Here is a 57,671-nt window from a genome sequence, read left to right as displayed (position 1 = left end):
TCATAAACATTAGTGATGCTATAACTAAGCCAATACCTACTGCATAAATTAAATCCCAAAATGTAGATAACACTAAAACAACCAACATTATTAATACTTCAGAACTTAATTTTAAAGGTCCAAATTTGATATCCTTAGGCAAACTTGGTATTGCTCTTAATCCTTTATAATCCATAACACCAATACCTACTGTAATTAATATACCTGCTAAAACGGCTGCTGGAATTTTTGAAGCTACATCACTCAAAGCTAGCATAATCAACAGAAGCATAACACCTGCAATCATACCAGATAATTTGGTTTTTCCTCCTGCATTAATATTAACAACCGTTCTAATGGTTGCTCCTGCACCTGGAATTCCACCAAAAACAGCTGCAATACTATTACCAATACCTTGACCAATTAATTCCTTATTGGGTTTGTGTTTCGTTTTTGTCATGTTATCCGCAACCACACTTGTTAACAACGAATCTATAGCACCTAAAAGCGATAAAGTTAATGCTGTAAAAATGTATGGTGTAACACTCGTTAAACTAAATGTCGTAAACATTTCTAATCTAGGAACTGGAATGCCTCCTGGAATTTGAGAAATAGGTCTATAACCTAATTTGAAACCATAGGCAATTCCGGACATCACAACAAGCGCTACCAATGTACTTGGTATCACAGTAGTGACGCGTTTAAAGCCATAAATAATGAATATAGTTCCTAATGTTAAAGCAAGTTCTAACCAATTAATATTCTTTAATGCTCTTGGCAAGACCTTAATGGCACCAACTGTACCAGAAGCTTCTTTGGCTGCTAAGGTTTGTGATTCAGTTAAAATTTGAGCTGGAGTAATCTGGTCGGACCGTTTTATGGTTTCTTTAAAATTTTCGAGCACCAAAATACCTTCGCCGGCTTCTTCTTTCAATATGTTCTCGAGTATAACTTCTTCTGCTTGAGGCTTAAATTTTTCCACGTACTCGGCATCTTCCTTAGGATAGTACCCAATAGATGGTAAAATTTGCGTTAAAAGAATAATAACACCAATTGCTGTCATAAAGCCAGAAACTACTGGATATGGAATATATCGTATATATTTTCCCAAGCCTAAAAAGCCCAATCCTATTTGTATCAGTCCAGCCATTAAAAACACAATTAATATAGCTGGTAAGGCTTTTTCAACACTACCGTCGTTGGCAGCTACGATACCTGCAATGACAACCATACTTACAGCAGTCATAGGTGCTGTTGGGCCAGAGATTTGTGTGGCTGTACCTCCAAATAGTGCTGCAAAGAAACTTATAAAAATTGCACCATAAAGACCTGCTTCTGGTCCTAAACCAGACGAAACTCCAAAAGCTAACGCTAAGGGTAAGGCAACTATTCCGGCAGTTATTCCTCCAAATGCATCACCTTTTATATTCGAAAACAAATTCTTCATAACTGATTGTTAGTTTTTATTAAAGTAATCTAAATCTTATAGAACATAAAATTAAAGCGAATTATTTTTTTAGAAATTAACAAAGGCTATTACATTAACTTGATCTCTGCTAGAATTTTCAAAGAATTGGTTCATATAACCTAATTCTAACCTAAGTGCGTCAGAAAATTTATAACCTATACCACCAAATACTCTATTTCTATCAAATACTGAAGATTTTGTATTTAAAAAAATCTCATTGTACATAGAGGCATATAACGGGTTCTCACCTTCTTCTTTATATTGCAACGGAATTTTTACGCCTAAAAAATACCTAAAACGCATTTTATAATCACTCTCCACAAAACGTTGTTCAAATCGGTAACGATGACTAAGAGCTACCTTACCAACTTTTTGCTTAGTAGTATATTGTTGAAATATACGATGTTCATTCACCGACACTTTATCATCTGATTCACCTATATAATTCTCAGATAAAATATAGCCATATCCTAATAAAATATTATCATTTTCCGTAATATTATAGCCAACACCTGTTCTCAAGAGTAATTGCTCTAAGTCGCCAATTGCATTATAATTTCTATACTGAACTTCATTATGGATATTCCATTTAGAGTTCAATTTTTTATTACCAATATAAATTAACCAGTTTCCTAAGTTACTATCTTGGGCTAGCGCAAAAAAAGGCAGCACTAACGCGATGGCTAGTGCTGCAATTTTAATTTTCTTTCTCAATCTTTTAATTTTCATTAATTTGTATTTAATAGAAATCTACTTTACCTGTATTAATATCATACATGGCACCAACGATTTTTATTTCGCCAGCTTTCTCCATTTCAGATAAAATTGGACTTTCTGCATGAATTCTATCTATAGTTAATTCTACATTTTTCTTAGAAACTTCATTCACAAATTCTAAATTTTTAGAATTTCTAGAGCCTTCATCCTCTGGTGTAGTTACAGCATTAACTGCAGGTGTAATTTTTTCTATCAACTTAGTTAAGTTACCCATTTCTGCGTGATCACAAGCGCCTTTTATTGCACCACAACTTGTGTGTCCTAATACAACAATTAATTTAGTACCAGCTAATTTACAAGCAAACTCCATACTTCCTAAAATGTCTTCGTTTACAAAGTTACCTGCTATTCTAACACTAAAGATATCGCCTAAACCTTGATCAAATACTAATTCTGCAGACACTCTAGAATCTATACAACTCAAAATTGTTGCGAACGGAAATTGTCCATCGCTAGTATCATTAACTTGTTCTAATAAATTACGATTAGCTTTTAAATTATTTTGAAACCTCTCATTTCCTTCTTGTAAAAACTGAACTGCTTTTTCAGGAGTCATTGTTGTTTGTGTTTCTTTTGTATGTGCTTTCATGTGTTTTGTTTTTTTATGTTTTAATATACCTCTTTTTTATTACGCTCTAGATACTAATAACGAAACATTTAGCTTACTCAGCACGTCTTTTAATGGTGCTTGTTTAGTATTGCTTTTATTTTCTGGTGTTCTATCTACGCATAATAAATTCACATTATTCTTTAAAATAAAGGATGAGAGTGTTGTTAATGTATTAGAATTTTGTTCAAAAATGTACTCTACCATGTCCTGTTTTTTAATAACATTACTATTGGTGTCTACATTTTGACTATTTGTAATTTTAAAAGATTTTAATGGCGATTCTGTATGTGTTATAACATCTTTTGAAAATTCAGTTTCAAAAAATTTATTAGAATCATTAAAAACTCCTAAGGTTAATTTTTTATTAGGTTGTAATACGTTCTTATCTGAAGATATCATTATTGGGCCCTTAAATTTTTTTAAAATAAACTTAGTTAAGCTATCTCCAATAAATTGAATAGGATTAGCTACTCTATGGCCTACAACAATAACATCTGGCTGATAACTCTCTATTTGCTTAAGAATCTCTTCTTTTATTTTGCCAAAGGCATAACTACCACTAATTTTTAAATCGTAATCTTGTCTGTACGTATTTACAACTGTATCAATCGTTTTTTTGGTTGAATTATGCTCTTCGTTTAAGGCTCTAATAGCAGATAATTGATTGTCTCCACCTACGATATCAATATGTTTTTTAACATGAAATAATGCTACTTCTGCATTAATCATTTTTGCTAAACTAACACTGTTATCTAATAGCGTATTTACCGTCTTTTTAAAATCTGAAAGCACTAATATTTTATATTTTGCCGCTTTCATATTCTTAACTTAAACTAATATTAGATTTTGGCCTCAATTGAAAAAACTCAATAAAACTAGGTGGATTTTCTACAATCCCTCGTTTAGAAATTAACTTAATATCAATATTTCTTTCTTTTGCTTTAAATGCAAAATCATCAAGAATTTCAATAATATCATGATCTAAATATCTTGTTTTAGTAACATCGAGTTCTAAATAAGTATCTCTTGGTAAACTATCTAATTCTTTTAAAATAGCACCTTTGTTAAAGAACGTTACTTCTTCTGCAAGATCCATTTTAATTCTATGTTTACCGTTACTCTTATCTTGTATATGAAGGAAGTGAGAGTTTTGGTAGCTTTTTAATAAAATTACAATGATACCTACTAATAAACCTAAACCGATTCCGTATAATAAATCGATAAATACAATTCCTAATACAGTTACTGTAAAAGGGATGAATTGTTTCCAACCTAAATCGTACATCTTTTTAAACAAGGCAGGTTTTGCTAGCTTATAACCAACAATGAATAGAATTGCTGCTAAAACTGATAAAGGAATTTTATTTAAAAGGGTAGGAATTAAAATAACAGAAATTAATAATAAGAATCCATGAATTATTGCTGATAATTTTGATCTACCACCAGATTGAATATTAGCAGAACTTCTTACAATTACTTGTGTGATAGGTAAACCTCCAATAAGTCCAGAGATGATATTACCTGTTCCTTGTGCAAACAACTCTTTATTCGTTGGTGTAACATTTTTATGAGGATCTAATTTATCTGTAGCTTCCACACATAATAAAGTTTCTAAACTTGCCACTAATGCAATTGTAAATGCCGTAACCCAAATTGCAGGGTTTGTAATAGCTCCAAACTCCGGAAAATTAAATTGTCCTAAAAAGCTATCAAAATCATCTGGTACTGGTACTGCTACCAAGTGATCCATAGAAATATTTAAACTTGTATCTAATGTTAAAACATAAAAAATTATACCAACAGCCACTGCAACTAAAGGTCCTTGAACAATTTGAAAAAACTTTCCTTTTTTAGAAAGTACATTAGACCATAACAATAAAATAACCATAGCGATTAATGCAACAACGGTTGCACCAACACTTACGTTACCACTAATTAATGCATTTATAGCTTTTAAAAGCTCTGTAAATGTATTTTCGCCATCTATTTGTAGAAAGGCAAAATCTCCTTGAGGATCTTTGTCCATCCCAAAAAAGTGAGGAATTTGCTTTAAGATAATTATAATTCCGATACCTGTTAGCATGCCTTTAATTACAGAAGATGGAAAATAATACCCAATAACTCCAGCTTTTAAAAGTCCAAAAATTAATTGAATAACACCACCTAAAACTACAGCGACTAAGAAACTTTCATAACCTAAATCTTGAATGGCAGTAAATACAATAGCAGCTAAACCTGCAGCAGGTCCACTAACACCAATTTTAGAACCACTTAAGGCTCCTACTACTATTCCTCCAATAATACCTGCAATTAAACCAGAGAATAGAGGCGCTCCACTAGCTAAAGCAATACCTAAACATAAAGGTAATGCTACGAAAAATACAACGACACTTGCTGGTAGGTCGTTTTTTAATGTTTTAAACATTTGTTATAATGATTTATACTATTGAATTCTTTTCAATAGTTGATTTAATAATTAATTAGGGACAGACACTATAGGTCTAACAATACAATTATTAAATAAAATCGGGTGGTGGAGAAATTAAATTGAGATGTGGTATTGAGTAGTTTTTAAAGGTGTACCCAATGAAATTAGTAGGTAAAGGATCTTCAAATAACGATTCTGAAATTTGATGATCTTTATCAAAAAGAAGTTTTGCATTATTATTTTCTTCTTCTTCACTTATACTAAAAAAACACGTAATATCTATAGAATCATCGATAGATGAAATTATAGTTGGTGCCGATATAAGAGCCATAAAAATTATGGTGAAAAAAACGGCAATTCTATATTTCGTACTTTTTTGCATAAGCCGCAAATATAATATGCAATTACTGTTTTTGTGTTAAAAAATCTTTAATAATTTAATATCTTTTGCAGGAATCCATCCTGTTGAGTTATCTGAAAGTTGAATTTTACTCCAATCTTCATAAGATTCTATAACGTAAACTTTGGTACCTTCATGCAACCTAAACACTTCTTCACTTGCTTGGTTGGGGTCTGTTTTTACTCTACTCTCTTGAGTAAATACAATAGCTGGATTATCCTTTTTATCTATTGCTGATTTCTGAAATGCCATAGCAACCGAAAAACAAGCTATTAGTAAACTAACAATGCTCGTTACAAAGGCTATTCGTTTTTTGGAAGTATTATAAGAAAAATGATAAGCCAAAAATATAACTACAAATAATAAAACGCCAGCCACAGCTATTTTCGCCCATGTATCTGTATTAAATGTGTTTACTAAATTATTGATAAGTCTAGAAAAGCCAACTTTAGGAACGCTGTCTATAGCATCTATGGTCATGTTTTGAGCAAACGCTAAATTGTTTTGTATTTCCTTATCATTAGGATTTAGTAGTAAAGCTTTTTCAAAATAATAAATACTAGGAGCAATGTTATTCAGTTTATAATTTGCATTACCAAGGTTATAGTACAACTCCGCAGAATGTTGTTCTGAACCTAAGATAGATTCATATTTATCTATAGCTTCGGCGTATTTACCGTTATTATACAGTGCATTTGCCTCAGCAAAAATAGCGTCATTTTGCGAAAAGCCCATAAAACTTAAACAACATAGAAGTAAGAAGGTAATAGCTCTCATATTATCTCAATTGTTTATCAATTAACGAAATTGTTTTAGCCGCTTTATCATAATCATTCTGCATTGTCACTTGTTCAATTGGCGTGTATCGTGCCAATTCACAATTTTCTAAAATGGAAATAAAATCTGAAACCACAGAGCTTTCAACCTTACGTTCGGTTAACAATCCTTCAATTTTTTCCTTATTAAAATCGCTTGTTTCTATATTCAATTTTGATTTCAAATAATTATGAAGTGCTTTTTCTAAAGCTAAATAAAACGACTCTTTTTGTCCCATCGTTTTTTTAGCTTCACTCAAATACTTTTTAGCTAAACGATCTGCTTTTCTTATTCTATTACCTTGTACATCTGCATTACGTTCATCACGTTTGCGTCTTATAACAATAGCTAAAGGAATTGCTAAGAATGGTAATAAGGTTAATGTCCAAAAGGCTGATGATTGAAAAAATGGCTCTGATTTTTGATCTACCCAATTAGATGACGTTTTAATAAAAGAAAATGTATTTGCGTTGGCATTGACTGTTTGCTTCGTATTTGCTGTCACATTTTCTGCTGTTCCGCTTGTGGCTGTTGGACCGCTTATAACATCTATAATTATCTCATCTGATGTAATACGATTATAACTCTCCTTTTCTGGATCAAAATATGAAAACGAAATACTTGGCACAGGGTATTTACCTTTATATTGAGGCACAATAGTATATGTATCTGAAATACCACCTTGCATACCACCTAAATTAGTACGTACACTTTCTTTATGTTCTGGCTCATAAACTTCTAATGAACTCGGAACCGTTAGTTTTGGTAATTCAAATAACTTTAAATTCCCTTTTCCTTTTACTTCTATTTTTGCTTGCAATGATTCTGAAGCATTTAATTCTGTTTTAGAAGTTGTTACCTTAAAAGAAAAATCACCTACTGCTCCTTTAAAATCTGATGGTTTCCCTTCTTCTGGTAAAGGCTTTACATTTATTATTCTGCTTCCTGCTGTAACCTCTTTTGGAACTTTGGTCATTAGTGCTCTACCAAAAATATCTCTTTTATTTGAAGGTACTTCAGCTGTGATATCCATCACTAAAGGTTCAATTTTTAAACGTCCAGATTTTTGAGGATAAAGTACTGTTTTTCTTAAAACCACATAACGATATTCCTTACCCTTATACTCACCTGTTAATACGTTAAGACCTTTTATTTCAATATTTTGATTCCAAAAATCATTAAATCTAGGAATTTCCTTTTCACGCCAATTACTGCTTACACCAATATCTGGTGACACATATAATTTATACACAACGGTTATGGCTTCATTAAGATAAGGATTAGAATTAGAAACCTCAGCCACCAAATGAATATTTTCTGAGGCTGCATCTGAGGCTGCAGTATTTCCATTAGGCTTACTTACAGCTTTAGTAACCTCTATTGTTATAGGAAAGGTTTTATAAGTTTCGCCATCAATCTCAATCTTAGCTTGTTTAATTGTGAATTTTCCTCGTTTTTTTGGAGCTAAAAAGTAACTGTATGTTTTATTATAAGAGCGTTGACCATTTCTAGAATAATTACTTACTGAAGTATTAGGACCACCAACAACATCAAAATCTGCAAAACTTGGAGGATCAAAATTATCGCCATCTTGATTCATCTCAAAATCGATTCTAAGTCGCTCATTAACGCCTAATTTCTTCTTACTGACTTTAGCTTCAAATTTTACTTGTGCAGAAGCTACACTTGCTGCAAGTATTAAAAATAGTATTGATATGTGTTTTTTGATGTACATAATGTGGACGACTCTAAATTTTTGTTTTAAGATTCAGTTTATTTAAATCAAAAATTGTAATTCTATAATCGTAACTCGTTTTACCAGTCTTTCTCTGTTTTTACTTTAACGCCTTTTTGTTTCTCGGCATTCATTTTTTCTTGAACCTTTTGCTCTTGATTTTGCATAGCTTCGAGAATATTCTTTACCTGTTGAGGAGACATTTTTCCTGGCTGTGGTTTCGGTTTCTGATTTGGATCTTTATTGTCTTTATCTCCTTTACCATCATTCTTATCTTCGTCTTTAGGCTTACCGTCCTCATCTTTTTCCTTGTCACCATCCTTTTTATCTTGGTCGCCTTCGTCCTTTTTATCTTTATCGTCTTTATTTTCGTCTTCTTTCTTTTGCTCGTCTTCCTTATCTTGTTCTTCGTCTTTATTCTCGTCTTCCTTGTTATCTTCACCTCCTCCATCGTTTTGCTGATCTGCACACTCCTTTGCTAACGCAAAATTATAACGTGTTTCTTCATCATTTGGATTATTTCTTAATGCATTTTTAAAAGCTTCAACGGCTTCTTTACAAGCTTCGTTTTGCATTAAAATATTACCCATATTATGAAATGCTCTGTGTTTTTCATCTTTAGTAGTTGCATTCTTAGCTGCTTCTTGACTTCTAAATAAGGATTCTTCAAAATTACCTTTTCTAAAATACGAGTGCGATAAGTTATAGGCACCAACAGCTTTATTTGGTGCTTCTGAAATGGCTTTTCTATATTCCATTTCTGCTTCTATATAATTATCTGAACCTACAAGCTCATTAGCTTTATAAACAAGGTCTGTTGCGCTTTTTTCTGCTTTTAATTGTAACTCGTCTTGATTTTGTGAAAAACCAAGTCCACCAATTAAAATTGTAATAATGAATATATAAAATCTCATATTGTAATAATTTTAAAAAACGATCTCTAAATTACTAAAGCCTTTAACGACTTAGCGTTAAAGAAATTCTAAAAATTTTCATTGAATAAGTTAAGTTTTTTCAACCATGCTGTCTTTCGCTCCAAGAAAAATATATCAATAAACAATAAAAAGATGCCTAATCCAAGAAACCATTGAAATTGATCTTTAAAATCTGCTATTTGCTTAGACTCAAATTCTTGCTTATCCATTTTTGCTAATTCACCTGTAAGGGTTTTAACGACCTCAGACGTGTTGCTGCCATTAATATAAACGCCATTCGCTTCTGATGCAATCTCTTTTAAGGTTGTTTCATTAAGACGCGTAATTACGGTTTCGCCTTGGTTATCTTTTTTATAATTTAAGATAACTCCATTACGTTTAATAGGAATTGGACCTCCTTTTAGGTCACCTACGCCAACGGTATAAATTCTTATGCCTTGCTCTGCAGCTTCTTCTGCAACATCCATAGCATCACCATCATGATCTTCTCCATCTGAAATAATAATTAACACACGGTTGGCTTGATCTTCATTATCAAAATACGTTTTTGAAAGCTGAATAGCTTCGCTAATTGCCGTTCCTTGTGAAGATAGCATATCTGTATTCATGTTCTGCAAAAACATTTTTGCAGAGGCATAATCTGTTGTTATAGGCAATTGCGGAAATGCTTTACCTGCATAAGCGATAATACCAACTCTATCACTAACTAAACTGTTAATGATTTGCGTTACCAATTGCTTAGATTTATCTAATCTGCTTGGTGCAATATCTTCTGCTAACATACTTTTAGATACATCTATTGCAAATACTACATCTACACCTTCACTACGTACAGTTTCTAATTTTGTTCCTATTTTGGGGTTTACTAAAGCTAATGACAAACAAGCAAAAGCACCACAAAGTACTATTATCTTTAATATACTTTTAAATAATGATTGATTAGGACTAAGGCGTTTTAACAATGCAGAATCCGCGAATTTTCTTTGTGCAGAACGTCTCCATAATTGTAAAACTACAAATAGCAAAATTATTACCGGAATTACCAGTAACGTCCAAAACCATATTGTTTCATCGAGTCTAAACAAAGCTTCTAAATATTGTATTTCTTAATAATAATTCTATCAATAATAACAAACCAGCTAAAAGAATGAATGGCCTGTATTTTTCATCGTAATTGTAATATTTCTTTTCTTCAATTTCGGTTTTTTCGAGCTTATTAATTTCGTCGTAAATCTGAGCCAACTTGTCGTTATTAGTCGCTCTAAAATACTTTCCACCTGTTTCTTCGGCTATTTCTTTTAACAAATTTTCGTCTATTTCTACTTGTGCTCTACCGTATCTAAAAGTTCCGTTAGGATTAAAGCCAATTGGAGATAAAGCCATTCCATTTGTTCCTAAACCTATGGTGTACACTTTTATTCCATATTCTACAGCTAATATACTTGCTGTTTTTGGATCTATCTGTCCTGATGTATTTACACCATCAGTCAACAAAATGATAACTTTACTTTTTGCTCTGCTATCTTTTAACCTATTTACAGAGGTTCCTAAACCCATACCAATTGCGGTACCACTTTCTATAATCGTATTGTATTTTATATCTCTTAGCGAACGTTGTACTATTGATTTATCACTAGTAATTGGCGTTTTTGTAAAGGCTTCACCTGCATATTCTACCAAACCAATTCTATCATTTGGTCGCCCATCAATAAAATCTGCTGCTACTTCTTTTAAGGCATCTAATCTATTTGGTCGTAAATCTTTGGCTAACATACTTGCAGACACATCAATTGCCATAACAATATCAATACCACTAGTTGTTTTTGTCTTTGTTGATACATCTACAGTTCGTGGTCTTGCCAATGCTGTAATTAAAAGTGCCAAAGCAATTAAGCGTAAGGCAAATAATAAGTGCTTAAATTTTGTCCAAAAAGAAGAGGTGTTTTTAAATCCTTTCGTACTCGATATTTTTAACTCAGCAGTTTGTTTGCTGTGTTTTAAAACATACCAAATTATGGCTAGTGGTAAAAGCAACAACAGCCAAAAAAATTCTTTATTTAAAAATTGTATTTGCTCTAACATTAATTCTCTTTTTCTTCTTCCGCTGGTTTTAACTCAATAGAATCTGTAATACGCTCAATAATATCTTCAGCATAGGCATCATCTGTTCTCCAAATTAAAACGATCTGTTGAATAACGTTCTCTGTGGTAAAACTAAAGAGTGTATACTCTCCTTTTTCAAAACTATTAGGTGTTATCCCAGGGAACTGAGCTGTTCCATACGTTTTAACGCCTTCTGCACCATTTGGCGTTACAAATTTTTCATTTTTGGTAATAATATTTTCGACACCACTTGCTTCCCAAGATTTTAAGTTACCCTCTACAACAGTTTCAATATTTATTGCTTTTTGCTCATCTGGATTTTCGCTTTCTGGCTTATTCAATAATGTTGTACTTGTTAGAATATAGAAACGCTCTATTAAACTTCCGTAGCCAAAAACGCTCATTTTAGCTTTACCTGCTAATGCTTCTGGTAATTTAACTTCTTGTCGTTTTAAAACCCTTGGTGTTTCAATCCAAATAGGTGGAAATCCGTAAGCACTTTCTACCCATTTGCCTTCTAACAGCTCTTTACTCTCGTGACCTATTATTGTATCTTTTACATAACCAAAACCATATTTCATTCCAAAACCAACAAGAGTTGCTAAGATTAAGAACACGGAAATACCTACTATAATCCAGATTTTTTTACGTTTCTTTTTACGCTCTTGTTCTTCCTTATATTTTTGGTCTAATAGTTTTTCTTCCTCAGATGGTTCTGGCAGGCTAATTTTTACATTATCTATAGCTTTATCAATGGTTAATTTGTCCATTTCAGCAAGCTCAATATCTGGCGCAGATTTTGCAAACTTCACTAAATCTGCACGTTGTAAAATTGATTCTATATGTAGAATGGTCTCCTTAGATAAAGGTACCTGATTACCATCTTTTAATAGGTTTAATCTCTTAATAAGTTCTGCTGTTGTACTCTCGAGCGCTCGATCATAAACTTTCTCATCTAAGTATTTTCTGATAATAAAGGTTAATTCTGAGTAATATTCTTTTACCTCTGAGCGTATTAAGTAATCGCTTTCATCGAGTTTTTTAATCGCTAATTTTGCACGGTCATATGGTGGTAATAGGGCAATTTTAGCTTCTTCAGAAAGCGGTTTTTTTCGCCAAATAATCCAATACAACAAAAATGCAACTAACGCTATTATTGCTAACGCAATTAAAAGCCACTTCCACCAATTACTTGAGCTTTTGTTTACTTCGATAATAGGTTTTATATCGTAAAGTTTTTGTTTTGAAGTGTCAACCTCAATGGTATTTACAACGACTCTTAGTGAATCCGTTAAGAAGGGTTTTTCATCAATAATGATTTTTTGTCTTGGAATGGTATAAACACCAGAATCAAACTGTGTTAATTTATAAACTCTAGATAACAAGAATTTTGAGTCTTGTTTTATAGTATCTATCTTTAAAGCTTCTACAGATTCTAATGGTGTAAATGTTTGCCCTTCAGGAAAAACAACGAGTGATAACGAATCTGCTTCAACATTTATTTGATAATTGATTTGCTCACCAATTCTAATTTTTGTGGTATCAACAGCAGAAGTTACTTGAGCAGACATTACAAAAGAAGACAAGAAACAGAATATAGAAAATAGCCCAATTACTGAAGATTGTAAACGGCATACAGATGCACTATTACTTTCTACTAATATACTTGCTTTATACTTTATACTTTTCACTTCTTTCTTTGTTCTTTTCTCTTTAACCTTAACACTTCACACAAATAATTACCTTTGCTTAAAATATCCCAGCAATTTCTTCACATAACTTTCGTCTACTCTACAATCTATTGCTCCAGAACCAGACTTAGCAAAACTTTCTTTAAAATAATGTACCTTTTCGTTATAAAATTTACTGTAGTTCTGTCTTACTTTTTTAGAGGCTGTGTTAACTAACATTACTTCACCAGTTTCTTCATCTTCCATTTGTACCATGCCAATGTTAGGAATTTCGGCTTCGTGTTTATCGTAAATTCTTATGCCTGTAATATCGTGTCTGCCTGCTGCTATTTTTAAATTATGTTTATAATCATCTGCTACAAAATCTGAAAGCACAAAAACAATGGCTTTCTTCTTCATTACATTAGATAAAAACTTTAGGGCTTCAGAGACATTAGTCTCTTTACTTTTAGGTTGAAATTCTAATAACTCACGGATAATTCTTAGAACATGAGAACGTCCTTTTTTTGGTGGAATGAATAATTCAATTTCATCTGAAAACAAAATCAAACCTATTTTATCATTATTCTGAGTAGCAGAAAAGGCTAATGTTGCAGCTATTTCTGTTACAATTTCATCTTTAAATTGATTTTTTGTTCCAAATAATTTACTGCCAGAAACATCTGCCATAAGCATCATGGTAAGCTCTCGTTCTTCTTCAAAAACTTTTATGTGAGGTAGATTAGTTCTTGCGGTTACATTCCAATCTATATTTCTTACATCATCGCCAAACTGATACTGACGTACTTCAGAAAAAGTCATACCACGACCTTTGAAAGTCGAATGATATTCACCTCCAAATATATGATCAGACAAGCGACGTGTCTTAATCTCTATTTTTCGTACTTTTTTAAGTAATTCCTTAGTGTCCATTATTTAGTAAACAGTTTTCTGTCGCAGTTTTCAGTTTAGTGCGGTTGTACCTTTTATATTTAGTATCAGTCTTCAGTAAACAACTCCTCACTATGACTGACTAAATATTAAAAACTCATTTATGGTACTTCGATCTCGTTTACAATCTTATTAATAATATCTTCAGAAGTAACATTTTCAGCTTCAGCTTCATAAGTAATACCTATTCTATGACGTAAAACATCATGCACAACTGCACGTACATCTTCTGGTATTACATAACCTCTTCGTTTTATAAAAGCATAACATTTAGCAGCAGTTGCTAAGTTGATACTTCCACGAGGTGAAGCACCAAATGATATTAAAGGTTTTAAATCTCCTAGTCTATATTTTTCTGGGTAACGCGTAGCAAAGATGATATCGAGAATATACTTCTCAATTTTTTCATCCATATAAACTTCTCTAACTGAGTTTTGAGCGCTTAAAATCTGAGCAATAGACACTACTGGGTTAACTTTTTCGTAAGACCCTTTTAAATTGGCTCTTACAATCATTTGTTCTTCTTCAATTTTTGGATAATCGATAACTGTCTTTAACATAAAACGATCCACTTGTGCTTCTGGCAATGGGTATGTTCCTTCTTGCTCAACCGGATTCATTGTTGCCATTACCAAAAATGGTTTATCTAAGATAAAGGTTTCATCACCAATAGTTACTTGTTTCTCTTGCATCGCTTCTAACAAAGCAGATTGCACTTTTGCAGGTGCTCTGTTAATCTCATCTGCTAAAACAAAATTGGCAAAAATTGGTCCTTTTTTAATTGTGAAGTCATTCTCCTTCATATTAAAGATTAATGTACCTACAACATCTGCAGGTAACAAATCTGGAGTAAACTGTATTCTACTAAAACTAGCATCAATTGCTTTAGATAATGTATTAATGGCTAACGTTTTTGCTAAACCAGGAACACCTTCTAATAAAATATGCCCTTGACCTAATAAACCAATTAGTAAACGCTCTACCATGTGCTTTTGCCCTACAATAACCTTATTCATTTCTAAGGTTAATAAATCGACAAATGCACTTTCTTTTTCAATCTTTTCATTAATTGACTTTATGTCAACTGTACTCGTTTCTTCCATTATTTTAAAGGGTTTAAGAACAAAACTAATGTAATACCATTTTGAGATATTTACAACTAGTGACTTATTAATTTTTTAGAGGATGCAAAATGTTAAAATTTTTCGTGGCATGCTGTTAACAATTGGTTAAAAAAAATGAGTAACACCGAAGTATCACTCATTTTAAGAATTAATTATGGGTTAGGGCTAACTAATCCTAAAATTTTCTGATTTCAGTTTGTAGCTTAGGATCTAAAATCAAAGTGTTTTCTTCGCTATTGAATTGCACAGATTGATCTAAATCTAATTCTAAAATCACTTGGTAAATATGATTCCCTTCAAATTCTCTTTGTACTAAATTAGAAGCTATAGTATTTTCATCTACCTCTAAATTAATTATTACGTTATTAATATCCATAAAGTTAGTATTACCAAGTACTAATTTTATTTCATAAATGTAACTAGGATCAATTTCTATGTGATCTACTAATAACAGTTCAGTATCAGCTGCTAAGTCAGATATGTTATGAGTTCCTGTGTTAATGGCATTTAAACTTACCCAAGAGTTAGACGAATTATTATCAACTCTTATTTGCACATCTTCAATATCGAGAAAAACCTTACTAAGCTCATCTGTAGTACTTTTTAAGCTTACTGATATCGCTGCTTTGTTCTCACTTCTACCTAAATCATCTTTGGTGCAACTTGAAAAGCTTAATGAAATTATTAAGAATAGAACAAAATATTTTATTGGTTTCATAGATTTCATGATTTGGGCTAATGAATTATTCTCCCTCAATAATATTGAATTATTAATGTTTTCAGTATTTTTATGCTCCAATTGCAAAAAAAACCATATAAACTGACAATTAAGTGACATATTCTCGATTAATAGCAGGCACCATGACTTGGGGAAGTTGGGGAAAACAACTCTCAAAAAAAGAAATGGCAGCCTTAATGAACTTCTGCACTGAAAACCGAATAACTACCTTTGACCATGCTGATATTTATGGTGCGTACACCACAGAAGCAGACTTTGGAAAAGCATTTACTGAATCTGGTCTAAAACGCGAGGATGTACAACTCATCTCTAAATGTGGAATTCAATATGTTTGTGATAACCGAAATAACAAGGTTAAGCATTACAACTATGGCAAAGACTATATTATATGGTCTGTTGAAGAATCTCTTAAGCATTTAGCAACTGAATACTTAGATTTATTACTACTTCATAGACCTAGCCCTTTAATGGTTGCGGAAGAAATAGCTGAAGCGATAACAATTTTAAAGAAAGACGGTAAAATTAGAGATTTTGGTGTATCTAACTTTACGCCATCTCAAATGGATATGATTGGTTTACGGATGGATATCGATGTCAATCAGATTGAATTTTCTATTACAGAACACTCCTCAATGCACAACGGCACTCTAGATTTCATGAAAACAAATGGCATTAAACCAATGGCTTGGTCTCCTTTAGGTTCTGTGTTTAGAGAAGACACTGAACAAACCAGACGCATTCATAAACAATTAGGTGAGCTAATGGATAAATATAGCGCAACCGAAGATCAACTATTGTTGGCTTGGATTATGAAACATCCTGCAAATATTCACCCTGTAGTTGGCACAACCACAAAAGAGCGTTTAAAACAAGCCATTGAAGCCTCTAAAATCAATTTAGAATTAGAAGATTGGTTTTTAATCTTAACAGCTGCGCAAGGACATAAGGTTCCTTAATAAAAACATGCTTAACTCTTTATTAAATAAAGACTTAATAAGTTTGTTGCTCATATATTGGTGGATAGGTAAATAAAATTTACTCAGGTTTTCTATGGATAATCATTTAAATTAGTATTCCTAATACAACCTTCATCATATATGAGCAACAGTATTTTACCTCAAAAAGAAACTAAAAAGAGCTATTTAACCGCATTAATAACAGGAGCAACCAGTGGAATTGGCAGAGCTACAGCTCACGAATTTGCTAAGAACGGTATTAAACTTATACTTTGTGGACGTAGACAAGAGCGACTAGATAGTGTACAGAAAGCATTATCTAAAGAAACTATTGTACATACGCTTAATTTTGATGTGCGAGATAGACAACAAACTTTTGAAGCCATCGCGTCTTTACCAGAAGAATTTCAAGACATTGACATACTAATTAATAATGCCGGAAATGCACATGGATTAGACCCAATACAATCCGGAAATTTAGACGATTGGGATGCTATGATGGATATTAACGTAAAAGGATTGCTATATGTAAGTAAAGCTATTATTCCAAGAATGACAGAACGGAAATCCGGACATATAATTAATATTGGATCCTCAGCCGGAAAAGAAGTTTATCCAAACGGCAATGTATACTGTGGTAGTAAGCACGCTGTTTTAGCAATAACAGAAGGTATGCGAATTGATCTAAATCCTTTTGGAATTAAAGTAGGTGCTATTAATCCTGGCTTGGTAGAAACCGAATTTTCTAAGGTTAGATTTAAAGGCGATGCTGCTGCAGACAATGTCTACAAAGGTTATAAAGCATTACAACCAGAAGATGTTGCCGAAGTTATTTACTTTGCAATCACTAGACCAGCACATGTAAATATTGCAGATGTTCTTATGTTTTGTACAGCGCAAGCAAGTTCCACTATCGTTAATAAAGAATTATGATAAAGTGGCTAGAGGATTATTGGCGAGCTTTAGTTTCGGAATATACTGATGATGCTTTAATAAATTCACTTTGGCAAGACATTAAATTACATTACACTTCCAAAAATAGAAATTACCATAATTTATCGCACTTACATAATATGTTTCTTCAATTGGAAGCATTTGAAACTAAAATTGAAGATTTAGAGTGTTTAAAATTTGCCATTTGGTATCATGATATTATTTACAAATCTACCAATAAAGACAATGAAGAGCGAAGTGCTACTTTTGCCGAAAACGCCTTAATGTTATTAAATTTTGATGATTCTAGCGTAAAAAAGGTAAAAAAACTCATCCTTTCAACCAAAAAACACAAATTACTTCTAACTGAAAACATGGATAATGCATACCTTTTAGATTTAGATTTATCCATTCTAGGAGCGGATTGGGAAATTTATAAGTTATACATTCAAAACATTAGGAAAGAATATAAGATCTATCCAAATATAATCTATAAACCTGGACGAAAGAAAGTACTTCAACATTTTTTAGAAAGAGATTCGTTATATTTTACAGAACGATTTAAAACAAAATTTGAAAAACAAGCACGAAACAATTTAAATAGGGAAATTAAAATGCTTTAAAAAAGAGATTCCCACTTTCGTAAGAAGCAAACATGATTAATAAAAGACTACTCATAAAAAATCTATTGGCTCATAACGATGAGAACAGCTTTTATGACAAAAAACGAAAGATTGACATAAGCCAAAAAGAAGGAAAAGGTAAGTTTTTAAAACATATTTGCGCACTTTCTAACAGCAATCCCAAGAACAACTCTTATATTGTAATTGGCGTTAAAGATGATGACAACAACATAATTGGTGTCGACTTTTTTGATGATAGTAAAATTCAAAACCTCATAAACGCTTATCTCAACAATCCACCAATTGTAGAATATGAGAATATTCCGTTTCCGCATTTACCAGATGATAAAGTTGTAGGACTAGTAACCATAAGACCAATAGATGTCATTACTTCTCTTAAAAAAAACATCTGGAAATATTATGGTGGCTCTGTATTTTTTAGAGATGGCAGCATTAGCATGCCTAAAGTTTTTGATATTGAAATTAAAGATGTTAATTCTAAAATAGTTTCAGCCATTGAAAACCATGCACAAAATAATATAGAATTAACGTTGGATGGTGTTTTTGATTTTATGAACAAGCGCCAAGATTATAATCCGCAATACAAAGTTTTTAAAGAATACTTTGTGTTATGTTGGTCTGGCGACAAAAAAGTGGTTAAGAACGAAACCTTCTTCTCAAGGGTTGATATTGAATTAATAAATGAACAAGTACGACTCTTTTATTCTACTCTCGATGAAGTTTCAATTTCTTATAATGAAGATCAATTCAAAATTATAGAATACGTAAAACTAGGATTACAAAACTCATACAAATATTACAAACTCGAAGAAAAAACGATTCGGTTTGAAAATAACGCACAGTATTCTATTGAAGCAAATCTTATTTTTGAACCACCACAATTTGATAGAAAAGTTTTGCATCATATTTATAATTCTAATAATACAATTCTAGAAAAACTCGAAAAAAAACGAGAATTAAACCAAAACGAAAACGAAGATTTAAAGAATTTAGCGGCAAGTTATTTAATCTGTTACCTCAACGGATTTAATGATGCATTAATGAAATTAGAAATCTTAAAACCGTATGTAAAAAGCTACAATTCAGAGCTGTATACCTCATATAAAGAAACTATGCGAATTTTCAGAAAAGTGAAATATAATTAGTTCGTCGGAAATAATGGGTTTTTAACCTTGTTTTTATGCACCTTATCGGAGACCTATTAAAAACCATACTGATTATACATTTTTTTTAACCATTCATCAAAAAATTTGTTGAGCAATGAATTTATTATACATCTTTGTATTGCTATTAATCAATTACTAAACCTTGTTTCTATAAAGCCTAAAGCTGATATTGAAACAAGGTTTTTTTTATGTCTTATATGAATTTTAGTGATTTTTGTTCTTTAGGAATGATTCCTTTTGCAGATACATTCATCCATTTTTTTAGAATTGTTGAATAAATAGATCTAAAATCTACACTATATTTTAAATCACCATTATCGTCTAAATCACTTAAACTCGCTAGGTTATTATAGAAACCAGCTTGTTTTAAATTTTTTCCAATTATAAAAACATTATTTGCTGATCCATGATCTGTACCATTAGCGGCATTCTGTTTTACACGTCTACCAAATTCAGAAAAAGTTAAAATCAAAGTATTTTCAAACGCGTTGTTTTGTTTTAAATCATTTACAAAAGCAGAAACACTTTTAGCATATTGAGAGAGTAATTGGGTTTGTTTTTTATTTTGATTAGCATGCGTATCAAAACCACCTAAAGACGTGTAAAACACCTTCGTATCTAGACCAGAATTGATGAATTGGGCTACATTTTTAAGTTGTTTTGCAAAATTGTTTTGAGGGTAATCTTCACTAGATGATTTTACGTTGGTATTTTCAAAAATATAATTAGCGGATGACTTCGCCTCAATCATAGTTTGATATAAGTAACCTAAATTATGTTCGCTCAAGTGCGCATCGTTATAATGACTTAAAACATTTTTAAAATAAGGATCTTTAGCCGTGTTGTACAGCACTTTATAATCGTTTGTAGCGATACCGTTAAAATATTCTCCTTTCATAGCCAAACTAAGTTGCTCGTCCATTTCCATTGCATTGTACGGCTTTTCACCATGTTGATCTAAGTAACGACCTATCCACCCACTTTGTAAATACTCACCTGACCCACTTGCTGTTTGCCAAATATCCATGGATCTAAAATGTGACCTTACCGGATTTGGGTAACCAACATTATTAATTATAGATAATTCGCCGTTATCAAACAAAGAACGTAATGGATCGAGACTTGGATGAAACCCTAAATCATCGTTAAGCTTAATAATATCTTTTGTTATTGCTAATTGTGGTCTGGCATTATAATACAAATCATTATTGTGCGGAATTATAGTATTTAACCCATCGTTTCCTCCTGCGAGTTGAACTATCACCAAACGTTTATAGCCTAACTGATTTGTGGCAACATTTTCGAATGCTTTTACAAAATTTGGCACAAAAAACAAACTGCTTGCTAAAGCGGAATTTTTAATAAATTTACGTCTATCCATAATTATAATCGCTTTAACACATTTGATATTCTGGCAACGACATTAACTGAATGCAATACTCCTTTTTGGAAGCTTTATTCAGTGTTTTTAAATAGTCAGCGGTTCCTTTATTAATGCTTCCTTGAATAATAAAGTCTTGAAGGTTCTTGGAGCTTACGTTTTCAAAATCTGATAGAAATGTATCCCAAGCTGCTGTGATTCTAAAAGGTAATTTTCCTTTGTTCTTTCTTAAATAATTTCGTTTTAAATCATCTGATATATCTGTATCTCCTTCTTTTAGTGAAATCATTGCATTATTCAACATTACGGAAGGTAATTTTAAACGTACCATAATTGTGTTTGCATCTATCCAAGCTTTATCTCCTTTCCAACCAGCGACATTAGGTGGTGACAACAAGGTTTGACCTAACAATTTCTGTATTTTTAGTAAATCCTTTTCTCTTTCGTATTTAATTGGAATTATATGTGACATACCAACCAAATACTCTATTGGAGATTTTATTTTTACACCAATATTAACCTCATCATAAAACCAATCTGAAAGGAACACAAAACGCATTAAATTTTCAATATTGTAATCCTTAAAAAACACATTTGCCATTTCCTCAATATGCTTTTTATTAGGTTTTGGGTTAACAAAATAGCGATAGATTTTAGTAGATATGAAAATAGCACATTGTTTATCTTCAAGTATAATGTCTACTATATCATCTCCTGAAAAATTTCCTGTTTTACCGAAAAATGTTTTTAAATCCTCATCGTGATGCTTAGGTCGCATTCTAAAGTTACCATCAAAATCATGATTATAACCTGTAAAGGCTCTAGCGCTTTCTTTTATATCCTTCTCGGAGTAATGACCTTCACCTAACGTGAACAGCTCCATTAGTTCACGTGCAAAATTCTCGTTAGGTTGATTTTTTCTATTATGTTTTCCGTTTAAATACTTAAGCATTGCTGCTTCTTTTGATATAGCTTTTACAAAGGTTTTAAAATTACCTAAAGCATGTGTTCGTAAAGTATTATTAAACATTTGGGCAAAAATGACATGATTCTCTTTACACACAAAATGATTGGCCCAAAAAAGCGTCATTTTTTCCCTTAGCAGCTCCTTAGATTGCCCTAATCGATCAATCCATGCAACGTTAAGATTTTTAAGCTTTTCACGACTCTCCCTTCTAATTTTTTGAGCTAATTTAGGATTGTCTTTTAATTCTTTTTGAGTAACACCACTCATGAAAGAAAGATCAATCTCTAATGGCGTTATTGATTGAGAATCTACAAATATTTGTTCTACAACGTGAATTCTATTTTTAGGCAACAAATTGATAGTGTTTGGATTGCTACCAAAACCTATACGCCAATACAAATGCTGAAATTCTGCTGCTGTCATATCTTATAAGACTAATTAATTACCAAAAGGTTTAACTCAAAAAAACCGCTTCTATAAAAGAAACGGTTTTTAGACTTAAATATTTTGACGTGATCATTTACCACCATCAAGTTCATCTTGCCACTTTAATAGCTCTGCCCATTTGCCTTCGTAAGCAAACTTTGCTTGTGCAGGCCATGTTCCCGGCTTATGTACTTTAAAACGATCACCACCACTATCTAACACAGATTGACATTTCTCTACACTACACTCAGATAATGCTTTCCACGTTTTTACATCATGGTTATGAAATAATTCTTGGATTTTAGGTCCAATTCCTTCAACAACGGTTAAATCATCTTGCTTTATTTTTTTACCAAATACAGCTTTTGCCGCGTCAGCATCAAACGGAACTAAAGCAACTGCTGGAGCTGCAAAAGAAGCTGCTAGATTAGCATTTTCTGTTTTCGCTGAGGTTAAATCTGCCTGCAAAAGAGAAGCCCTATTTTTAGACGCACTTAAGTCTGCCTCTAATGCTGTTCTTGCTTTTCTACATGCGGCTAAATCTGCTTCTAGCTTAGCAACTCTTTCTTCACAGTCATCACAGTTTCCTCCTCCTAGAAGTTTTCCAAGTAAATAGCCTAGTAGCGCACAAATAGCACCTACAAGTAATGGGATTAATATACACCAATTCATAATTTATAATATTTTAAGTTAGTTAGTTTATTGTTATTACGGTCCGTCTGTTTTTAGCTTGACCATCTTTAGTACTGTTATCTGCAATAGGACTATTTGGTCCTTCTGAAGACGTTTCTATATTAGTTTCTAGAATGCCATTTCTTACTAAATAATCTTTAGCAAAGTCTGCACGTTCTTGTCCTAATCGCATATTTGTTGCAGCACTACCTGTATTATCTGTATGACCTATAGCCTGTATTTTTAAACCAAGCTTATCTACACAATGAGAAATAACCGCAATCTTTTTACGCTGTTCTACTGTTAAATTTATCTGAGCTTGACCTGTATTAAAGTATAATACAATAGGATTTTTTCTAATCGCTTCACAAGCTGCCTCTAATGCTTCGTCTGTAGCATCACTTTCTGCTGTTAACATACCGAATTCTAAAGGACCAAATAATGTATTAGTATCATCAGGAATGATACTATCATTTAATTTCCCTAAAGTATTTATCTGCTTCGCTGATATTCCTTGAGATACAAAATAATTTTTCACAGCATTTGCTCTTGCTATTCCTAAATTAGGAAATGCAGAATCATTGGTTTCATCACTTTTATAATAACCGGTAATATCGATTGTTTTTAAAGGATTAGCTGCTAGATAATCTTTTAATCTCATCACTTCTGAAGATACATTTTCTGAAAGTGGATCTAAGATTGAAAAATTAGAGGTTTTAAAATTAAAGTTATCGTTAATTTTAATGTTGAAGTCTCCATTGGCATCAGATAGACTAAAGCCATTTTTGGTTACTGACTCCATTTCGGGTTCTGGCACTACAATATTGGTTTCTGTACTCGTTTCTGTAACATTGTCTGGAGGGCAACAATAACAACTATCACATAAATAACAATACAATAAGGTTCCAATAATAATAGTAATCAAAATACCTAAAAGGTAAGCTGTTTTTTTACTCATTGGTTAGTGTTTTTAGTTAATTGACTGTCAAGATATTAAAAAATTTAACATCTTTAGTCAATTATATGAAACACAAACCTTAAATAAGTCACATTAATGTAATTTTTAGATCTCAAAAAAACATCTTCCAAATTAGTTTTCACGCTATAATTATCGTAATTCATCCGTTTTTGAATTAGAGCTATTATAAACCTATAAGGGTATCAATAATAATGAATGAATTTGTAAATAAAAAAAGCCGTTTCAAATGAAACGGCTTTTTAAATATCTACAGTTTTAGTCTGTTTAAAGATCAAATTTAATGCCTTGCGCTAAAGGCAACTCATCAGAATAATTGATTGTATTAGTTTGTCTTCTCATGTAAACTTTCCAAGCATCAGAACCAGACTCGCGTCCTCCTCCAGTTTCTTTTTCACCACCAAAAGCACCTCCAATTTCAGCACCAGATGTTCCAATATTTACATTTGCAATACCACAGTCTGAACCAGCATAAGACAAGAATTTCTCTGCTTCTTTCATTTCATTAGTCATAATGGCTGATGATAAGCCTTGAGCAACACCATTTTGTTTAGAGATGGCATTTTCTACCTCACCAGAATATTTCATTAAATATAATATTGGTGCAAAAGTTTCGTGCTGTACAATTTCAAAATGATTTTCTGCTTCGATAATTGCTGGTTTAACGTAGCAACCAGATTCGTAACCTTGGCCTTCTAAAACACCGCCTCCTACTAAAACATTTCCACCTTCTGCTTTTGCTTTTTCAATCGCAGCTAAATATGTGTTTACTGATTCTTTGTCAATCAAAGGTCCAATATGATTTTTTTCATCTAAAGGATTCCCTATGGTCAATTGTCCATAAGCACCAACAATGGCATCTCTTACTTTATCGTAAACGGATTCGTGTATAATTAATCGTCTCGTTGATGTACAACGTTGCCCACAAGTTCCAACAGCACCAAAAACAGCACCAGGAACAACCACTTTTAAATCTGCAGTTGGTGTGATTATTATCGCATTGTTTCCTCCTAATTCTAATAATGATTTTCCGAAACGTTCAGCAACTGTTGCACCAACAATTCGTCCCATTCTTGTAGAACCTGTAGCAGACACTAGAGGAATTCTAGAGTCTGTTGTCATCATTTCTCCAACTTTATAGTCGCCATTAATGATACAAGATATTCCTTCTGGTAGGTTATTTTCTTTTAAGATACCTGCTATAATATTCTGGCAAGCGATAGAACACAAAGGCGCTTTTTCTGATGCTTTCCAAACACAAACATCACCACAAATCCATGCTAAAGCCGTATTCCAAGCCCAGACTGCAACCGGAAAATTAAAAGCTGAGATAATACCAACTACACCTATGGGATGCCATTGCTCTCTCATGACGTGACCAGGACGCTCTGAAGGAATCGTTTGTCCATTTAGTTGACGTGATAAACCTACTGCAAAATCACAGATATCAATCATTTCTTGTACTTCACCATAACCTTCTTGTAAAGATTTACCCATTTCGTAAGACACCAATTTCCCTAAGGGTTCTTTTAAGTCTCTTAGCTTATTCCCAAACTGACGTACTATTTCGCCACGTTGTGGTGCTGGCTTGTCTCTCCAAGATAAAAATGCACTGGTTGCAGCATCCATTACCTTATTATAATCTGCTCTTGTCGTAGATTTTACTTTGCCAATTAATTGGCCATCTACAGGAGAATAACTTTCAATAATCTCTCCATTAGAAAAATTATCAGAGCCTGTTGAAGTACCTTCATTTAGATCCTTAACACCTAACTGATTTAAAGCGTCTTTTATTCCGAAATCGGTAGCAATTGCTTCCATATATGATTAAATTTTATGAATTATTAAATTTTGACACGAAGTTACTAATAAAAACTCAATTTTAACCGTAGCAATTGTTGCAAATAGCATTAATTTATACAAGGTTGAGATTATGGTTTTTTTTACAGCTTTTATCTCAGATAAAAATGCTCTTTTTAAGATTATTAAAAAATGTAACCACTTTATATGTAACAATTTAATATCTTTAAATACAAATAGTTAACCAACCTCAACTACAACCATCAACCTAATTTACTTTCAACCTAAAAGAAAGTAAATGATAACATTATTTCGTCGTTTTAGACAACGGCTTCTAACCGAAAACAAATTTTCGAGATATCTCATCTATGCTATTGGAGAAATTATCCTCGTGGTCATTGGGATTCTCATTGCACTAGGTATTAATAACAACAACAACTTCAATGCGCAAAGAAAGATAGAACGCGAATATCTAACGTCTCTTCAATCAGAATTTGAAATTAATCTACAAAAAATAAACACTTCAATAAATGTCAATGAACAACGTGTACAAACCTTAGAAAAGGTTTTAACCTTATTCAATGACAATGTACTCGATACTATTAGACCACAGACAATCTCTCAATTACTTGGACCTATTTTAGGTAGTGATATTCAATATGTACCAGCTACAGGAGTGTTAAATGATATTATTAGTTCTGGTAAACTCAATCTAATTTTAAATAAAAACTTAAGAAAAGATCTAGCTTCTTTTGAAAGCACTATAAACTATTTAAGCACCCAATTAAACGATGCCGATTTTACACAACGAAAATTAACCAGTCTTTTTTTTAAAAACGGAAGTGCTAAAACTATTGTTATGGATTTAAAAATGATTGATTCAGAGTTGCAATCCATATCTGCAAAAACAAATAATAAGGACATCTTCACTTCTATTGAATTTGAAAACTATTTAGTGGATTATTATTTATTAGCTAAGGCTACAAATGGTCCTCGATTATTTAGCGGCATTAAATCGCAAATAGAAAACATATTAAAAGAAGTTGAACACGAATTAGAAAACACTGAAAGCTATTAATTAAATATAAACATCATGAAAACTAAAAAACCAAACTGGACTAAAAGTGAATTACAAGTTTACATTATGCTACTCTGTGCTAATGCAGATAAAACCGAAACTGAAGAAGAATTAGATATGATACAAAAGAAGACTAGCAAAAAAACATTTCTAAAAATGCATAAAAAGTTTCATAAACACGCTTCCAAAAAGCGACTAGATAAAATTGAATCTTGCATTGACAATCACAATTATAGCCAAATGGAATTAGCTGCTTTTAGACGAGAAATGTATAAGATATTTTTTTCGGATTGCAGTTTTAGTATGATGGAAGAACGTTTAGACATGACCTTAGATAATATACTTTACTAATGATTAAATTTTTTAGAAAAATAAGATTCAACCTTTTAGAAAAACGCAAATCTAGCAAGTACTTTAAATACGCCATTGGCGAAATTTTCCTTGTGGTTATAGGCATTCTCATTGCGGTAGGCATAAACAGTATTTATAATGCATCCCAAAATGAAAAAAAAATAAAAGCTATCCTTACTCAAGTACAGCAAGATTTAAAAACAGACATTATAGATGCCAAACGTATTTATAACGTTTATATCGGAAAAGATTCACTATTTCAAAAAATAATGAATGATTCCATCACTTTTGAGGTGTATAAAAAGAATCCATATCCATTGCCAATTACTGGAAATTATGTCTCTTTCAGTAATAAAAAAGGCGGTTATAATCGATTATTAAATAACCTGGAAAATTTACCCGAAAAATATAATTACCTTATTCCTTATTTGAATAATTTATACGTTGAAATTCAAAACGAAATCGACGATTACAACACCTTTATTAAAAATACAGTGATGATAGATGGTCGTAAAGACCTAATGGCAAACCCAAAAATTGCCGACTACAGTATGGGAAGATATCTTGATGAGGCGATGGCCTATTATTTTAACGACCCATTTCTTAAAAACAAATCGTCAATATACATGAACGATTTAGGAAACATCTCTAATGCCGCTAATGAATATAGAGTTGAGAGTATCATACTCTATAAAAAAATAGATTCCTTATTGGATAAAACATCTACTGAATATAATGAACCGTTTATGCTATGCCCTAAAAAAGAAAGCATAAAAGATTTTTTAGGCGATTACAAAGGTGCTTCAGCAGCACTTGGTGTAACAGTCTCTGTTAGTATGGAAAATGAACGATTAGTATTGAAATCACCAATTATGCCAGACGTAAAGCTATACTGGCATGAGGGCGATTATTATTTTATTAAAGAAGCTAGTGTTATTGTTAAATTGTATAAAAACAAGCAAAACCAGGCTATTATTGAATTTAGTGGCTTTGGAGGGAATGATAGATTTATAAAAAACAACAAAGAAACTTCTAACTAAAAGGATTCCCTAATACAAGGGAAATAGATATGATAAAATTCTTTAAACATATTCGTAAATCGTTACTCATGGAAAACAAAACTTCCAAGTACTTGAAATACGCCCTTGGAGAAATCATCCTCGTGGTTATTGGGATTTTGATTGCCCTTTCAATTAATAACTGGAATGATCGACGCAATAATGACATCAAGGAATACAAGTTACTAAATGAAATGCACGGTAATCTCAAAACCGATTCAATAGATATGGCGGGCAATATAGTGCGCAACACAAGAGTGCTTCATTCTGCAGAAGCAATTCAATATCAACTTGAAAACAACATAGCCTGGAACGATTCTATGGCTACACATTACAGCCATTTAAACACCTACACAAGTAAGATCGCTATTGTTAAATCGAGTTATGAAAATCTCAAATCCATAGGCTTTGATCTCATCAAAAATGATAGTCTTCGTGGTAAAATACATGAGTTGTATGCACAACAATATCCTTTTGTAGAGCGTATGGAATCCGAACATATGGAAGCAATGAAATATTCTTTACTATTACCACAATTAACATCAAAAGTTAAGAGCGTTTCTAAATGGAAAGCTAAACCATTAGATCTAAATACACTCGTCTTTGATAATCAATTTAAAGAAACAGTTATTTTATTCATAAAGGCGCAGGAAGGATTTATTGGCTTGTATCAATATCTACAACAATTACAGTCTGAACTTATTGAGATGATTGAGAAAGAAATTGCAATTAAAACATTACCAAACTAGCAATCAATCCATGATAAAATTCTTTAGAAAAATTAGACAAAATCTACTCGCAGAAGATAAAACTGGCAAATATTTTAAATACGCCATTGGCGAAATATTCCTCGTGGTTATTGGTATCCTCATTGCACTTCAGATTAATAACTGGAATGAAAAACGGCTTCAAAAACTCACATTAAGTAACTACTACAAACGCATGCATGAAGAGTTAGAAAGTAGTCGTGATGAACTAGACAATTTTATCATTGGAATTGATAGTTTAGTAATGCTAAATAGAAAAACACTTGAAATATTAAGTTCTAACAACAAAGATTCTATACCAACGCTACAAAAAACCTTAGGTGCATTATGCACAGCTTGGGTCACTAATTTTAATTATCCAATTGTTGAAGAATTTATGAATGAAGGCTATTTAGCTAAAGTAAATAACACCAAAATTAAAGATGAGTTGCAAGCATTTAGTATTCAACTGAACCGTTTTAATAGTCTCGATACAGGCATTGTTGATCAATATTCTTTAACTATAGAACCTTTTATTAACAACCATCTTAATTACTCACAAATTGCTCTAGACATGTATAAAGAAAGCCTCGTACCTGGAGGACCTGAAACTGATTTTGAAAAGCTATTTAATAATTTAGAAGCATGGAATATTATAACACTTAAGTTAGAGATGCTTGTTTATCAAAAGTACGCTTTGCAAGAATTTAAAGCCATGAGAGAGCGCCTAACCAACTTATTAAATTCAGAGCTAAACTTGAAACCATGATAAAATTTTTTAGAAAAATAAGATACAACCTAATGGAAACAGGCAGAACAAGTAAGTACTTTAGATACGCCATCGGAGAAATTGTGCTTGTAGTAATAGGAATTTTAATTGCCCTGCAAATTAATAATTGGAACGAAAACAGAAAAAATACCCAATACGAACAAAACTATCTGCAAAGAATTCTATCTGATTTAAACAAAGACCAAAAAGAACTTGAGATGCATTTTAATACAGACACACTAAAACTAGATGCATTTACTCAGATAATGCGTACGCTAAGGACCAATTCAATTAAGTTAAACCAACAAGCTTTCTTAGGAGCTTTAAGTAACACTCAGAAAACCCACTGGTTCGAAGGAAATGATGTGGTATTCAGTGAAATGAAATTTTCTGGTAAGCTAGCACTAATCGCTTCGGAGGAATTAAAAGAAAGTATACAAAGCTATTATAAGCAAGTAGAAGAAGTTATAAAACAAGAAAACACCTACGTTGCCATACAAACAGACACCTATTACAGCATGGGTAATTATATAGACAATGCCTTTATATATGAAGCTTCATTGGCACCTAGATGGAATTCAAATACTAACGCGGTAACTTATGAAGACATCATTAACTTTTATGATAATTTTAATGACGTTCAAAAAAAAGAAGGACTCAAAGATTTAACAATACTAAAAGCAAACATTGTGTACAGTAACAATGTTAGAAATACCCTTTACGTAAAAGGTAAAGCAACAATTAAACTCATAAATGATTATTTAGAAAAGAATAAATAATTAAATCTAATATCTCGTCAACCATTGGTTGAGATAATCGCTTGCGGAACTTTAAAAACCTTTAATATGATTAAGTTTTTTAGACACATTAGAAAAAAACTTCTCTCTGAAAACAAATTCAGTAAATATCTAATTTATGCCATTGGCGAAATAGTCTTGGTGATAATAGGTATTCTTATTGCATTAGCCATTAACGAAAATGCAAAAGAAAAAAATAACTTAGAATTACGCGATTTATATATCATTCAGCTAGAAGATGAAGCCAACCGCAACATTGAACGATTAAAAGAACTTAAAGATTTTACAATAGAAATGCTTAAAGAAGTTGATACTTTAAGTTACATATTATATAACAAAGGCTACGATAACCCAAAATTGCCACCTAAAGCCTTTAAGCTAATGGATACTGAATACTTCAACCCATCAACGGTAACCTATGAAAATTTGAAATTTTCTGGTGACTTAAAACTGTTTGATGATTTAAACTTGCGTAACTCAATATCTGAAGCTTATGAAACAATTAATGACGTTAAATATGTTGAAGATTTAGATTTTAGCGGATTTGAAGATTATTATTTTAATTTTTTAATTAAAAATGTGAGCTTTTTTGAAATGCAGTTAACCGCAAAAAATTATGCAAAAGAAATCCATTTTCAGAATTATATTTTAGCCCGACGAACCTCTTTAAATCTAAATAAAGAAGCCTATGAGCGTTCAATAAAATCCTTTAATAAACTAAAGGCCGTTTTTGCAGAATTAAAAGATGATAATTAGAGTACGACAATATAAATCTTATTCATGCCTAAAGGCTTGGATCCAAACACTAACAAATGATTAAGTTTTTTAGAAAAATACGATACGACCTTATGGAAAAAAACAAAATAGGAAAGTACCTTAAATACGCTATTGGTGAAATTATCCTTGTAGTGCTGGGAATTTTAATTGCCTTACAACTAAATAACCTCAATGATGAACGGAAAACTGAAAATTTAAGACAAGTTTATTATAAACAACTACTACAAGATTTTGAGAACGACAAAGCATATATAAAAGAGTATTCTTCAAGAATAGATTCTAATATGGTAAAATTTAGAGCCTATAAAGAAATTTATAATCAACCAAACTTACCAATATTCCAAATAATATCTGAGGTTAGAAATTTAGCTTGGCCACTTTATAATGTTCAATTCAAATCTAACACGACACATACATTACAGAATACGGGCGACATCAAATTCATACCACCTATTATTAGAGAACAAATTATCCGTTTAGAAAAATATAAAGAACAAACAGAAAAAGTTTCTAAATACAACAATGATAAATCTGGTGAAGGGACATCTGCGGCAGCTAATAAATTTGGAAGTGAAGAATTTGCCTTTAAAAACATACAAAATCAGCCCAAACTATCGGAATATCTATTTGAAGAAAAAAACTTAATAGAGCTTCTTTTTTTATTAGAAAACAGCCAATTTATGAAGGTTGAATCGGAAAAAGGAAGTCTTATAAGATTCAAGAAAATTTTATCTGACATGGATGAAATTACAAATCTCATTAATAAAGAATTGAACAAATAATAAAAGCGCAACTATCTACATTATACTAATACTCAAAGCATTGAGACCAAACACTAACCAATGATAAAATTCTTCCGAAAAATCCGCCAAAACTTACTCTCAGAAAACAAAACTGGCAAGTACTTTAAATATGCCATTGGCGAAATCATTCTTGTAGTTATTGGAATTCTCATTGCGCTTCAAATAAATAATTGGAACGAAAAAAGGAAAACTAATACTGTTTTAGAAAATTACTACCATCAAATTATAACAGACTTAGCAAAAGACTACAATCGCATGCATTATGATATCAACACTTTGGAATCAAATTACTTATCATCATACAACGAATTTGTAAAAAAATTACCATCTCAAAACAGTCCAGAAGCCATTATATTAAGTTCCCTAGAACTTGAATACACTACAACTGCTTACACTAATTTTAACACCAATACTATAGAGACTTTACAAGCCACAGGTGATATAAAATTAATACCAACAGAAATTAGAAATAAACTCATTGAACTAAAAAATGACCAAGACAGATCTTATAAAGCGAGTAATAATAATTATGATAATTTTTTAAATGAAATAAGTAGAGCTACAGTTTTAGGCTATAATCCTAATCTTATTTCATTTAATGGAAAGAACACATTAAATGAGCAACTTTATAAAGATTTAGAAATAGAAGATAATTATTCAGAAATTGCTCTAATTATAGTGTCATCCTATTTTGCCAAAAACATAGGAGAACTTGATACCTTTAGAAATTTAAAATCTATACAAGAAGATGCTAATAATCTATTTTTATTAATCAATGAGGAATTAGGCAATCCGTACAAGGATCTTGAAAGGGTTGTAACGGAATTTAAAACTTTAGATAAACTTGTAAATACAGGTAAAACAGCAGACGAAATTATTGCAGTTATAGAAGCCCAAGATAGAGACAATCCGGATTATAACATTTCAGAACGCTATATAAATTCTTTAGGTTATTATTACTTAAATACATTCAAAAAGCCAGAAGATGCTATAAAAATTTTTAAACTCAATATAGAGTTATACCCAGACTCTTGGAACCCTTATGATAGTTATGGCGAGTGCTTAGTACGTATGGGAGATTTAGAAAATGGCATTAAAAACTATAAGAAATCACTAGAATTAAATCCAGAAAATGAGAATGCAATAAAAGTACTTAAGGAATTGAAAGTAGAAAATTGAAGAGGAATAAATAAAGTGTATTAACTGCTATAAATCATTGAGTGTTTTGGCTAATTCCATAAAATAATTAATTATTCATTGTATCGTAGCACGTTTTTATTTTTGTAGTAATTTGAATGTTGCTTTCCTCAACTTTTTATTCAAATTAAATGTCAAAGCAACTCTGTGGTTACTTACATTCTTTAAATTTTCATCTTTTAATGCAATTCCATATCCATATGTCAAATTAACCCATCCACCAAGGCTAAATCCTAATTCAGGTAGAACTCGAAACTCTGAATTGCCATTTTGAAAATAATTAACAGCCGAAAGTCTCATTGTAAAAAACATGGGTGATATTTCATATCCAATTTTTGGTGCTATAGTAAAGTTTTCGTTAGTCAGAAAATTTGATTCAAATCCTAACCTAAATCCACTAATTCCAACAATAGGGACTTTAGATTTAAAATCTACAGTTACTTTTCCTATTAAAACATTTACATCGGCAAATAAATTTCCTTGTAAAATAAGACCTGGTGAAAAAGCAAAATCAGTTTTAGATTCAGTTAGGCTTTTCTCTTCTTGAGAATAGCAGAGAAATGAGCTTAAAATCAAAAAAAAGAAAGTAACACTTTTAATCATTGCTCAATTTTTACTTAAAGGTATATCAATTTAAATCTATAACTCCTCATTTACTTCTATCTATAAAACAAAAATCTACAAAAATTTTATATTAAGCAGTTATTTGCTAAATTACATCTTATACGATGTAGCCATAAACATACAAACACCTATGTTATCTTTAAACACGTGTTTAAAGGATAAAATTTATGATATCTCGTAGAAATCTAATTGACACATAGAATAACCACAGATAAGAATCTGTATTTTTAACTCAAAACCCAAAATTTATATGAAGTCATTTTTACCTACACTTTTCTTGCTATTTGCTTTTAACTTAACCTTTGCCCAATTAGGTTTTGAAGCACATTACGTATATGGTGAAGCCTCCTACAACGAATCACTTTGTGTAGAGGACATAACAAATAATGGACATTTAGACATTATTTACTCTACAACTTATGCAGGTAGTGGTGACAGCGTAAAATTTGTTACTAATGTAAATGGCGAAGGTAGTTTTTCCTATCCATCTTATATCTCTAGTTTAAACTTTGCAACCTCTATATATGCTGCAGATTTAGATGGTGACAATGATTTAGATATTATTACAGCAAACTCATTAGAAGATAAGGTCTCTTGGCATAGAAATGAGTACAATGGTTTTGTATATTTTGATACTGATGCTGAGGAGATAATAACAGAAACTCAAAATGCACCTTCTTCTGTATTTGCAGAAGATATAGATGGGGATGGTGATTTAGATGTCCTTGTAACTTCTGCTTATGATGATACTGTGGCATGGTATGAAAACACAGATGGCTTAGGTAACTTTGGAGCTAAACAAGTTATCTTTAATAATGCAGATGGTGCAAATTATATTGAGAGTGCAGATGTTGATGGCGATGGAGATATGGATCTACTTGTAGCCTCAAACTACGACAACGTAATAAGATGGTTTAAAAATACCGATGGGCAAGGCACTTTTGTATTAGGCGAAGTTATTACCACATTTGTAAGTTATGTTTATAAAGCTACGTTTGCTGATGTAGATGGTGATGGCGATTTAGATGTACTCTCGGCATCTTCTAGTGATAGTAAAATTGCCTGGTACGAAAACACAGATGGTCTTGGTTCTTTTGGTGCACAACAAATTATTAGTACCGAATTAAGCTTTCCGAAAGAAATTGAAAGTGCCGATTTAGATAATGATGGCGATCTGGATATTATTGCATCCTATGGTAGCTATGGCGGAACTGTTGAAACTGCTGAAATAGTTTGGATTGAAAACCTAGACGGACTTGGTACTTTTGGAAGTATACAAAGTATTAGTGGTCCTGGTCATGGTGCTCATACTATTTCTGTAAAAGATATAGATGAAGATGGTATTCTAGATATAGCTTTTGTCAGTTCTTTTGATATGGGTTGGTATAAAAACCTTGGTATTTCAAGTAATGAAATTTCAGGATATGTAAAACTAGACACTAACCTCACTGGTTGTACAAATCCTAATATTGACATACCTAATATATTTATAACAACCACAAATGGCACAGAAACTTTGACATCAATGACCTTAAATAATAGTTTGTATCAATTATTTCCAGGTGAAGGCGATTATACGACAACTATTGCCTCTCAATTACCAAGTTATTTTAATGTATACCCAAGCTCGTACGACTCCTCTTTTACAGGTTATAGCAGTACTGATACAGCCAATTTTTGCTTGCAACGTTCTGGTGTTGTAGATGATTTAAGTATATCGCTATATCCATTATCTGACCCTAGACCAGGATTTGATATTATTTACAAACTCGTCTATCGTAATAACGGTAACACACAATTAACTGGTAGTGTAACATTAGACTTTGATGATGAAAAAATACAATATATCACTGCGAATGAAAATGTTGTTCAAGATTCAGATACCTCATTGAGTTTAAGTTTTACAGACCTCAGCCCTTTTGAAATTAGAACCATTGATTTAAGATTTAATGTTTTTCAGATACCAACAACTAATATTGACGATGTTATAGAATTTACAGCAACCGTAAATCCAATAACAGGAGATGAAACACCAGATGACAATGTTTTTCTCTTCAAAGATCTTGTAATTGGTGCTTATGACCCTAACGATATTAGAGTTTTAGAAGGTGAAACTGTTCATATTGATGATTCAGATGAATATTTACATTATATCATTCGTTTTCAAAATACAGGTACTGCAGAAGCAATAAACGTTAATGTAGAAAACACATTAGATGACAAACTAGATTGGACAACCATGCAGCTAGAATCCTTAAGTCATGATGGTCGGGTGGAAATAACGAACAACACGCAAGTTAATTTTATATTTAACGATATCAATCTACCAGATAGTACTAACGATGAACCTAATTCCCATGGTTATATTGCTTACAAAATAAAACCAATAAATTCGGTTCAGATCGCTGATATTGTTAATAATACAGCAGACATTTATTTCGATTTTAATCCTGCAATAACAACAAACACCGTATCTACAGAATTTGTTGAGCAACTCTTTAATGCAGATTATGATATAAATAATTTCTCAATTTTTCCGAACCCAACTTCTGGTTTAATAAATATATCTAGTAAAACAGCATTACTTACAATTTCAGTAATTGATATAAATGGTAGAAATCTAAAAGAAATTCAATTTAACAATCACACATTGAATACTGAACTCGACTTATCTCATTTAAAAAGTGGCGTTTATTTTTTAAATATAAATTCAAACCTTAAAACAACCAATATTAAAGTGATGGTTAAGTGATAGCGTTTACTTCATGAAAATTGAAACAATAAGCGAATAAAATATTTAAAGCCAAATACTAGCCGATTTTGATTTAGTTAAAGGCACAAAAAAATTAATTTAGGGGTACCAAACTAGAAACTATCAGTTTACACTTTTCAAATGATGCTCAATTAGAAAGTGCCATTATATAATGCGCAACCTATACAAAACTTATAAATAGTAAGGCTGTGAGCTTAACACAACGTATCCTTGAGATTTTAGACTTAATAGAGCAAAATTGAGATTAATACTGCTATTAAGTCCTCTAAAAGATATTTGTAAATAATTACATATTATTTACAAATATCAATACTAAAACAATCCTAATTTACTCCCTTCATTTCATAACAATTCTTAACTTTAAGAACAATTTAACAACCAGCCAAAGTCTAAACCCATAAAAATCACAGTACTTATTTAACAAGAATGCACCTACCCTTCTTTTTTAAATCGTAGTTTTACTCTTTAACCCATCAACATCATGAACATTAAAAAGCACCTCGTCCTACTCCTAATTGTCATTTCTGCATTCTCTTGTAAGGATAAAACTATTGAAACCGATAATGTATTTAAGTACAGAAATTATATAAGTTATACCACTTCTGGATTAGTTTCTATTGCAGAACCCATAAAAATTAGTCTTTCTGATACGGTTGCTGGATGGGAAATTGATAAAGTATTACCAACAGATCTTATAAAAATTACACCGCACGTTCAAGGCGAATTAAAAGCCATGAACAATCACACTGTGCTTTTTACACCAGACGAAAATTTAGAACCAGCTACAGAATACACGGTAAAAGTAAAGTTATCTGAGGTTTACGATGATATTCCAAAGGAGTTTGAAGATTATACATTTCAGTTCAAAACCATTACACCAAGCTTTAATATTACAACGCAAAACTTGCAATCTTACAGTAAAGAATGGCAATACCTTTTTGCGGATTTAAGATCTGCAGATGTCATATCGCTTGCTGATGCTAAAAAGTTAGTTTCGGCATCTCAAAACTCAAAAAATTTAAAATTAGTTTGGAATGAGGAATTAGAATATTCAAAATACTTCGAGTTTAAAATAGACAGTATCAATCGTTTAGTTGAAGACAGTAAAATTGATATCGCTTGGGATGGTTCTGCGATAAAAGCAGAAAACAAAGGCGAGAATTTTTTAACCATTCCAGGAAAAAACAACTTTGTCATTGTAAATACAGAGGTTGTTCAAAGTCCTGAGCAATATTTATCCCTAAATTTTTCAGACCCTTTAGTAAAGCAACAAAACTTTGCTGGTTTAATTTCAATTCAAGGTGTAAAAAATCCAAAATATATTGTAGATGGCAATGTGTTAAAAGTCTATCCAAACACTAAATTAGTTGGCACAATTCAGGTTGATGTTTTTAAGGGTATCAAAAATACAGATGGCTTCAAATTAAAAAAACCATTTTCAGAAACGATCACTTTTGAAGAAATTAAACCCGAAGTAAGACTCATCAGTAATGGAAGTATTCTTCCAAATTCAAATAACTTAAAATTCAATTTTGAAGCTGTTAACTTGAGTAAAGTCGATGTGAGGATTATTAAAATATACGAAGACAATGTGCTTCAGTTTTTACAAGATTATAACATTGGTAGCAATGATCAATATGCTATTAAAAAAGTAGGAAGACGCATAGCTAAGGAAACCATAACTTTAATTCAAGAAGACAACCAAAACACCGGTAAATGGAAAGCCTACAGCATAGATTTATCTAAATACTTATCAGCAGATCCTGGTGCTATTTATCGTGTAGAATTGAGCTATAAAAAGTCGTACTCGTTATACGATTGTTCTTCAAAAGCTGAAACCACAAATGTTGATGAAGATGATTACTACGACGATTATTATGGGGAAGATTATTATACCTCAGAAGAGCTAACTGAAGAAGAAGAAAATTATAGGGAAGAACTATATTGGGACAACCTAAATTATAGCTACAGAAACAATAATTACCGCTGGAGAGATAGAGATAACCCTTGCACAGATTCTTATTTTAACTACGGAAACCGTGTTGTATCTCAGAACTTAATAAGCTCAAATCTTGGTGTAATTGCAAAACAAGGAAACGACAATAACTACATGTTTGCGGTTACTAATATTTTAAATACAGATCCAGAAAATGGCGCTAAAGTAACCTTATACAATTATCAACAGCAAGAACTTGCAGAAGGTATTACCAACCAAGAGGGTATTATAAAAATTGATGCAAAAAACAGAGCTGCTTTTGCAATTATATCTAAAGGAAAAAGTGTTAGTTATGTAAAATTACATGATGGCATGTCTTTATCTCTTAGTAAATTTGATGTGTCAGGAAGCAGATTACAACGCGGATTAAAAGGTTATATCTATGCAGAACGTGGTGTTTGGAGACCAGGAGACAGCTTGTTTTTAACATTTATGCTTAATGATAATGCTAACAAATTACCTAAACGTCATCCTGTAAAATTAGAAATCACTGATCCTGTAGGTAAATTAGTTTACAGAAAAGTCTCTGTAGATAATCTTAATAATTTCTACGATTTTATAGTACCAACCTCAACAGATTATAAAACAGGAAATTATAATGCTAAAGTATCTGTTGGAGGCGCAACATTCTCTAAAGGTTTAAAAATTGAAACTGTAAAACCAAATAGACTTAAAATTAAAATAGATTTTGAAAACGAAATTCTAACCAACAATAAACCACTTCAAGGCGACTTAAATGTCACTTGGTTACATGGTGCACCTGCAAAAAATTTAAAAGCCGAAGTAAAAGCAAAATTCACATCATCGTATACCAGTTTTGAAGGTTTTAAGGATTACGTTTTTAACGATCCTACAAGAACATTTAATTCAGAAGAAACTAATGTTTTTGAAGGTAATTTAGATGAAGATGGAAACGCAAAAATTAATTCAAAATTAAATATTGGTAAAAATGCACCAGGCATGTTAAGAGCGCAATTTTTAGTAAGAGCTTTTGAGAATGGAGGCGATTTTTCTCTAGATGCTTTCTCAATGCCTTACGCACCTTACGAGAGTTTTGTTGGCTTAAAATCGCCAAAGGGAAATAATTATGGCTCATTCTTCACAGACGAAAATCACACCTTTAATGTCGCTACTGTAACTGCAGAAGGCAAACCTGTACAACGTAAAAATCTCGAAGTTAAAGTTTATAAGGTTGAATGGCGTTGGTGGTGGAATTCTTCTTACGACAACTTATCGAGTTACGTATCGAGTAATTACCATAGACCAGTTCAAACATTTTCTGTAAACACAGATGCGAATGGCAAAGCAAATTTCAAACTTAAAATTCCTGAAAACGAACGTGGTCGTTATTTAATTAGAATAGTAGATCCTGTAAGTGGACATGCCACAGGAAGAACTGCATATTTTTATAAAAATTGGTGGTCCACAAACCCATCTAACGATAAAGAGGCAGCTAAAATGTTGGTATTCTCTACAGATAAGGAAAACTATAATGTTGGCGATACGGCGAAGTTAACCTTCCCTTCTGGCACTGAAGGAAGAGCATTAGTTAGTATAGAAAATGGGACCGAAGTATTACAGCACCAATGGGTAAAAACTAAAAAAGGCGAAACAACAGTTGACATTCCTGTGACATCAGAAATGGCACCAAATGTATTTATTAATATTTCATTATTGCAACCACATGCTATTACATCTAATGATTTACCAATTCGATTATATGGTGTTATTCCGATGATGGTTGAAGATCCATCTACAAAATTAGAACCTAAAATTGAGATGCCAGATGTTATAAGACCAGAACAATCTTACGAGATAAAAGTGTCTGAGAAAAACAACAAAGCTATGACTTACACTATCGCAGTTGTTGAGGAAGGCTTGTTAGATTTAACCCGTTTTAAAACACCAAATGCTTGGGATAGCTTCTATGCTCGCGAAGCTTTACGTGTAAAAACTTGGGATATTTTTGACGATGTTGTTGGTGCTTACTCTGGTAGTATTGATCAAGTTTTTGCTATTGGAGGCGATGGCAGTGCAGCAGGTGGAAAAAACAAAAAAGCCAATCGTTTTAAACCTGTAGTAACGTATTTAGGTCCATTCCTTTTAGGCGAAGGCAAAACCAAAACACATCAACTTAAAATGCCAAATTATATTGGTGCAGTTAGAGCAATGGTTATTGCTGGTAATAACACATCTGAAGCTTACGGAAGTGCAGACAAATCTGTACAAGTTAAACAGCCGTTAATGGTATTGGCAACCTTACCTAGAAAGTTAAGTCCAGGTGAAAAAGTAACATTACCTGTTACGGTTTTTGCTATGGAAGATAAAGTGAAAAACGTTAATCTGTCTTTAAAACTTAGTGATGGCATAACCGTAAAAGGCGAATCGTCTCAATCCTTAAAATTTAGTAAACCAGACGAAAAAATGGTATATTTTGAATTGGATGTCACTAAAGCTAAAGGTATCAATACCATTGAAGTCATCGCAACAGGAAATGGCGAAAAATCAACCTATAAAGTTGAAATTGATGTAGAAAACCCTAATCCATTTACGTCTAAAGTCATTGACCATGAGTTAGAAGCTAACGCAAAACAAACAATAAATGTAACCACATTTGGTGTATCAGGAACTAACTCAGCAACGGTAGAATTTTCAACTTTACCACCAATGGATTTTACACGCAGACTACAATATTTAATTCGCTATCCACATGGTTGTTTAGAGCAAACGACATCTAGTGTTTTCCCTCAATTATTTTTAGCAGATATTTTTGATTTGTCAGCAAAAAAGAAAAAAGAACTTCAAAGTAATATTGAAAATGGTATTAAACGATTAGGTAATTTTCAGCAACCAAATGGTGGCATGAGTTATTGGATGGGAGAAAACACAGCCAATGATTGGAGTACTAGTTATGCAGGTCATTTTATGATTGAAGCAGAGAAAAAAGGATTTGTTCTGCCATTAACTTTTAAAAGTAATTGGTTGGCTTACCAAAAACAAGCAGCTAGAAATTGGCGACCAAGCTATAAAATTTATCATTCAGATTTAGCACAAGCGTATCGTTTATACACGTTGGCTTTAGCAGGAAGTCCTGATTTAGCAAGCATGAATAGATTACGTGAGTTTGAAGAAATTTCAAACGAGGCCAAATGGCGACTAGCAGCGGCTTACGCTTTAGCAGGACAAAAAGAGGCTAGTGATGCTATTTCTAAGACAGCAAATATCAATTTTCAGCCACCTAGATCTAATTATTATACTTATGGTTCGGTGGACAGAAATAGAGCCATGGCTTTAGAAACGATGATTATTACTGGCAATCCAAAGGCTAGAGATTTAGCTAAAACAATTGCTAAGGATTTATCTAGCGATAATTGGATGAGTACACAAACCACAGCATATAGTTTGTTAGCAATGGGAAAAATGGTCATAAAAAATGGTGGTAAAGATTTAAAACTATCGTACAGTATTAATGGAAAATCGGAGACTATAGATACTAAAAATGCTATTGCTCAACGTAGTATTCCTATTAAAGATGGTACTAACCAAATTTCAATTAATAATGCCAAAGATAATTTGGTCTATGTTAGAGTCGTAAGTTCTGGTAAGCTAAAATTAGGTAAGGAATTAGCAGAGCAAAGAGGTTTTACTATTTCTACAATCTATAAGGATCTGCAAGGCAATAAAATTGATGTAAGTAAATTACAGCAAGGGCAAGATTTTGTCGCAACAGTTAGTATTTCAAACTTAACAAACGACTACGTACGAGATGTTGCATTGACACAAATTTTCCCATCTGGTTGGGATATTGTTAATACAAGATTCACAGCTTTTGGAGACACTACTGTAAGCCAAGCGCGATATACAGATATTAGAGATGATCGTGTCAATTTCTATTTTGATATAAATAAGAAAGGAAAATACGGTACTAAAACATTTACTGTTTTACTAAATGCGTCTTATTTAGGCACCTATTATTTACCAGGCACACAAGCAGAAGCCATGTATGATAATGATTATTTGGTTCGTAATAAAGGCGAATGGATCACGGTTGAGAAGTAACCAAGACCTCACAGGTTTTTAAAACCTGGCGAGTCTAATATCGAGATACTGAAACAAGTTTAGCATGACAAATTAAATAAACTAAACACTTGTCGGTCGACAGACAAGAATCCTAAAATGAAAACCGCTAAAAAAATGTTTAACCCAAAAACAAAAAATTATGAACAATTTAAAACAGATTTTAGCGATCGCAATGCTTGTAAGTGTTGCATTTGTAACAGCACAACAAACAGCATATGTTGCTGCTGAAAGTGGATTATCTCTTAGAGACCAACCAGATATTAGCGCAAAACTTTTGAGTAAATTATCCTACGGCGAAGCCATTGGTGTTATCGAAAAAACAGATAAAGATTTAGTAGTCGTAGAGGCTGGAGAAAAAATAAGTGGTCAATGGGTAAAAGTTGAAACTAGAAACCATATTGGTTATGTTTTTAACGGTTACTTATCGGCAACAAAAATTTCTAAAACGATTAGAATAGGATTAGAAAAACTCAATGTTGAAATAAAAAATCTAGCCACAAGTGACAACAAAAGAATTCACAAGCTAAAACAACAAGATTCATTAAGAATAAATGTAGATAAAGGTGCCACACCAGAACAAAAGCAAGTTGTTTTGGTCGAGAATGACTATAAACATGTGAGTATTTTTCAACGTTATGAAAATAGCATATCCTTTATGAGTGCAGATAAAAAATGTGACACAAACGAATGGAAACATTTTGACTCTGAATGGAAACCTATAAAACAGTTAAGATCTAATACATTCGAAACTCTAACATACACTGAAGACGATTGGAAAAAATTTATAAAAACATCAATTGAAGACTTAAAAACAGAAGTTATTGACCAATGTGGCGACAAATGGTTAGCGTACGTTGAGAATATAAAAAACGTGAAAAATTATCCTGTTGCTGTATCCACAAACCGAATTTTTCTTAAATTTATTATCACTGATTTTGAAGATAATATCACAGAAAAAATAATTGAATTTGATATACCAAAAGGTTATTAATAGAAAAATTATTTAGAGACCTGCAAGGTTTTAGAAACCCTGTAGGTCTTTTTATTTTTAATAATAAATTATTGGAGGATAAAAACATTATAACATGACGAACGACAAACCATACTACGCCGTAATTTTTACCTCAACACAAACTGAAAACACAGAAGGCTATACAGAAATGGCTGATGAAATGGAAAGTTTAGCTAAAAAGCAAAATGGGTTTTTAGGCATAGATTCTGCGAGAAATGAAGTTGGCATTACAGTAAGTTATTGGAAAGATTTAGAAGCAATTAAAAACTGGAAAGCTAATACTGCGCATCTGTTCGCACAGCAAAAAGGACGCAATGAATGGTACAATTGGTACAATGTGAAGATTTGTAAAGTAGAACGTGAATATGAGTTTTTAAAATCCTAAAAACCGTATTAAGTGTATTTATTTTTAGATTCTAGAACGTGGTCAGGATCTAAAAAAACTTTTAATAAATCAGCGTTTTAAAGTAAAATGACCAACATATTTTTTGTCATCTAAAACGATGCGATACCAATAATCTGATGTTGGTAATTTAGCATTATTAAAAGTTCCATCCCAAAACCCATTACTGTTTTTTACGGAGTACAACAACTTACCATAACGATCAAAAATTGAAACCTCTGAAGTAGCAAAATACTGAGCTACATTAAATATAAAAAGATCATTAATACCATCGCCATTTGGCGTTATAAATTTTTGAGTATAAAAGTGAAAATGCTCTTGAGTGACCACAAAATCGCAACTATTAGATTTTATGTATATAGTATATAATTCACTTTGTACGTTTCCAAAACTATTAGTGTATTGATAATTTACACCATCAATAGAGTACTCATAATTTCCATCATTAACAAGATTTACAATAATAGAACTTCCATCTGAACTAACACTTTCAATTTGTGGAATTTCAATTAATGTAACGTTAAAATTTATAATTTCGGTAAGGCAACCATCTGTTACTTCAACAGTATAAATGCCCTCTGAATCAATTATAATAGAAGACGTTATTTCTCCAGAACTCCATAAGTAACTCGGATTGTCAATAGTTGAAATAGCTTCTATTTCTATCGTTTCATCTTCACATAAAAACAAAAACTCTTCGCTGTATACTAATGGTTGTTCTCCTAGTATTTCCCATTCACATATAGATGAATTAAAAGCCGTCGTTTGCCAGCAAAATAAATCTACAGGTGCATTGGGTTGCTCTCCTATAATTTCCCATTCGCAAACTAAATCATTAAAGGTTGTAGATTGCCAACACTCTAAATTTGTAGGTTCAGTAAGCTGAGTACCTGTTATATCCCAAACACACGTTATATTGTTAAATGTAGTTGTTTGCCAACATTCAACAATTGGCTCTTCTGGTTGTTCTCCCGTAATTTCCCAATCGCAAATGGTTTCATCAAAAGCTGCCGTCTGCCAACACTCTAAATTTATAGGTTCAGTAGGCTGAGCACCTGTTATATCCCAAACACACGTTATATTGTTAAATGTAGTTGTTTGCCAACATTCTATTGTTGGTTGTATTGGTTGCGTACCTGAAACTTCCCAAGCACAACTTACTGTATTAAAGGTTGCTAATTCCCAGCATTCTGTTGTTGGTTCTACTGGTTGCACACCAGTTACATCCCAAGCACAAGTAGAATTATTAAAGGTAACGGATTGCCAACACTCCAAATTTGTTGGTGCTAAAGGTTGAGATCCTGTTATCGTCCAACTACAAGTAAGATCACTGAAGGTTGCGGTTTCCCAGCATTCTGTTGCAGGTTCAGGTGGTGCTTGATTAATAATGATTTCATAAACATCGGAAAATGTTATACAATCATTATTATTTAAGTTAGAAGGATATTCAGCTACTTTAGCTCTATAATACGTTGTTGTTATAATGTCAATAACTGAAATTGAAGCACTCGTTTCACTAGGAATGTCAACCCAATTAAGATTATCCGTACTGAACTGCCACTGATAAAAATGGTCATTAAATACAACATTGTCTGGTGCAGCGGTAATAATTTCTGAATAAGGCGTTTGTGTACTACACAGTGTAACAGAATTACTGCTTGTACCATCGTTAACATCAATAGAATCGCCACAACTCTTAAATACTATGTCATCAATAGCCAAATCATTACCGCAGCCTCCTGGTGCATTATTAATCATTTTTAGCACTACTGATGTTTGCCCTATTGTAGATTGAAAAACTAATGCATATTGATTCCAGTCCGTTGCAGTTGTTCCAAATATATTTCCAGTAGTACCTGAAGCTAAAAGAGTGGTTTCTGTAGTATCCCAAATTTCAAAACTTACATTGATAGGAATAGCTCCTGCACCACAAAAACCATTTGGAGGTGTTAAATTTACGAGCCACGAAGAAAATTCATATGTCGTATTTTCACAAAGTCCATTTATGGTAGTTTTGTAAAACTCTCCTGCTGAGAAACTAGAATTAACAATGAGCATTCTTCCGTTCGTATCATTTTCAGTATGATCAGTAACAGTAAACCAATCGAAATAATTAGATGTGCTAGACACTGTATAAAATCCATCATTTGGATTTTGATTACCAGCGTATGAATACGTTGTAGTACCTGCAGGTAAAGCTATGTTTTGTGCTCCTGTACCAAATGTTTCTGTAAAAATTGGATCACCTGAATTCCCTTGACAAAAACCTAATTGTGCATTCGCAGTTTTAAATGCAAAAATTATGCAAAAAATTATGACTACCTTAAGACTTATAAATGATTTTCTCACGTATAAATATATAGATAACTTTGTCTAACAAAATTCATTTTTCTTCTAAATAAAAGTAAAAACTACAATTGTATAGGTTATGTATAGGTTAATAAGATACTTTAAACAAAATAAGATTAAATCTGTAGTGGTTTTAGTCTTCATTGTATCCTATTATTTCTGTTTACCTCAACAATTATTTAAAGATCCAACGGCAACTGTAATAACTAGCGAGTCAAATGAATTATTAGGTGCATTGATTGCAGATGATGGTCAATGGCGTTTTCCTGCAAATGACAGTATACCAGAAAAATTTAAAACTTGTATTCTTCAATTTGAAGATGAATATTTCTACAAACATCCTGGTTTTAATCCAGTTTCAATATTTAAGGCTATAAAAGGTAATATCAGTTCTGGTTCTGTAAAAAGAGGTGGCAGCACATTAACGCAACAAGTTATTAGACTTTCGAGAAAAGGACAATCGCGTACATACTTAGAAAAGGTAAAGGAAATTATTTTAGCCACGCGATTAGAGTTTAAATTATCAAAAGAAGAAATTTTAAACTTATACGCAAGTCATGCTCCATTTGGAGGAAACGTCGTTGGGATAGACGCGGCATCTTGGCGTTACTTTAATAGAAATGCCTCAAACTTATCTTGGGCAGAAAGTGCCACTTTAGCTGTTTTACCTAATGCACCGAGTTTAATTTATCCTGGAAAAAACCAAAAACACTTGTTAGACAAACGCAATCGATTGTTAAAAAAAATATACAATAATGGCACAATTGACGAGCTTACTTATGAGCTTTCCATTGCAGAAGGTTTACCACAAAAACCATATCCATTACCACAAATTGCACCACACCTATTGCAAAAAGTAGCAAAAGACAGTAGAGGAAAACGTATTAAGACAACTATAAATATAGCGTTACAAGAACAAGCTAATACCATAGTAAAGCAACATTATAATCTACTAAAGCAAAATGAAATTTATAACATGTCTGTTTTAGTATTAGATGTAAAAACTAGAAAAGTATTGACGTATATAGGTAATTCTCCTACAGATAATGCGCATCAAAAAAGTGTAGATATTATAGACAAACCTCGAAGTACTGGTAGTATTTTAAAACCATTTTTATACGCAGCAATGCTAGATGCTGGCGATTTATTACCAAATACTTTAGTTGCGGATGTGCCAACACAGTTTGGTAGCTATCAACCCGAGAATTATAATCAATCTTATGATGGTGCCGTTTTTGCAAACGAAGCTTTATCCCGTTCACTTAATGTCCCTATAGTGAGGATGCTACAAGAATTTGGTCTAGATCGGTTTTATCATTATCTAAAAGCATTAAAACTAAAAGATTTAAAATACAACGCTAATCATTATGGTTTATCTCTAGTTCTTGGTGGCGCAGAAAGTAATCTTTGGGATTTATGTAAAAGTTATGCTGCAATGGCTTCGACTTTGAATCACTTTAATGACAATTCTAGTCAGTATTTTACAAATGAATTTTGCCAACCGATTTACAATTCAAATAATACTATTGACTTAGGAAAACAAACCACTCAAAAAGATGTTTTTGATGCTGCATCTATATATCTCACTTTTGAAAGCATGAAACAGGTTAATCGACCAGAAAGTGATGAAAGCTGGGAATATTATGATTCTTCTCAAGAAATTGCATGGAAAACAGGCACCAGCTTTGGTTTTAGAGATGCATGGGCAATTGGCACAACAAAAGATTACGTCGTTGGTGTTTGGGTTGGGAATGCTGATGGTGAGGGACGTCCTGGTTTAGTTGGTGTACAAACCGCAGCACCAGTTCTGTTTGATGTTTTTGATTTGCTACCAAAAACCAATTGGTTTGCACAACCATATGACGAAATGTTAGAAGTAGACATTTGTAAAAAAAGTGGCTATAGAGCCTCTTCAATTTGTGATGATACTGAATTACGATTTATACAAACTAGTGGAAAAAAAACAGAACCTTGCCCTTATCATAAAATTATACATGTAGATGCTACTGAGCAATTTCAGCTAAATTCCTCTTGTGAACCTGTTTCACAAATTAATACCAAATCATGGTTTGTATTACCACCTTTACAAGCCCATTATTTCAAAAATAAGAATCCATTCTATAAACCTTTGCCACCATTTAGAGCAGATTGTGCAACGTCTGTAGATGTTTCCATGGAATTTATATACCCAAATCAGCAAAGTACTATTTATTTGCCTAAAGATTTTAACGGAAAAGTGAACGATTTAATACTTAAAGTAGCCCACTCAAAACCAGAATTAGAAATTTACTGGTACATTGACAGTGAGTATATTGGCAGCACTAAAGACATTCATGATATGGCTGTTTTACCAACCTCAGGAGAGCACGTAATTACAGTAATGGACGAATTAGGAAATAGTTTGAAACATAAAATTACAATTTCCAAATAAACGTGTTAGCTTTCAAATTACTACTTTTGCAGAAATCAATCAACTTATTCTTTATGGAAACACTTCAATTTTTACATTCAAAATGGGCTTATTTAGTTCTAATCGTTTTAGTACTTGCCACAATCAATGCACTCATTAAGTTTTTTGGAGACAAAGAGTTTGATGCCAAAGATTTTAGAATTTCTTTGTTTGCACTTATAACAATGCATATTCAACTACTTTTAGGTATTATTTTATATTTCACAAAAGGCTATTTCTCTACTATAGAACAAGTAGGTGGTATGGGTGAAGTAATGAAAAACTCAGCATTAAGAAACTTAATTATTGAGCATCCATTAACAATGATAATTGCTGTGACATTAGTAACTATAGGCTATTCTAAACACAAAAAGAAACTGACTTCTAAACCAAAATTTAAAATGTTAGCTATTTTTTATACTATAGCTTTAGTATTAGTTTTAGCAAAAATCCCTTGGAGTATTTGGTTTTAGAATTTAACGAAACCGCATAAAAAAGCGTCTAGAATTAAATTCTAGACGCTTTTTTATTACGTGAGACTATTAATTTTTTGTCTCAGTTTCCATTTTCTCTACAGGTTTAGTTTCCTCAGCTTCTTTTACTAAATAAATATAAACTGGAAAATGATCACTAAAGCCATCGGTAAATCCACCATCTGCAAAACTTCTTAATGGATATCCTTTGTATCTGCCATGTTTGTTGCTTAAATAGTGTTTATTAAATATTCCTGACTTGTAATAACGAAATGAAGAATAATCTTTATCTAAAAAAGGTTTTGTTACTAATACCTGATCAAATAAACTCCAAGCATCTCTATATCCTGTTGTTCCTAATCCTTGTTTCTTATATTGGTTCTCAAACGGATTATAGATCCCTTTAAGTGGAACTTTTTTCTTATCTGCTGTGGTTTTAAGCGCTTTTTTGAAACTTGCATTTGTTGGGTCATCATTATAATCACCCATTGTAATTATCTTAGCGTAAGGATCTATAGATTGTAATGAATCCATAATTCTTTTATTTAGCTTTGCAGCACCAACCCTTTTAGATCTACTACGTGCCTCTCCACCACTTCTAGATGGCCAGTGATTTACTATAATATGCATTAAGTCACCTTCTAACTTACCTGAAACCAGTAACTGATCTCTAGTAAAAACACGTTTTCGTGTTAAGTCATCATATATAAGAAGTTCATGAGAACTCGTCTCTATAGGTGTAAAAAGCGCTTTTTGATAAAGTAATGCGACATCAATACCTCGTTTATCTGGCGATTCATAATGAATAATTCCATAATCTTTATCTAATAACTGAGGGTCATTAACCAAATCCATAAGAACTTGTCTATTTTCAACTTCAGAAACCCCAATTATTGCAGGTGTATTTCCTGTAGCGTCAGAGCCAATATCAGCAACCACTCTCGCCATGTTTTTAACTTTATTCTTGTAAACCTCTCCACGCAATGATTCATTCATTTCCATTATAGGACTTGCTTCATCATATTTTGTAGGGTCATTAATAGTATCAAAAAGGTTCTCTAAATTATAGAAAGCTACCGTGTGAATTTTAAACTTCTTTTTTTCTTGAGCATTTAAATTAACAAATGCTATAACAGATAGCACAAGTAATCCTAGTTTTAATTTTTTCATTTAGCGTATGTTATGTTAACATTAATAACGTTACAAATCTTAAGCCAAAAGTATATATTTATTATAAATAATGTAAATTTGCACGCCTTAAATAACTATTTTTTAATCTACAAAGACTATTAACTTTAAAATTAAGTATGAAAAGAAGTTTAATTATTTTATTATTTGGAATTTTCTCTTCCTTCACAATGATGGCTCAGAATACCATTATAAAAGGTAGTGTTAAAGACGCTGTGTCTTTTGAACCAATTCCGGATGTAACAATTACAATTGAAGAAACTCAACAATCCACTTTAACAGATGGATTGGGTGAATTTATTTTTTCAAGCAATGTACCATTGGGAGAACAAGTTCTTAAAATCTCTAAAACAGGTTACGAAACAAAGCGTTATCCTATTATTGTTAATGAAGGTGGTGTTGTAAATATTACCGACATGACTTTAGAGATAGATATTACTGGAGCGCAAGATTTATTTACTATCACTTTATCAGACGATGAATTAAACGATGATACAAGTGGAGCAGATAACATTTCTGGTTTATTGTCTTCTTCATTAGATGTTTTTCAAAGAACTGCGGCTTTTGAATTTAGCTCTTCATTTTTTAGAATTAGAGGTTTAGATTCAGATAATAGTTCTGTTTTAATGAACGGAATTGAAATGAACAAGATGTATAATGGTAGACCTCAATGGAGTAATTGGGGCGGATTAAATGATATGATGCGTAACCAAGTATTAGCTACTGGCTTATCGGCTTCAGAATATAACTTTGGAGGTATTTTAGGAACGTCTAATATCATTACAAGAGCATCTAGTTACAGAAAAGGAAGTCGTATTACCTATTCTTCTTCAAACCGAAGCTACACAAACAGAGCTATGGTTAGTTATGCTTCTGGCTTAATGGAAGGCGGCTGGTCTTATGCTTTTATGGTAGGTAGACGTTGGGGAGAAGAAGGTTACCAAGATGCTACCTTATATGACTCTAACTCGTTTTTTGGGTCAGTTGAAAAGAAAATTAACGACAAGCATAGCATTAACTTCACATCTATATACACACCAAATAGAAGAGGTAAATCTTCTGCAAACACGCAAGAAGTTTACGACCTTAAAGGAATTAAATACAACGAATTTTGGGGTAATTTAGATGGTGAACAACGAAACTCACGTATTAAAGAAGTTGAAGAACCAATTTTAATGTTAAATCATTATTGGGATATTAATAGTAAAACAACTTTAAATACTAATGTTGGTTACCAATTTGGAAAAATAGGAAATAGCCGATTAGATTATGCTGGTGGCGTAAATCCAAGTCCGGCATATTACCAAAACCTACCAAGTTACTTTTTAGAAGATGATGATTTAGCAGGTGCATATGAAGCTCAACAAGAGTTTATTAATGACGGTCAAATAGATTGGGAAAGAATTATTGATGCTAATTTAACTAACAATATTTCTGGAGCAAGCGCTGCATATGTATTATATGAAGACAGAAATGACGATAAACAATTAACGTTAAACACCATTTTCAACACAGAGTTAAATGATAATATACTTTTAAATGGAGGTATTAATTACAAGAGGTTAGATTCTGAAAATTTTGCTCAAATCATTGATTTATTAGGAAGCACAACAGGAGCATTGAATGTAGATTCATTTAGCCAAAATCAATTTGATTTAAACAATCCAAACCAAGTTGCATTTGAAGGCGATAAATTTAGATACAACTATAACATCTATGCAAACGAACTAAAAGGTTTTGCTCAAGCTCAGTTTAAATACAATAAAATTGACTTTTTTGTAGCAGGTAGTATTACAAAAACGGATTACCAACGTGAAGGTCTATATAAGAATGAAAACCAGATTTCATATATTGATGGTGTAGAATACGATAATTCATTTGGTAAAGGAGATAAATTAGAGTTTACAGGTATAGGCGCTAAAGCCGGCTTCACCTACAAAATCACTGGTAAACACTTATTAAACTTTAATGGAGGCTATATTACTAAAGCACCTTCAATTAGAAATACGTATACAAACTCTAGAGAGAGTCATGATTATGTAGGTACTATAAATGGTGTTGACAATCCGAACATTAATATCACTGAAGAAAAAATTACATCTGTAGATGCGAGTTATATCTTTAGATCTCCAATTGTCAAAGCAAAATTAACAGGTTATTATACGACGTTAGAAGATGCAAATGAGATTTCATTCTTTTTCACTCAAGGTAGTACAACAGGTTTTATTCAAGAGGTTTTATCTGGTGTAAACAAAGAACATTTTGGTGGAGAATTAGGGATTGAAGCACAGGTTACACCAACAATTAAATTAAAAGGTGCCGCTTCAGTTGGTCAATATACTTACAGTAACAACCCAAATTTATACGTTACTTCAACCTCAGATGATTTTACAACTAGTGAGACAGATGAAAATGGTAATTTAACTGACACTGTAAATACATCTGGAGTAGTTAGTACTTCAAATTTAGAAAACTATAAAGTAGCTGGTGGACCACAAACAGCTTATTCTGTAGGTTTTGAATATAGAGATCCTGATTACTGGTGGTTTGGAGCAACAGCTAACTTCTTTGATAATGCTTATATTGACATTAGTCCTTTATCTAGATCTACTGAGTTTTACACAGATGTTGATGGTTTACCTTATAATGACTATGATCCAGAAGTAGCGGACGAGTTATTAAAACAAGAAAAATTTGCTAGCTATATGGTCATAAATTTAGTAGGTGGTAAATCTTGGAAAATAAAAGACAAGTATATTGGATTCTTTGCTAGTGTAGGTAATTTATTAGACAAAGAATACAAAACAGGAGGATTTGAGCAAGGAAGAAGAGCTGATTATAGAGCTCTTAGAGATGACGTTAGCAATGACACAAGAGTCTTTGGTTCTAAATATTGGTATGGTAGAGGCGCAAACTATTTTTTAAATGTGTATCTTAGATTCTAAAAAAAAGAAAAATTAATAAACAATATTACAATTATGAAATGTGTAACATTCATGAATTTAAAAATTACAAACAAAAACGCTATGAATAAAACGATTAAATTACTGTTAGTTTTAATGGCATCAATTGCCATTACATCTTGTGTACAAGATGACGATTATGATGTTCCTACTAGCTTAGGAAATGAAGAAAATGAAGCATTGAATGAACTCTTAGCTCGTGTAGATAATGGACAAGATGATGAAATTCAAATGAAAACAATCACAGAAGTTAGGGCTTTAGCTGTACAGTATGAAGCTATTGAAATAGCATCTGATATTATGGTAAAAGGATATGTATCTTCTAGTGATGAAACAGGAAACTTTTATAAGGAATTCTTTATTCAAGATAGTCCTTCAGATCCTACTTCTACACTTAAAGTTGTATTAAACCAGGCAGATACATATAACCAATTTAACCAAGGTAGAGAGGTTTATATCTATTTGAAGGATTTAGTAATTGGTGAAACTAACACTGGTGATGATGTAATTACTATTGGAGGAAAAATTGATGATTTTGATAATGACGTTCTTGCAATGACAGCAAATCAAATTCCTTCGCACCTTTTTAGATCAAGCGTAACTGAAACACTTACACCTGTAGAGTTAAATCTTTCTGAAATTACAGAATCTCACTTAGGAATGTACGTTAAGTTAATTGACGTTCAGTTTCCTGTAGGATTAGCTGGTTTACCTTATGTAGATCCAACTGATGATTACGATTCTTCTAGACCTATTGAAAGCTGTGGAGAATCTGCAACGTTTGTAATGGAATCTAGCACATTTGCTAACTTTAAAGACATTACATTACCAACGGATGGAAAAGGTTCTATTGCTGGAATTATCAACAAAACTTATGATGGATACGATTTAGTATTACAACTTAACACTACTGACGATGTTGTTATGGATGGTGTTCGTTGTGATCCTTTATTTGTTGAAGCATTTGAAACTGATTTTTTAACATGGACTAATTATAGCGTAACTGGTGCTCAAGTTTGGTCTCCAAACACTTACGGTAACCCAGGAAAGTGTGCAGCAATGTCTGGATATGCTGGTTCTAACCAAAACAATGAAGACTGGTTAATTACACCTGCAATTGATTTATCTTCAGTTGGTGGTGCTGTATTAACGTTTCAAACTGCAATGAATTATACTGGCCCTGTATTAGAAGTATATATGTCTACTGATTATGCTGGTGGAAACCCTAATGATAGTGGATCTTGGACACCACTTTCTGCAACTTTATCTTCTGGTAGTTGGAACTGGACAGATTCTGGAGAGATAGACGTATCTGCAGCAGCAGGAGAAAATTTATATATCGCTTTTAAATATACCTCTACAACGTCTGGTTCTGCAACTTACGAAATAGACAATGTAAAAGTGATAGCACAATAATATTTAAAATTAATATTTTTAATCAAAAAACCTGCTAACATAAATTGGCAGGTTTTTTATTTCACAATTTATTCTTACATGTTAGATACCTTATACATTACAATCTTTAATTACTACAAGAAAACGCTTGGTAAAAACAGCTTAAAGATTGCCTTAATTTACATTAATCTCCTTGAGATATCTATCATTCTAGCGTTGTCTGCATTTTTTATGGCATTTGCGAAACAAATGAAAATGCAAATAATGTCTAATACTAAGTTTTGGGCAATACTAACTATTGTAGCTCTATTTATTGTATTTAAAAATTGGATGCGTTATAATGGAAAGAAAAGAACCATTTTAAATGCAAAATCTAAGCGGGTAAAAACATCTATACTCGTCTTATGGTTAGTTCCAATAGCATGTTATTTAATTACCTTTATTCTTTTGCAAGTGTAAAATTCTAACAACACTTTAATAAAAAAAAGCTACCAAATTGGCAGCCTTTTTTTTATGGATATTTTACACTAATTTTATTTAGCTTTCTTTACTTCACTGCAGCACTTCTCTTTGCAATCTTCCTTACAAGCTTTCTTTTCTACTTCTGTTTTATTAGCGCATTTTTCTTTACAAGCCTTCTTTTCAGCTTCAGTCTTATCTGCACAACATGATTTTTTCTCACTACCAAAAGACTCTACTTTCTGCATGTCTTTTACTATATATGTCTTTGAAACCTTACCTACAGTTTCTTCTAAAGATTTAGGAGTAACCTTAGCATCATCATACTCTACCATAGCTAAACGCTTATCAAAATCTACTTTAGCAGATTTTACACCTTCCATTTTAGCCATTTTCTTTTCAATGGTTTTAGCACAACCCATCGCACAAGTCATACCTTCAATACCAAACTCTACTTTTGCGTAAGTTGCATTAGGATCTAATGATTGAGCGACATCCTTTTCAGAAACTTCAATACCTGCAGTGATAACTTCTGGTTCAGATTCATTTTTACATGATGTAAAAACCAATGCTATTATAGCAACCAAACTTATTGTCTTAAATGTATTCATAGAATTAAACTATTATTATTTTGGTTAAAACTAATAAATAATGACGAATCTTGTGAGATAATTAACGAATTTTGTGATTAATTGAGTAACCCTTACTATGAAAAATTTAAACGTTAAGTGGATATATTTATTAGTGCTTTCTATTATTTGGGGAAGCTCATTCATCTTAATAAAAAAATCGTTAATTGGATTAACTCCGTACCAAATTGGTGCCCTTAGAACGTTATTTACAGGGATTCTTTTACTCGCTTTTGGATACAAAAAGCTAAAAACCATACACAAATCTAAATGGAAATGGCTTTTACTATCAGGATTATTAGGCTCATTTATTCCTGCCTTTTTCTTTGCCATAGCAGAGACAGAAATTGACAGTGCAGTAACTTCTATATTAAACTCACTTGTGCCACTTAACACCATATTATTGGGTTTTGCTGTGTTTAAAATAGCATCTAACAAACGACAAGTATTAGGTGTCATAATAGGTTTTATTGGTACTGCTATTTTAATATTAAAAGGCTCTGAACTTAATCCTGATCAAAATTATCTATATGCTGGCTATATAATAGCGTCTACACTAATGTATGCAGCCAATGTAAACATTATTAAACGCTATCTTCAAGATGTAAAACCTCTAGCAATAGCTACAGGCAATTATGTATTTATTGTAATTCCGGCGCTTATTGTTCTAATATTTAGTGATTTTTTTACTATTGAGAACTTTAAAAATCCTGCTTTACCTGAAGCATTGATGTACATTACTATTTTATCAGTATTTGGCACTGCATTAGCTAAAATATTATTCTTTAGGTTAGTACAAATGTCAACACCTGTATTTGCATCTTCCGTAACTTATATAATGCCCATTGTAGCTTTAGTTTGGGGTGTATTAGACGGAGAATCTTTCAATAGTATTCAGTTATTGGCATCACTACTTATTCTTTTTGGAGTCTATTTAGCAAATAGAAAAAAAGCATAAAAAAACCGAAGCTTTCACTTCGGTTTTTAGATATTTAACAATTGGTATTCTTAATTAAAATCTGCATCAGTAACACCTTCGTTTAACTTAGCTTCTAAGAGCTTAAAAACAACCAATTGTCCCATTTGAGAACCTTCTCTTGTACCTGGAAATTTAATCCCTTCAAATTCTTGGTAGTCTTTTAAAAACGTTTCTTGAGATTGAGATTGTCCTTGCATAGACGTTGTTTGAATCTCTTTCACTTTTAATCCCGATTCTACATCGTAGAAAAATGTTAATGAAACTGCTTCACCTGGAAACTGCACTTTGTAAGCTTCCTTACCATCAACTTTCTCCACACCTGTTATTTTAGCTGTTTCAGAATTTAATAGATTTAATTCAGTTATCAAACCACCTAATTGTTTCATATCATTTGCCATTCCTGGAGGAAGTGGATTTTTATTAATTGTAACAGCATCTTGTGTCGCTAAGATGGCCATCATAGGGTTTCCATTCATATATAACGTCTGCGAAAGTTTACCACTCATTCTCTTTTCTTCACTTATTACGGCAGAACCTTGTACACTTGCTTCGTACTTCAGTAAAATTGAATTTAAAGCTTCAATCTTATCTTTTCCACCGATAGCATCAAAATATTTATTTAATACAGAACTTACGTTTACACCTTCTGGTAATTTAACTTCGAATT

48 protein-coding genes (2 of these 48 only partly in view) are annotated in these 57,671 nt (G+C 32.2%); 23 read left to right on the top strand and 25 right to left on the bottom strand.

The genetic code is table 11. The features are described 5' to 3' along the window. The 15 genes from Q0891_RS02265 to Q0891_RS02195 all read right to left on the bottom strand — a co-directional run. On the bottom strand, positions 1-1,426 hold the 5' portion of the coding sequence (locus Q0891_RS02265) for a SulP family inorganic anion transporter (RefSeq protein ID WP_299098440.1). The gene continues 437 nt to the left of window position 1, outside the view; 1,426 of the gene's 1,863 nt are visible here — the first part of the coding sequence; it begins with the start codon at positions 1,424-1,426; the stop codon falls past the left edge of the window. Between the two features lie 69 nt (positions 1,427-1,495). After that, entirely contained in the window at positions 1,496-2,176 is a 681-nt protein-coding gene (locus Q0891_RS02260) for a DUF2490 domain-containing protein (protein ID WP_299098439.1), read from the bottom strand. Between the two features lie 10 nt (positions 2,177-2,186). Beyond that, positions 2,187-2,813: a carbonic anhydrase family protein gene (locus tag Q0891_RS02255; RefSeq protein ID WP_299098438.1), complete on the bottom strand. Its 627-nt coding sequence runs from the start codon at positions 2,811-2,813 to the stop codon at positions 2,187-2,189. A 39-nt stretch (positions 2,814-2,852) separates the two neighbouring features. Then, positions 2,853-3,653: a universal stress protein gene (locus tag Q0891_RS02250; protein ID WP_299098437.1), complete on the bottom strand. Its 801-nt coding sequence runs from the start codon at positions 3,651-3,653 to the stop codon at positions 2,853-2,855. A 4-nt stretch (positions 3,654-3,657) separates the two neighbouring features. Beyond that, positions 3,658-5,259, bottom strand: coding sequence for a SulP family inorganic anion transporter (locus Q0891_RS02245; protein ID WP_299098436.1), 1,602 nt, complete (start codon positions 5,257-5,259; stop codon positions 3,658-3,660). 91 nt (positions 5,260-5,350) lie between these two features. Next, the gene (locus tag Q0891_RS02240) at positions 5,351-5,593 is read right to left on the bottom strand and encodes a hypothetical protein (RefSeq protein WP_299098435.1); all 243 of its coding nucleotides are present in this window, start codon (positions 5,591-5,593) and stop codon (positions 5,351-5,353) included. 87 nt (positions 5,594-5,680) lie between these two features. Beyond that, on the bottom strand, positions 5,681-6,439 hold the full coding sequence (locus Q0891_RS02235) for a tetratricopeptide repeat protein (protein WP_299098434.1): 759 nt from the start codon (positions 6,437-6,439) through the stop codon (positions 5,681-5,683). A gap of 1 nt (position 6,440) precedes the next feature. Continuing rightward, positions 6,441-8,213 (bottom strand): BatD family protein, encoded by a 1,773-nt coding sequence (locus tag Q0891_RS02230; protein WP_299098433.1) that lies wholly within the window; start codon positions 8,211-8,213, stop codon positions 6,441-6,443. Positions 8,214-8,293: 80 nt separating this feature from the next. Further along, positions 8,294-9,127 carry an aerotolerance regulator BatC gene (locus tag Q0891_RS02225; protein ID WP_299098432.1) on the bottom strand — a complete coding sequence of 278 codons (834 nt, stop codon included), beginning with the start codon at positions 9,125-9,127 and terminating at the stop codon, positions 8,294-8,296. A 68-nt stretch (positions 9,128-9,195) separates the two neighbouring features. Further along, positions 9,196-10,233 (bottom strand): VWA domain-containing protein, encoded by a 1,038-nt coding sequence (locus Q0891_RS02220; protein WP_299098431.1) that lies wholly within the window; start codon positions 10,231-10,233, stop codon positions 9,196-9,198. Further along, on the bottom strand, positions 10,226-11,230 hold the full coding sequence (locus tag Q0891_RS02215; protein WP_299098430.1) for a VWA domain-containing protein: 1,005 nt from the start codon (positions 11,228-11,230) through the stop codon (positions 10,226-10,228). The genes Q0891_RS02220 and Q0891_RS02215 overlap by 8 nt, the downstream gene beginning before the upstream one ends. After that, on the bottom strand, positions 11,230-12,942 hold the full coding sequence (locus Q0891_RS02210; protein ID WP_299098429.1) for a hypothetical protein: 1,713 nt from the start codon (positions 12,940-12,942) through the stop codon (positions 11,230-11,232). The genes Q0891_RS02215 and Q0891_RS02210 overlap by 1 nt, the downstream gene beginning before the upstream one ends. 48 nt (positions 12,943-12,990) lie before the next feature. Further along, entirely contained in the window at positions 12,991-13,854 is an 864-nt protein-coding gene (locus tag Q0891_RS02205; RefSeq protein ID WP_299098428.1) for a DUF58 domain-containing protein, read from the bottom strand. Positions 13,855-13,973: 119 nt separating this feature from the next. Next, a complete protein-coding gene (locus Q0891_RS02200) occupies positions 13,974-14,975 on the bottom strand; it encodes a MoxR family ATPase (protein WP_299098427.1) in 1,002 nt (333 codons plus the stop codon). Positions 14,976-15,171: 196 nt separating this feature from the next. Beyond that, entirely contained in the window at positions 15,172-15,714 is a 543-nt protein-coding gene (locus Q0891_RS02195; RefSeq protein ID WP_299098426.1) for a DUF4382 domain-containing protein, read from the bottom strand. 113 nt (positions 15,715-15,827) lie between these two features. Here Q0891_RS02195 and Q0891_RS02190 point away from each other — a divergent pair, with 113 nt between their 5' ends. The 4 genes from Q0891_RS02190 (at position 15,828) to Q0891_RS02175 (ending at position 19,413) form a co-directional block, all read left to right on the top strand. Next, complete coding sequence (locus Q0891_RS02190) at positions 15,828-16,691, top strand: aldo/keto reductase family oxidoreductase (RefSeq protein ID WP_299098425.1); 864 nt, start codon at positions 15,828-15,830, stop codon at positions 16,689-16,691. Positions 16,692-16,832: 141 nt separating this feature from the next. Then, positions 16,833-17,624: an SDR family NAD(P)-dependent oxidoreductase gene (locus tag Q0891_RS02185; RefSeq protein WP_299098424.1), complete on the top strand. Its 792-nt coding sequence runs from the start codon at positions 16,833-16,835 to the stop codon at positions 17,622-17,624. Continuing rightward, positions 17,621-18,247 carry a hypothetical protein gene (locus Q0891_RS02180; RefSeq protein ID WP_299098423.1) on the top strand — a complete coding sequence of 209 codons (627 nt, stop codon included), beginning with the start codon at positions 17,621-17,623 and terminating at the stop codon, positions 18,245-18,247. Before Q0891_RS02185 ends, Q0891_RS02180 begins: the two co-directional genes overlap by 4 nt. Positions 18,248-18,279: 32 nt before the next feature. Further along, positions 18,280-19,413: an ATP-binding protein gene (locus tag Q0891_RS02175; RefSeq protein WP_299098422.1), complete on the top strand. Its 1,134-nt coding sequence runs from the start codon at positions 18,280-18,282 to the stop codon at positions 19,411-19,413. A 214-nt stretch (positions 19,414-19,627) separates the two neighbouring features. Here the strand turns inward: Q0891_RS02175 and Q0891_RS02170 are convergent, their stop codons facing one another. The 5 genes from Q0891_RS02170 to Q0891_RS02150 all read right to left on the bottom strand — a co-directional run bounded on the left by Q0891_RS02170 (position 19,628) and on the right by Q0891_RS02150 (position 25,677). Continuing rightward, positions 19,628-20,815, bottom strand: a complete 1,188-nt coding sequence (locus Q0891_RS02170; RefSeq protein WP_299098421.1) for a DUF1501 domain-containing protein — start codon at positions 20,813-20,815, stop codon at positions 19,628-19,630. Positions 20,816-20,828: 13 nt separating this feature from the next. Then, positions 20,829-22,205, bottom strand: coding sequence for a DUF1800 domain-containing protein (locus Q0891_RS02165; RefSeq protein WP_299098420.1), 1,377 nt, complete (start codon positions 22,203-22,205; stop codon positions 20,829-20,831). A 93-nt stretch (positions 22,206-22,298) separates the two neighbouring features. Next, complete coding sequence (locus Q0891_RS02160) at positions 22,299-22,880, bottom strand: hypothetical protein (protein ID WP_299098419.1); 582 nt, start codon at positions 22,878-22,880, stop codon at positions 22,299-22,301. A gap of 22 nt (positions 22,881-22,902) precedes the next feature. Then, positions 22,903-23,838: an OmpA family protein gene (locus tag Q0891_RS02155; RefSeq protein WP_299098418.1), complete on the bottom strand. Its 936-nt coding sequence runs from the start codon at positions 23,836-23,838 to the stop codon at positions 22,903-22,905. A 285-nt stretch (positions 23,839-24,123) separates the two neighbouring features. Then, positions 24,124-25,677 carry an aldehyde dehydrogenase family protein gene (locus Q0891_RS02150; protein ID WP_299098417.1) on the bottom strand — a complete coding sequence of 518 codons (1,554 nt, stop codon included), beginning with the start codon at positions 25,675-25,677 and terminating at the stop codon, positions 24,124-24,126. Positions 25,678-25,954: 277 nt separating this feature from the next. On the opposite strand from Q0891_RS02150, the gene Q0891_RS02145 reads away from it, so the two are divergent. The 9 genes from Q0891_RS02145 (at position 25,955) to Q0891_RS02105 (ending at position 33,214) form a co-directional block, all read left to right on the top strand. Then, the gene (locus Q0891_RS02145) at positions 25,955-26,734 is read left to right on the top strand and encodes a DUF6090 family protein (RefSeq protein ID WP_299098416.1); all 780 of its coding nucleotides are present in this window, start codon (positions 25,955-25,957) and stop codon (positions 26,732-26,734) included. A 15-nt stretch (positions 26,735-26,749) separates the two neighbouring features. After that, on the top strand, positions 26,750-27,085 hold the full coding sequence (locus tag Q0891_RS02140; protein WP_299098415.1) for a hypothetical protein: 336 nt from the start codon (positions 26,750-26,752) through the stop codon (positions 27,083-27,085). Beyond that, positions 27,085-28,125, top strand: coding sequence for a hypothetical protein (locus Q0891_RS02135; RefSeq protein ID WP_299098414.1), 1,041 nt, complete (start codon positions 27,085-27,087; stop codon positions 28,123-28,125). Before Q0891_RS02140 ends, Q0891_RS02135 begins: the two co-directional genes overlap by 1 nt. 92 nt (positions 28,126-28,217) lie before the next feature. After that, on the top strand, positions 28,218-28,892 hold the full coding sequence (locus tag Q0891_RS02130; protein ID WP_299098413.1) for a DUF6090 family protein: 675 nt from the start codon (positions 28,218-28,220) through the stop codon (positions 28,890-28,892). A gap of 10 nt (positions 28,893-28,902) precedes the next feature. Further along, the gene (locus tag Q0891_RS02125) at positions 28,903-29,658 is read left to right on the top strand and encodes a hypothetical protein (RefSeq protein ID WP_299098412.1); all 756 of its coding nucleotides are present in this window, start codon (positions 28,903-28,905) and stop codon (positions 29,656-29,658) included. Then, the gene (locus Q0891_RS02120; protein ID WP_299098411.1) at positions 29,655-30,437 is read left to right on the top strand and encodes a DUF6090 family protein; all 783 of its coding nucleotides are present in this window, start codon (positions 29,655-29,657) and stop codon (positions 30,435-30,437) included. Before Q0891_RS02125 ends, Q0891_RS02120 begins: the two co-directional genes overlap by 4 nt. A 66-nt stretch (positions 30,438-30,503) precedes the next feature. Next, positions 30,504-31,211, top strand: a complete 708-nt coding sequence (locus Q0891_RS02115; protein ID WP_299098410.1) for a hypothetical protein — start codon at positions 30,504-30,506, stop codon at positions 31,209-31,211. A gap of 92 nt (positions 31,212-31,303) precedes the next feature. Then, positions 31,304-32,014: a DUF6090 family protein gene (locus Q0891_RS02110; RefSeq protein WP_299098409.1), complete on the top strand. Its 711-nt coding sequence runs from the start codon at positions 31,304-31,306 to the stop codon at positions 32,012-32,014. Between the two features lie 60 nt (positions 32,015-32,074). Beyond that, positions 32,075-33,214 carry a DUF6090 family protein gene (locus tag Q0891_RS02105; RefSeq protein WP_299098408.1) on the top strand — a complete coding sequence of 380 codons (1,140 nt, stop codon included), beginning with the start codon at positions 32,075-32,077 and terminating at the stop codon, positions 33,212-33,214. 96 nt (positions 33,215-33,310) lie between these two features. Here Q0891_RS02105 and Q0891_RS02100 read toward each other — a convergent pair whose 3' ends face one another. Further along, positions 33,311-33,835: a hypothetical protein gene (locus tag Q0891_RS02100; protein WP_299098407.1), complete on the bottom strand. Its 525-nt coding sequence runs from the start codon at positions 33,833-33,835 to the stop codon at positions 33,311-33,313. Positions 33,836-34,106: 271 nt separating this feature from the next. On the opposite strand from Q0891_RS02100, the gene Q0891_RS02095 reads away from it, so the two are divergent. From Q0891_RS02095 to Q0891_RS02080, 4 genes are all read left to right on the top strand, one after another. Next, positions 34,107-36,608: a T9SS type A sorting domain-containing protein gene (locus Q0891_RS02095; protein WP_299098406.1), complete on the top strand. Its 2,502-nt coding sequence runs from the start codon at positions 34,107-34,109 to the stop codon at positions 36,606-36,608. Positions 36,609-37,110: 502 nt separating this feature from the next. Beyond that, positions 37,111-42,684, top strand: a complete 5,574-nt coding sequence (locus tag Q0891_RS02090; protein WP_299098405.1) for an MG2 domain-containing protein — start codon at positions 37,111-37,113, stop codon at positions 42,682-42,684. A gap of 160 nt (positions 42,685-42,844) precedes the next feature. Continuing rightward, complete coding sequence (locus Q0891_RS02085; protein WP_299098404.1) at positions 42,845-43,696, top strand: SH3 domain-containing protein; 852 nt, start codon at positions 42,845-42,847, stop codon at positions 43,694-43,696. A 94-nt stretch (positions 43,697-43,790) separates the two neighbouring features. Further along, the gene (locus Q0891_RS02080) at positions 43,791-44,102 is read left to right on the top strand and encodes an antibiotic biosynthesis monooxygenase (protein WP_299098403.1); all 312 of its coding nucleotides are present in this window, start codon (positions 43,791-43,793) and stop codon (positions 44,100-44,102) included. Positions 44,103-44,171: 69 nt separating this feature from the next. Here Q0891_RS02080 and Q0891_RS02075 read toward each other — a convergent pair whose 3' ends face one another. Continuing rightward, a complete protein-coding gene (locus tag Q0891_RS02075; RefSeq protein WP_299098402.1) occupies positions 44,172-46,469 on the bottom strand; it encodes a T9SS type B sorting domain-containing protein in 2,298 nt (765 codons plus the stop codon). A 79-nt stretch (positions 46,470-46,548) separates the two neighbouring features. Between Q0891_RS02075 and pbpC the strand changes: the two genes are divergently transcribed. Together pbpC and Q0891_RS02065 are read left to right on the top strand one after the other, a co-directional pair. Continuing rightward, a complete protein-coding gene (gene pbpC / locus Q0891_RS02070) occupies positions 46,549-48,900 on the top strand; it encodes a penicillin-binding protein 1C (protein WP_299098401.1) in 2,352 nt (783 codons plus the stop codon). A 53-nt stretch (positions 48,901-48,953) separates the two neighbouring features. Continuing rightward, positions 48,954-49,391, top strand: coding sequence for a hypothetical protein (locus tag Q0891_RS02065; protein ID WP_299098400.1), 438 nt, complete (start codon positions 48,954-48,956; stop codon positions 49,389-49,391). Positions 49,392-49,460: 69 nt separating this feature from the next. Here the strand turns inward: Q0891_RS02065 and Q0891_RS02060 are convergent, their stop codons facing one another. Then, entirely contained in the window at positions 49,461-50,561 is a 1,101-nt protein-coding gene (locus tag Q0891_RS02060) for an endonuclease/exonuclease/phosphatase family protein (protein WP_299098399.1), read from the bottom strand. A 137-nt stretch (positions 50,562-50,698) separates the two neighbouring features. Here Q0891_RS02060 and Q0891_RS02055 point away from each other — a divergent pair, with 137 nt between their 5' ends. The 3 genes from Q0891_RS02055 (at position 50,699) to Q0891_RS02045 (ending at position 55,396) form a co-directional block, all read left to right on the top strand. Further along, positions 50,699-53,524 (top strand): carboxypeptidase regulatory-like domain-containing protein, encoded by a 2,826-nt coding sequence (locus Q0891_RS02055; protein WP_299098398.1) that lies wholly within the window; start codon positions 50,699-50,701, stop codon positions 53,522-53,524. A gap of 81 nt (positions 53,525-53,605) precedes the next feature. Further along, complete coding sequence (locus Q0891_RS02050; protein WP_299098397.1) at positions 53,606-54,958, top strand: DUF5689 domain-containing protein; 1,353 nt, start codon at positions 53,606-53,608, stop codon at positions 54,956-54,958. A gap of 78 nt (positions 54,959-55,036) precedes the next feature. After that, complete coding sequence (locus Q0891_RS02045; protein ID WP_299098396.1) at positions 55,037-55,396, top strand: hypothetical protein; 360 nt, start codon at positions 55,037-55,039, stop codon at positions 55,394-55,396. Between the two features lie 74 nt (positions 55,397-55,470). Here Q0891_RS02045 and Q0891_RS02040 read toward each other — a convergent pair whose 3' ends face one another. After that, entirely contained in the window at positions 55,471-56,007 is a 537-nt protein-coding gene (locus Q0891_RS02040) for a heavy metal-associated domain-containing protein (protein WP_299098395.1), read from the bottom strand. Between the two features lie 97 nt (positions 56,008-56,104). On the opposite strand from Q0891_RS02040, the gene Q0891_RS02035 reads away from it, so the two are divergent. Continuing rightward, entirely contained in the window at positions 56,105-56,983 is an 879-nt protein-coding gene (locus Q0891_RS02035; RefSeq protein ID WP_299098394.1) for an EamA family transporter, read from the top strand. Positions 56,984-57,033: 50 nt separating this feature from the next. Here Q0891_RS02035 and Q0891_RS02030 read toward each other — a convergent pair whose 3' ends face one another. Next, on the bottom strand, positions 57,034-57,671 hold the end of the coding sequence (locus tag Q0891_RS02030; RefSeq protein WP_299098393.1) for a pitrilysin family protein. The gene runs 1,420 nt beyond the window's last position; only the last 638 of its 2,058 coding nucleotides appear in the window; the start codon falls outside the window, past its right edge; its stop codon occupies positions 57,034-57,036.

Source organism: uncultured Winogradskyella sp. (genome assembly GCF_947498005.1).
Lineage (GTDB): Bacteria > Bacteroidota > Bacteroidia > Flavobacteriales > Flavobacteriaceae > Winogradskyella.
The sequence above is the reverse complement of the archived record's forward strand: the minus strand, read 5'-3'. Positions and strand labels throughout refer to the sequence as shown.

Excerpts from the sequence above, each read along its gene's own strand:
- Q0891_RS02260 (WP_299098439.1), bottom strand. The coding sequence starts at position 2,176 with ATGAAAATTAAAAGATTGAGAAAGAAAATTAAAATTGCAGCACTAGCC.
- Q0891_RS02255 (WP_299098438.1), bottom strand. The coding sequence starts at position 2,813 with ATGAAAGCACATACAAAAGAAACACAAACAACAATGACTCCTGAAAAA.
- Q0891_RS02250 (WP_299098437.1), bottom strand. The coding sequence starts at position 3,653 with ATGAAAGCGGCAAAATATAAAATATTAGTGCTTTCAGATTTTAAAAAG.
- Q0891_RS02245 (WP_299098436.1), bottom strand. The coding sequence starts at position 5,259 with ATGTTTAAAACATTAAAAAACGACCTACCAGCAAGTGTCGTTGTATTT.
- Q0891_RS02240 (WP_299098435.1), bottom strand. The coding sequence starts at position 5,593 with ATGGCTCTTATATCGGCACCAACTATAATTTCATCTATCGATGATTCT.
- Q0891_RS02235 (WP_299098434.1), bottom strand. The coding sequence starts at position 6,439 with ATGAGAGCTATTACCTTCTTACTTCTATGTTGTTTAAGTTTTATGGGC.
- Q0891_RS02230 (WP_299098433.1), bottom strand. The coding sequence starts at position 8,213 with ATGTACATCAAAAAACACATATCAATACTATTTTTAATACTTGCAGCA.
- Q0891_RS02225 (WP_299098432.1), bottom strand. The coding sequence starts at position 9,127 with ATGAGATTTTATATATTCATTATTACAATTTTAATTGGTGGACTTGGT.
- Q0891_RS02215 (WP_299098430.1), bottom strand. The coding sequence starts at position 11,230 with ATGTTAGAGCAAATACAATTTTTAAATAAAGAATTTTTTTGGCTGTTG.
- Q0891_RS02205 (WP_299098428.1), bottom strand. The coding sequence starts at position 13,854 with ATGGACACTAAGGAATTACTTAAAAAAGTACGAAAAATAGAGATTAAG.
- Q0891_RS02200 (WP_299098427.1), bottom strand. The coding sequence starts at position 14,975 with ATGGAAGAAACGAGTACAGTTGACATAAAGTCAATTAATGAAAAGATT.
- Q0891_RS02195 (WP_299098426.1), bottom strand. The coding sequence starts at position 15,714 with ATGAAACCAATAAAATATTTTGTTCTATTCTTAATAATTTCATTAAGC.
- Q0891_RS02185 (WP_299098424.1), top strand. The coding sequence starts at position 16,833 with ATGAGCAACAGTATTTTACCTCAAAAAGAAACTAAAAAGAGCTATTTA.
- Q0891_RS02180 (WP_299098423.1), top strand. The coding sequence starts at position 17,621 with ATGATAAAGTGGCTAGAGGATTATTGGCGAGCTTTAGTTTCGGAATAT.
- Q0891_RS02175 (WP_299098422.1), top strand. The coding sequence starts at position 18,280 with ATGATTAATAAAAGACTACTCATAAAAAATCTATTGGCTCATAACGAT.
- Q0891_RS02170 (WP_299098421.1), bottom strand. The coding sequence starts at position 20,815 with ATGGATAGACGTAAATTTATTAAAAATTCCGCTTTAGCAAGCAGTTTG.
- Q0891_RS02165 (WP_299098420.1), bottom strand. The coding sequence starts at position 22,205 with ATGACAGCAGCAGAATTTCAGCATTTGTATTGGCGTATAGGTTTTGGT.
- Q0891_RS02160 (WP_299098419.1), bottom strand. The coding sequence starts at position 22,880 with ATGAATTGGTGTATATTAATCCCATTACTTGTAGGTGCTATTTGTGCG.
- Q0891_RS02155 (WP_299098418.1), bottom strand. The coding sequence starts at position 23,838 with ATGAGTAAAAAAACAGCTTACCTTTTAGGTATTTTGATTACTATTATT.
- Q0891_RS02150 (WP_299098417.1), bottom strand. The coding sequence starts at position 25,677 with ATGGAAGCAATTGCTACCGATTTCGGAATAAAAGACGCTTTAAATCAG.
- Q0891_RS02145 (WP_299098416.1), top strand. The coding sequence starts at position 25,955 with ATGATAACATTATTTCGTCGTTTTAGACAACGGCTTCTAACCGAAAAC.
- Q0891_RS02140 (WP_299098415.1), top strand. The coding sequence starts at position 26,750 with ATGAAAACTAAAAAACCAAACTGGACTAAAAGTGAATTACAAGTTTAC.
- Q0891_RS02135 (WP_299098414.1), top strand. The coding sequence starts at position 27,085 with ATGATTAAATTTTTTAGAAAAATAAGATTCAACCTTTTAGAAAAACGC.
- Q0891_RS02125 (WP_299098412.1), top strand. The coding sequence starts at position 28,903 with ATGATAAAATTCTTTAGAAAAATTAGACAAAATCTACTCGCAGAAGAT.
- Q0891_RS02120 (WP_299098411.1), top strand. The coding sequence starts at position 29,655 with ATGATAAAATTTTTTAGAAAAATAAGATACAACCTAATGGAAACAGGC.
- Q0891_RS02115 (WP_299098410.1), top strand. The coding sequence starts at position 30,504 with ATGATTAAGTTTTTTAGACACATTAGAAAAAAACTTCTCTCTGAAAAC.
- Q0891_RS02110 (WP_299098409.1), top strand. The coding sequence starts at position 31,304 with ATGGAAAAAAACAAAATAGGAAAGTACCTTAAATACGCTATTGGTGAA.
- Q0891_RS02105 (WP_299098408.1), top strand. The coding sequence starts at position 32,075 with ATGATAAAATTCTTCCGAAAAATCCGCCAAAACTTACTCTCAGAAAAC.
- Q0891_RS02100 (WP_299098407.1), bottom strand. The coding sequence starts at position 33,835 with ATGATTAAAAGTGTTACTTTCTTTTTTTTGATTTTAAGCTCATTTCTC.
- Q0891_RS02095 (WP_299098406.1), top strand. The coding sequence starts at position 34,107 with ATGAAGTCATTTTTACCTACACTTTTCTTGCTATTTGCTTTTAACTTA.
- Q0891_RS02090 (WP_299098405.1), top strand. The coding sequence starts at position 37,111 with ATGAACATTAAAAAGCACCTCGTCCTACTCCTAATTGTCATTTCTGCA.
- Q0891_RS02085 (WP_299098404.1), top strand. The coding sequence starts at position 42,845 with ATGAACAATTTAAAACAGATTTTAGCGATCGCAATGCTTGTAAGTGTT.
- Q0891_RS02080 (WP_299098403.1), top strand. The coding sequence starts at position 43,791 with ATGACGAACGACAAACCATACTACGCCGTAATTTTTACCTCAACACAA.
- pbpC (WP_299098401.1), top strand. The coding sequence starts at position 46,549 with ATGTATAGGTTAATAAGATACTTTAAACAAAATAAGATTAAATCTGTA.
- Q0891_RS02065 (WP_299098400.1), top strand. The coding sequence starts at position 48,954 with ATGGAAACACTTCAATTTTTACATTCAAAATGGGCTTATTTAGTTCTA.
- Q0891_RS02060 (WP_299098399.1), bottom strand. The coding sequence starts at position 50,561 with ATGAAAAAATTAAAACTAGGATTACTTGTGCTATCTGTTATAGCATTT.
- Q0891_RS02055 (WP_299098398.1), top strand. The coding sequence starts at position 50,699 with ATGAAAAGAAGTTTAATTATTTTATTATTTGGAATTTTCTCTTCCTTC.
- Q0891_RS02050 (WP_299098397.1), top strand. The coding sequence starts at position 53,606 with ATGAATAAAACGATTAAATTACTGTTAGTTTTAATGGCATCAATTGCC.
- Q0891_RS02045 (WP_299098396.1), top strand. The coding sequence starts at position 55,037 with ATGTTAGATACCTTATACATTACAATCTTTAATTACTACAAGAAAACG.
- Q0891_RS02040 (WP_299098395.1), bottom strand. The coding sequence starts at position 56,007 with ATGAATACATTTAAGACAATAAGTTTGGTTGCTATAATAGCATTGGTT.
- Q0891_RS02035 (WP_299098394.1), top strand. The coding sequence starts at position 56,105 with ATGAAAAATTTAAACGTTAAGTGGATATATTTATTAGTGCTTTCTATT.